Below are 57,671 nucleotides of genomic sequence, written 5' to 3'. Positions count from 1 at the left end.
CGGTCAGGAAGCCGAACACGTGCTGTCCCGCGCCCAGCAGCAGAAGCAGCACGACGATGGCGATCGAGACGGATGCCGCGGTCGCCAGCACCCGCCAGGCGCGTCTGCCGGCGGCGACGGCCGCCAGCACCAGGGCCCCGGGCCAGATCTTCACCCAGGCGCCGATGGTCAGCAGCACGGTGCCGGTGCGAGGATGCTGCGCCAGCCACAGGCCGCCCGCCACCGCCAGCGGCACCGTGATCGCGTCGATCCGGTACATGGCGATCGGCCCCAGCAGCACGAGGGCGGCGATCCAGAACCAGCCGGCGACACGGCGGCGGCGCGTGCCGCCGCGCCGCACGAGCGCTGCGAAGCCCAGCGCGTCGCACAGGGTCACCAGCAGCGCCCAGCCGATCAGATAGGCGCCCAGCTTGCCGAATGCGACGACGAACGGCACGGCCAGCAGCTGTGCGAGGAGCATCGGTGCGAGGGCGAGCTGCGGATACACCCAGTCCTCGGTGATCCCGACGATGTCGTGGCCACCGAGCGCCGCCGTCGACCACGGCTGGTACACCAGCACGACGTCGCCCATCGGCTGGCTGGGCAGCACCCAGCCCAGCCACGCCACCAGCACGTGCGCGGCGAGGAATACCCCCCACAGCACGGCGGAGCGCCTGCGCCGCGCCCTCATCGCGCAGTCGCCGCCGTCACGCGATCAGCTCCGCGATGGTGGCGGGCAGCGCCTCGGCCACGTCCATCGCGACGATCGGATGCCCGACGGCGCCGTGCTCGGCACCGGATGCCCGTGCGGCGGCCGCGCCATGCAGCCATGCGGCCGCGGCCGCCGTGTCGGCGAGAGGCCGCGCGGGGTTCGCCGCGATCAGCGCGCCGAGGATGCCTGCCAGCACGTCGCCCGTGCCCGCCGTGGACAGCCAGACCGGGCCGTCGCCGACGACGATGGTCTCCGCGCCCGGGGCGGCGATGACGGTGCGCGCGCCCTTGCTCAGGACGACCGCACCCAGGGCCGAGGCGGTCTCCTCGGCCTCGGCGAGGCGGCGGTCGTCACCGTCGAGGTCGCTCCTGGGCTCGAGCCCGAGCCGCGCACGCAGCGCCGCGAGTTCGCCGGCATGCGGGGTCAGCACACGGGGAGCCGCGGCACCCTGTGCGAGGTCGAGCGCCCCGGCATCCACCACCACCGGATCCGTACCTGCCAGGATGCGGCGCAGCACGGCCTCCTCGTGGTCGCCGCGATGCGCGGCATCCGTGCCCGAGCCGATCACCCACGCGCCCACGCGGGTGCGGCCGAGATCCTGCCCGGCGACAGTCTCCGGACGCCGGGCCAGGACGGCGTCCGGCGCGCCGCCCAGATACCGCACGTACCCCGCACCGGTGCGCCAGGCGGCCTCGACGCCCAGCACCGCGGCGCCGGGGTATGCGGCCGAGCCCGTGCGCAGCGCGACGACTCCGCGGGAGTACTTGTCGTCATCCGCGGTGGGGATGCGCAGGAAGCCGACGGTGTCGGCCCTCGTCCACTCGCGCGTCATGACTCAACGCTAGCGCGCCGATGCCCCGCCGCCAGCCGGTAGCGTCGAGATGTGACCCTGCTCTTCTCACCGCTGTCCTTCCGCTCCCGCACGTTCCGCAACAGGCTGTGGGTGTCGCCGATGTGCATGTACAGCGTGGTGGACGGCGTGCCGCAGCGCTGGCATCGCACGCACCTGGCGCAGTTCGCCTCCGGTGGCGCCGGCCTGATCATGGCCGAGGCCACCGGCGTCGTCCCGGAGGGGCGCATCTCTCCTCGCGACACCGGGATCTGGTCCGACGAGCAGCGCGACGTGTGGGCCGAGATCGTCTCCGACGTGCACGAGCGCGGCGGCATGATCGGCATCCAGCTCGCGCACGCCGGACGGATGGCATCCACCTGGTGGCCGTGGGCCGCGCAGCGCGGCACGGTGCCCGTCGCCGAGGGCGGCTGGCCGACGGTCGCGCCGTCCGCGATCGCCTTCGAGGGCTATGCCGCACCCGAGGCTCTGGACACCGGCGGGATCGAACGCGTCGTGACCGGGTTCGCCGACGCCGCACGACGGGCGGTGGATGCCGGATTCGACGTGCTCGAAGTGCACGGCGCCCACGGCTACCTGCTGCACGAGTTCCTCTCCCCGCTCAGCAACGCCCGCGACGACGAGTACGGCGGGTCGCTCCAGAACCGCGCACGCCTCCTGCTGCGCGTGGTGCGAGTCGTGCGCGAGGTGGCAGGCGAGGATCTGCCCGTGTTCGTGCGGCTCTCGGCCACGGACTGGGCCGAGGGCGGGTTCACGCCTGAGGAGGCCGCGCAGGTGGGCCGATGGGCCGCGGACGCCGGCGCCGACCTCGTCGACGTGTCCAGCGGCGGCATCCTCGCAGGCGTCAAGGTCGAGTACCGTCCGGGGTTCCAGGTGCCGTTCGCGGCGACCGTCCGCTCCTCCGGTCGGGTGCCGACGGCGGCCGTCGGTCTGATCTCGTCCGGAGCACAGGCCGAGGAGGTGCTCTCCTCGGGAGCAGCGGATGCCGTGTTCGCGGGCCGCGAGTGGCTGCGCGACCCGCACTTCGGCCTGCGGGCCGCGCACGAGCTGGGCGCCGAGGTGCCCTGGCCGCCGCAGTACCAGCGCGCGCACTGGCGCGACTGACGCGTCAGCGGCCGTAACGGATCGCGTCAGCGGCCGTGACGGATCACGTCAGCGGCCATAACCGCGGCGCGTGGCATCCTGCACCTCGCCGACGAGCTCCTCGAGGATGTCCTCCAGGAACAGCACCGCGGTGGTCTCCCCGGCGGCATCCCGCACCTTCGCCAGGTGACGGCCCGCACGGCGCATGGCCGCCAGGGCGTCCTCGAGGTCGGTGTCCTCCTGCACGGGGATCATGTGGTGGATCCGCTTGGCCGGCAGCGGCGCGTCCAGGTTCTCGTCGGAGTCCAGCGCGGCGCGCAGCACGTCCTTCAGATGCACGTAGCCGACCGCCTGCTGCTGGTCGTCGACGATCACGTACCGCGAGAACCCGTAGCGCGAGACCGCGCGCTCCACATCCGCGGGGCTGGCCGTCTCGGGCAGAGTGATCAGGTCGGCCAGAGGCACGGCGACATCGCGAGCCTTCTTGTCCGTGAATTCGACCGCGGCGGCGACCGCCCCGGAGCTGTCCTCCAGCACACCCTCGCGGCGGGAGCGGTCGACGATGGTCGCGACCTCCTCGATCGTGAACGTCGAGGCGGCCTCGTTCTTCGGCTCCACGCCGAACATCCTCAGCACGATGTTCGCCGAGCCGTTCAGCAGCCGGATCACGTGCCGGAACACCCGGGAGATCCACACCAGCGGGGGCGCGAGGATCAGCACCGCCCGGTCGGGCACCGAGAACGCGAGGTTCTTCGGCACCATCTCGCCGAACACCACGTGCAGGAACGACACCAGCGCCAGGGTGACCACGAACGCGACCACGCCGATGAGCGAGGGATCCCAGCCCAGCGCATGCATCGGGATCTCCAGAAGGTGATGGATCGCAGGTTCGGAGACGTTCAGGATCAGCAGCGAGCAGATCGTGATGCCCAGCTGCGAGGTCGCCAGCATGAGCGTGGCGTGCTCCATGGCGTACAGAGCCGTCTTCGCCGCGCGGGAGCCGCGCTCGGCCAGCGGCTCGATCTGGGATCGGCGCGAAGAGATCACGGCGAACTCGCCGCCGACGAAGAACGCGTTGCCCATCAGCAGCACGACCAGCCACACCAGGCCCGCCCAGTCGCTCATCGGTCCGCCCCCTGCTCGTCGGTCGCCGGCACCGGGTCGGCGACGTAGCGGATGCGGTCGATGCGACGGCCGTCCATGTGCACGACGCTCAGCGTGCCGGTCTCGATGCGCACCTGGTCGCCCTGCGCGGGCACGCGCTCCAGGACGCTCATCATGTAGCCGGCGACGGTGTCGTACACCTCGCCCTCCGGCACCTCGATGCCGGTGCGGGCCAGCAGTTCGTCGGGGCGCAGCTCACCCGGGAAGGTGATGGAGTCCACGCGGCGCACGATCCCCGCACGAGAACGGTCGTGCTCGTCGAACACCTCGCCCACGATCTCCTCGATGAGATCCTCCAGCGTCACGATGCCTGCGGTGCCGCCGTACTCGTCCACGACGATGGCCATCTGGTAGCCCTTGGAGCGCAGCTCCGCGACCAGCACGTCCAGGTGCACGGTCTCGGGTACGCGCAGCGGCTCAGTGCTGAGCGCCCCGACGGGCACCTCCAGCCGCTTCTCGCGGGGTACGCCCACGGCGGCCTTCAGATGCACGACGCCGGTGATGTCGTCGAGGTCGTCGTCGTAGACGGGGAACCGGCTGTGCCCGGTGCTGCGGGCCAGGCGGATGACGTCGTCGGCGCTGTCGCCGACGGAAATGGCGTGCATGCTGGGCCGCGGGGTCATGATGTCGTCGGCAGTGAGGCGGGCGAAGGTCAGGCTGCGGTCCAGCAGCGTGGCGGTGTCCTCCTCCAGCACGCCCTGGCTGGCCGATCGGCGCACGAGCGAGGACAGCTCCTCGGCGCTGCGCGCTCCCGAGAGCTCCTCCTTGGGCTCGATGCCCATGGCGCGCAGCACCGCGTTGGCACTGCCGTTCAGCAGCATCACGGCGGGCCTGAACACCACCGTGAACGCGGTCTGGAACGGAATCACGAGCTTGGCCGTCGCGACGGGAAGAGCGAGCGCGAAGTTCTTCGGGACCAGCTCGCCGAGGATCATCGACAGGAACGTCGCCACCAGCATCGACACCGTCACCGAGATGGGCACGGCCGCGGCATCCGGCGTTCCCCATGCCTCCAGCACCGGCGCCAGCAGCTTGGAGATCGCCGGTTCCATGGTGTATCCGGTCAGCAGCGTGGTCAGGGTGATGCCCAGCTGCGCCGAGGACAGGTGCGTGGAGGTGATCTTCAGCGCGCGGATGGTCAGCATCAGCCGGGATTCGCCGCGCGCCTGGCGCGCCTCCAGCTCGGCGCGATCCAGATTGACCAGCGCGAACTCGCTGGCCACGAACAGGCCGGTCCCGACGATGAGCAGGAGCCCCACGCCCAGCAGCACGTATTCCATCAGCTGAAGTCCTCGTCGATCGCGAGGTGCGGGCGGTGGGGCCTGGTACTACAAGAGGGAGGGTCGTCCATGGTGCGCACGATCTTACAGAATTCGGCTGTGAGCGCGCGCCGCAGGTATGACGGCCTCCTGCGACCCCGCGCTGCAGTTCTCGCCCCGCGCGGCAGTTCTCGCCCCGCGCGGCAGTTCTCGCCCCGCGCTGCGCAGATCTGCGCAGCGGCGAGCGAGAAGTACCGCGCGAACGGGATCGAACGCTGAGAGCTGCAGCGTGAAGCGCCCGGAGCCTCACCAGCGCATCGCAGAACGCGGGCGCGGCAGGCGCGAGGGCAGGCCGGCGGCGGTGAGGATGTCGTAAAGCTTCGCAGGGTCCTTGTGAGCATCCGTCCTCCATCGGGACACTCGTTTCACGACCCGGCGCAGCTCATCCTCTCGGTCCTTCTCCTCCAACAGCGCCTGCTCAGGAGTGCGCCCCTCCAGGATCTCCGGATCGAAGTACTTGCCTGTCCCGTCGAACTCCCCGACATGGTCGAAGTCTGCGAAGTAGAAGTCGGTTCGCACCCGCTTTCCGCTGGGCAGCCGGAACGGATGCTGCAGCTCCGGAGCCGGAAATCCCAGTGCCCGGATGAGGACCCGCGCTTCCGACTCTCGAACCGAGTCCGCCGACGGGGTGCCGAAGCGCAGCGCATCGGCCGCCTTCAAGAAACCGCGTCTGCTGTGCCTCTCGAAGACCTGCCACAGTTCGTCCACTTGCGCGAGCGAGCCGGCCCTCCGCCGGGCCCAGAGCGCCTGGTCGACGGCCACGACACCCGCGGTGAAGCCAGAATCGGCCGCGAGGTCGATCGCCGTCTGCGCGGGCGACGTGACCAGATGGCCACGCCATTCGACCAACTGGACGCCTTCGAACCCGAGCGCGCGACGGCGTACATCTCCCGAAGTCCGACCGCCTGTGGCGCGTGCGATCCGGACCTCGACGCGATCGGGCCACGAGCCGATACGGTCCATATCCCAGATCGCGGCCGCGGCCGCTCCCATGAACACCTGCGGCGCGCGCGACCTGTCGGCGACTTCGAGCACCCTGGCGAGGTGGCGCTGGAGCGGCGTGAGCTTTCGCCAATCCTCTTTCCAGGCATAGCTGCCGGCGACGACCCGGTGGACCACGCCGTGCTCCACGAGCATCCGAAGCCGTCGTTCCGAGACGCCGAGACCTGCGGAGTCGTTCCGCCGTCGGATGCGGATCGGATGCTGTGTAGTGGCCTGCATTCCCCGAGGATGACACTCAGGCGGCCACCCCTTGCACGGAATTCGGCGCCCTGTGCACAACCCGTCCCTCCCGCTCGATTGTGCAGACGAGTCGACGGCATCCGCCCGGCTCATCGCGCGGCAGTTCTCGGTCGCCGCTGCGCAGATCTGCGCAGCGTGTATCGAGAACTGCCGCGCGAAGCGAATCGGATGCCGAGAACTGCAGCGGATGCCGAGAACTGCAGCGGATGCCGAGAACTGCAGCGCGGGACGAGAACTGCAGCGCGGGGCAGAACATGGCGCGCCAGGCGTCCAACGACCGAAGGGCCTCAGAGCCGCACGCCGCCGCACGCGACGGCGCCCGCCGGCGTGACGGCACCCGACGGCCCCGCGCGGACCGCAGCCTCCTACCAGCTGACCGGGAGCGCCTTGCCCTCCTCGTAGCCGGAGGCGGACTGCAGGCCGACCAGAGCGCGGTCGTGGAACTCCGGGACGGTGGCGGCCCCCGCGTAGGTGAACGAGGAGCGCACGCCCGAGGTGATCATGTCCAGCAGGTCCTCCACGCCGGGGCGCAGCGGGTCGAGGTAGATCATCGACGACGAGATGCCCTCCGCGAACAGCTCCTTGCGCGCCCGCTCGTAGGAGTCCAGCCGGCCGAACCTCGCCTGCACGGCCTTGGTCGAGGCCATGCCCCAGGACTCCTTGTACGCCCGCCCGTCGGCGTCGTGCTGCAGCTCGCCGGGCGCCTCGATGGTGCCGGCGAACCAGGAGCCGATCATCACCGACGACGCACCGGCGGCGAGCGCGAGCGCGACATCGCGCGGGTAGCGCACTCCCCCATCCGCCCAGACATGCGCGCCGAGCTCGCGAGCGGCCTGAGCCGTCTCCAGCACGGCGGAGAACTGCGGGCGGCCGACGGCCGTCATCATGCGGGTCGTGCACATGGCGCCGGGTCCCACCCCGACCTTCAGGATCGACGCGCCGGCGTGCACCAGGTCATGCACGCCGTCGGCGGTGACGATGTTGCCGGCTGCGATCGGGATGCCCAGGCCCAGCTTCGAGACCTCCTCGAGCGCGCGCAGCATGCCCTCCTGGTGACCGTGGGCGGTGTCGACCACCAGCACGTCCACGCCGGCGGATGCCAGCGCCCTGGCCTTCTCGGCGATGTCGCCGTTGATGCCCACGGCGGCCGCGACCGCCAGGCGCCCCGATGCGTCCACGGCCGGGCGGTACAGGCTCGAGCGCAGCGCGGTGCGCGGGGTGAGCGTGCCGACGACGTGCCCGTGATCGAGCACCAGCACCATCTCGGCATCCGCGGCCTCGATCGCGTCGAAGGCGGCCCTGCCCTCGCCGATGTCCTCGGCCGAAACCGCCAGCGGCTCCGCATGCACGAGGTCGCCGAGCGCGGCATCCGGCAGTGCGGTCGCCAGCCGCGGTGCGGGCAGGATGCCGAGCACGTCGGAGCGCTCGAGCGGCTCATCGCCCGTGCGCGCAGCGACGACGATCCCGTGTCCCGGTGTGGCCGGGAGCAGCCGCAGCGCATCCGCGACGGTCGCGCCGGGGGCGAGCACCAGCGGCGTGTCCCAGCGCACCGGCTGGCGCTTGACCCAGCGGATCGCCGCATCCAGCTCCTGCAGCGGCAGGTCCTGCGGGAGCACTCCCAGGCCGCCGCGCCGGGCGAGTGCGGCCGCCAGCCGGGGCCCGGTGACCGAGTTCATGTTCGACGAGACCAGCGGGATGGTCGCGGGCGTGCCGTCGTCTGGGGCCAGATCCACGCTCAGCCGACTGGCGACGGCGGAGCGCCGTGGCACCAGGAACACGTCGGAGTACGTCAGATCGACCGCGGGCTGCTCGCCGGAGAACTTCATACCGCCACGCTACCGCGCGCGGATGCGGGAACCGCCTGGCAGGGGCGCATTCCGGTCGGTGTTTGGCATTAGGCTTGATCACTGATACTCGTGTGCGACCCGATGCACTCAGCAGCCGAGCCGCACGCACAGCTTCAGTGACGAAAGAGGGCGGTAAAGCGTGTCGAACCAGGTGACCGGCGTCAATGGCGACGGGGGGTTCGGAGCCAATTCCTGGCTCGTGGACGAGCTGTACGAGCAGTTCAAACAGGATCGCAACTCCGTCGACAAGGAGTGGTGGCCGATCCTGGAGAACTACACTCCGGATGCCGCCGCGGCATCGCCCGCGGCGACCGCCCAGGCCGCTCCGGCGCAGGTCGCCAACCCGGTGACCGCACCCATCCCCGTGATCGGCGCGCAGCCCGTGGCGCGCACCACCACCAAGCCCGCCAAGCAGGCCCCGATCCCCGCCCAGGCACCCAAGCCGCAGGCGAAGGACGAGCCCACCGCCAGTGAGGACAAGGTCACGCCGCTGCGCGGCATGCCCAAGACCCTCGCGGCCAACATGGATCAGTCGCTGACCGTCCCGACGGCCACCAGCGCGCGCACCATCCCCGCCAAGCTGATGATCGACAACCGCATCGTCATCAACAACCACATGGCCCGCACCCGCGGCGGCAAGGTCTCCTTCACGCACCTGATCGGCTGGGCGCTGATCCAGACGCTCAAGGAGTTCCCCAGCCAGAACGTGTTCTACGCCGAGGTCGACGGCAAGCCCTCGGTCGTGGCCCCCGCGCACGTGAACCTCGGCATCGCCGTGGACGTGCCCAAGCCCGACGGCTCCCGTGCGCTGCTGGTCCCCAGCATCAAGCGCGCCGACACGATGACCTTCGGCGAGTACCTCGTCGCGTACGAGGACATCATCGCCCGGGCCCGCAACAACAAGCTCACCGCCGCCGACTTCGCCGGCACCACGGTCTCGCTGACCAACCCCGGCGGCATCGGCACCGTGCACTCCGTGCCGCGCCTGATGAAGGGCCAGGGCTGCATCATCGGCGCCGGCGCCCTGAACTACCCGGCAGAGTTCCAGGGCTCCAGCCCCAAGGTGCTCACCGAGCTGGGCATCGGCAAGATCATCACCCTCACCAGCACCTACGACCACCGCGTCATCCAGGGCGCGGGTTCCGGCGAGTTCCTGAAGAAGGTGCACGAGCTGCTGATCGGCGAGCGCGGCTTCTACGAGGACATCTTCGCCGCGCTGCGCATCCCGTACCAGCCCATCCGCTGGAACTCCGACATCTCCGTCGACCTGGCCGAGCGCGTCGACAAGCAGTCCCGCGTGCAGGAGCTCATCAACTCCTACCGCGTGCGCGGCCACCTGATGGCCGACATCGACCCGCTGGAGTACGTGCAGCGCTCGCACCCCGACCTGGAGATCGAGAGCCACGGCCTGACCTTCTGGGATCTGGACCGCGAGTTCGTCACCGGCGGCTTCGGCGGCAAGCGCGTGATGAAGCTGCGCGACATCCTGGGCGTGCTGCGCGACTCGTACTGCCGCACCGTCGGCGTCGAGTACATGCACATCCAGGACCCGGAGCAGCGCCGCTGGTTCCAGGAGAAGCTCGAGGTCAAGTACGTCAAGCCCGGGCACAACGAGCAGTTGCGCGTGCTCAGCAAGCTCAACGAGGCCGAGGCGTTCGAGACCTTCCTGCAGACGAAGTTCGTCGGCCAGAAGCGCTTCTCGCTCGAGGGCGGCGAGTCTCTCATCCCGCTGCTGGACGAGATCCTGCAGGGCGCGGCGGATGCCGGCATGGACGGCGCCACGATCGGCATGGCCCACCGCGGACGCCTCAACGCGCTCACCAACATCGCGGGCAAGACCTACGGCCAGGTGTTCCGCGAGTTCGAGGGCACCCTCACACCGGGCAACCAGCGCGGCTCCGGCGATGTGAAGTACCACGTCGGTACGAAGGGCACCTTCGTCGCCCAGGACGGCGCCGAGCTGCCGGTGTACCTGGCTGCGAACCCGTCGCACCTGGAGACCGTGGACGGCGTGCTCGAGGGCATCGCCCGCGCCAAGCAGGACCGCAAGCCCATCGGCACCTTCACCTGGCTGCCCATCCTCGTGCACGGCGACGCCGCGTTCGCGGGTCAGGGCGTGGTCGTGGAGACACTGCAGATGTCGCAGCTGCGCGGCTACCGCACCGGCGGCACCGTGCACATCGTCGTCAACAACCAGGTGGGCTTCACCACCCTGCCCAACGACTCGCGCAGCTCGGTGTACGCCACCGACGTGGCCAAGACCATCCAGGCGCCGATCTTCCACGTGAACGGCGACGACCCGGAGTCGGTCGTGCACGTCGCGCAGATCGCGTTCGAGTACCGCAACCGCTTCCACCGCGACGTGGTCATCGACCTGGTCTGCTACCGCCGTCGCGGTCACAACGAGGGCGACGACCCGTCGATGACCCAGCCGCTGATGACCGACCTGATCGAGGCCAAGCGCTCGGTGCGCAAGCTGTACACCGAGGCCCTGGTCGGACGAGGCGACATCACGCAGGAGGAGTACGACCAGGCCAAGGCCGACTTCCAGAACCGCCTGGAGATCGCCTTCGCCGAGACGCACGCCGCGGAGACCGGCGCGACGCCGATCGCCCCCGAGCTGCTCCCGGTGGACGACCAGGTCGGCGCTCCCGATGTGACCGGCGTACCGCTGGAGGTCATCCACCTCGTCGGCGACGCGCACGCCAACAAGCCCGAGGGCTTCACCGTGCACCCCAAGCTGGACAAGCAGCTGCAGAAGCGCGTGAGCATGAGCCGCGAGGGCGGCATCGACTGGGCCTTCGGCGAGCTGCTCGCATTCGGCTCCCTGCTGGTCGAGGGCACCGTGGTGCGCCTGGCCGGTCAGGACTCCCGCCGCGGCACCTTCGTGCAGCGCCACGCCGTGCTGCACGACCGCGTGAACGGTCAGGAGTGGCTGCCGCTGTCGAACCTCTCCGACAGCCAGGGCCGCTTCTTCGTGTACGACTCGCTGCTCAGCGAGTACGCGGCGCTGGCCTTCGAGTACGGCTACTCGGTGGAGAGCACCGAGGCGCTGGTTCTCTGGGAGGCGCAGTTCGGCGACTTCGTCAACGGCGCGCAGTCGGTCATCGACGAGTACGTGTCCGCGGCAGAGCAGAAGTGGGGCCAGCAGTCCGGTCTCGTCATGCTGCTGCCGCACGGCTACGAGGGCCAGGGCCCCGACCACTCCTCCGCGCGCATGGAGCGCTTCCTGCAGCTGTGCGCGCAGGACAACATGGTCGTCGCCCGCCCGTCCACGCCGGCGTCGTACTTCCACCTGCTGCGCCGTCAGGCCTACGCGAAGCCCCGCAAGCCGCTGATCGTCTTCACCCCGAAGTCGATGCTGCGCCTGCGCGGTGCGACCAGCCAGGTCGAGGAGTTCACCAGCGGCCGCTTCGAGCCGGTGATCGATGACAGCCGCGACCTCGACCGCAACGCCGTCAAGCGCGTGATCGTGCACTCCGGCAAGATCCACTGGGATCTGGTCAGCGAGCTCGAGAAGAACCCGAACCCCGAGATCGCCCTGGTGCGCCTGGAGCAGTTCTACCCGACGCCGATCGATGCGCTGAAGGCCATCACGGACTCGTACCCGAATGCCGAGCTGGTCTGGGCTCAGGACGAGCCCGAGAACCAGGGTGCTTGGCCCTTCCTGGCCCTGGCATTCACCGATGTCCCCGGCCCGCGCCAGTTCCGCGCCGTCTCGCGCCCGGCGGCGGCATCGCCGTCGACCGGATCGTCGAAGGTGCACGCCGTCGAGCAGGCCGCCCTGCTGAAGGCCGCGCTGACGCTGGACTGAAAAATCGGCAGATTCGAGAACGCCGCCTCCCTGATCGGGGGCGGCGTTCTTCGTGCAGCGGGTTCAGTACCAGATGCCGAGCGTCGGTGCGGGATCGGTGCGGAACGCCGCGCTCAGCGCGTGAACTGCGGATGCCGTGCCCTGCACGCGCCCGGCGGCGGACAGCTGCGTCAGAGGCACTCCCCCGGCGTAGATCGCGGACAGCTCGGCCACGCCCAGCACGACGTCCGGTGCGGCATCCACCGGCTCCACGGCCGCAGCGCCAGAGACGTCGATGCGCACCCGCCAGGTGCCGTCTGCGAAACCGTACGAGTCGTCCACGCGCACCACGACGTCGGCCGGCGCGCTGTACGTGCGTGCCTGAAGGGACGCGGGCACATCCAGCACCCGCAGCCAGCCGTGGTCGTGCACGGTCAGCTCGACCGCACGCTGATCGGCGACCAGGTGCGCGATCGGGTCGTCGACGGGTCGCAGGTCGGCCTCCACGCGGTCGACGAGGTCATGATTCACGGCGAAGCCCCACAGCGCGCGGAGCGCGTCGTCGGTCTCGGCCTCCAGGTGGCGGACGCGCAGGATGCTGCGGAACGACGCCGGGGCGTCCTTGAACGAATATGCCATCGCACCGCGCACCTCGCCGCCGGCGTCCACGTACCGCACGCCGCGCACCGAGGCATCCTTCTTCTCCTCGTCGCCGCCCAGTCCTGCCAGGCCCATCCAGCGGCGCGGCCAGCCGGGGACCTGACCGGCGCGCCCCAGACGGGCGCGCTCGTGCACGATCTGGAACTCGCGCGCCACCGCGACGGGCTCGACGTACTCCACCCGACCCGGAACCTCGGCGGGGCGCCAGCCGGCACGCGACGTGTCGATCGCGATGCGCGCGACCGGCACGGCGGAGCCGAAGCCGTAGCGGCCGTAGATGGTCGCCTCCGATACGGTGAGACCCGCCAGCGGCACGCCTGCCGCGACGGCGGAGCGCAGTTCGCCCTCGAGCAGGTTCCGCGCGATGCCGCGACGGCGGTGCGTGCCGGCGACGGTCACCATGCTGATGGACCACATCGGAACGGCGCCGCCCGGCACGCTCATCGGCGCGACCCACGAGTTCACGGTCGCGACGGGCAGAGCATCGGATGCCGCATCCTGTTCGTAGACGCCGATGCTGCGGCGCTCGCGCCAGGTCTCGCGCATGGGCACGATCTCGGCATCCGTCGGCGCCGATCCCAGGAATCCGCGCTCGGCGGCGCGAGCGAAGGACACGGCGAGCGCATCGTCGTCCATGTCGACGACGCGGTAGTCGAACCCGCTCGCGCGCAGCCGCGCCTCGGATTCGGGGTCTACGGGGACGGTGCGCGCATCGACGGGACTCACCCGATCAGACTACCCACCGCAGTGCCGCGGCCGCCGTCGTCAGTGCGCTGCGGTCTGCGCCTCACGCAGACGGGCGAACACCTGCGCGCGCAGCTCCTCGGGCGCTGTCTCCTTGCAGGCTCGCGCCACGACCTCGGTGAGGGTCGTCGCGACGAGCGCCTCGTTCCTGCAGACCTCGCAGTTCTCGAGATGCTCGCGGATCTCCGAGTGCTCTGTCGTGCAGATCTCGTTGCGGAGGTATTCCTCGAGATCTTTTCGCGCCTTCGCGCAGCCGCAGTCGGTCATGTGGTGCTCCTCGGTTCAGCCGCGGCGACCCCTCGCTCGGCGGCATAGTCTGCCAGCAGCTCCCGCAGCATGCGCCTGCCTCGGTGCAGGCGGCTCATCACGGTGCCGATGGGGCTCTTCATGATGTCGGCGATCTCCTGATAGGAGAATCCCTCGACGTCGGCGAGGTACACCGCCAGGCGGAAGTCCTCGGGAACCTGCTGCAGCGCGTCCTTGACGGCGGATGCCGGCATCCGGTCGATTGCCTCAGCCTCGGCCGACCGGCTGTGAGACGCCGTGGTCGACTCGGCGCCGCCGAGCTGCCAGTCCTCGAGGTCGTCGATCGTGCCCTGATACGGCTCGCGCTGACGCTTGCGGTAGATGTTGATGTACGTGTTGGTGAGGATGCGGTACAGCCACGCCTTCAGGTTCGTGCCCTGCGAGAACGAGGCCCACGCGGCATACGCCTTCACGAACGTCTCCTGCACGAGGTCAGCCGCATCGGCGGGATTGCGCGTCATGCGCATCGCCGCCGCATAGAGCTGATCCATGAAGGGGATCGCCTGCTCCTCGAAATCCCGTCGAGGGTCCGCGGTTGTCGTCTCATCCATCACCGGCCAGTCTAGGCGGGCGAGCGCGTCCTCAGAGAGGGGTTCGACGGCGTCGAGCAGCATCGTTGACATCCGTCACCTCCATCTCGCGTGTCTCGAGCTTCACTAGGCTAAGAACCGATGAGCACCCAACGGTATTCCCCCACCCCCACGCGCGGCTCCTACCGTGCGCCGGAGAGCGGAGCGCCGGTGGCCGCCACCGTCACGATCCCCGGTTCGAAGTCGCTCACCAACCGTGAGCTGATGATCGCCGCGATCGCCGACGGGCCAGGGCGTCTGCTGCATCCGCTGCACTCCGAGGACTCCGCCCGCATGGTCGACGCGCTGCGTCTGCTCGGCATCGGCATCGAGGAGGTGCCCGGCGACGGCGGCTTCGGCCCCGATCTGCTGGTCACCCCCGCACCGCTGATCGGCGGCAGCAGCATCGACTGCGGGCAGGCGGGCACGGTGATGCGGTTCATCGCGCCTCTGGCGGGCCTGGCGACCCAGGACGTGCATCTGACCGCGCACGCGAGCGCCCTGCACCGGCCCATGGGAGCCCTGATCACCGGACTGCGCGACCTCGGCGTCGACATCGACGACGAGGGCACCTGGTCGCTGCCGTTCATCGTGCACGGGCACGGCCGCGTCCGCGGCGGACGCGTCGAGATCGACGCCTCCGGCTCGAGCCAGTTCATCTCGGGGCTGCTGCTGGCCGCTCCGCGCTTCGACGTGGGCCTGCACCTGGTGCACATCGGCGAGCACCTGCCGAGCCTGCCGCACATCGACATGACCATCGAGTCGCTCAGCAGACGGGGGATCCGCATCGAGCGCCCCGCGGTGGGCGAATGGGTCGTCGAAGCGGGCATCCCGCGGGCGAAGGACGTCACCATCGAGCCGGACCTCTCCAATGCCGCGCCGTTCCTGGCCGCGGCGCTCGTCACGGGCGGTGAGGTCACGGTGGCCGACTGGCCGCTGCACTCCACGCAGCCCGGTGCCCTGCTGCCGGACATCCTGCACGCGCTGGGCGCGCACACCGGCCGGCATGCCGGCGCCCTCACCGTGCGCGCCGGCGACGGCATCCGCGGCCTGGATCTGGATCTGTCCGCCGCCAGCGAGCTGACGCCGACCATCGCCGGGCTCGCGGTCTTCGCCGACGGCCCCACCACGATCCGCGGCGTGGCGCACATCCGCACGCACGAGACCGATCGCATCGCAGCCCTGGTGAACAACATCCGAGCGCTCGGCGGCGACGCCGAGGAGCTGCCGGACGGGCTGCGGATCACCCCGCGTCCGCTGCACGGCGGCACCTGGCCCGCGCACCACGATCACCGGATGGCCACCACCGGCGCGCTGATCGGCCTGGCCGTGCCGGGCGTGGAGATCGATGACATCGGGACGACGGCCAAGACGCTGCCGGAGTTCGTGCAGCTCTGGGAGCGGATGCTGACGGGCGAGACCGCGTGAGCTGGCTGGGCGACGACGACGAGCTCGAGGAGTACGAGGAGTACGACGAGAGCAGCGTCCGGACCCGCCCGAATCCGAAGGCCAACCGGCCACGGACCAAGCGCCGTCCCGCGCATGAGGATGCCGAGATCGGCCGCATCCTGGGCGTGGACCGCGGCCGATACAGCGTGCTGATCGGCGAGGACCGTCCCGACGAGCACATGATCACCGCGGCGCGCGCGCGCGAGCTGCGGCGCACGCCCATCGTCACCGGCGACCGCGCACGTGTGGTGGGCGACACGAGCGGAGAAGAGGGCACCCTCGCCCGCATCGTGGGGCTCGCCGACCGCACCTCGCTGCTGCGCCGCAGCGCCGACGACACCGACCAGGTCGAGCGCGTCATCGTCGCCAACGCCGATCAGATGCTTATCGTCGTGGCTGCGGCCGACCCCGAGCCGCGCGCCCGGCTCGTCGACCGCTATCTCGTGGCGGCGCTGGATGCCGGCATCCGTCCGCTGCTGGTGGTGACCAAGACCGACCTGGCGGATCCCGCCGAATTCCTGCGGCATTTCGACGGACTGGACCTGCGGGTGTTCACCTCGGCCCGCGGGCGTATGCCGACAGAAGAGACCGGCGCCGCGCTGATCGGTCACTCCACGGTGTTCGTCGGGCACTCGGGCGTGGGCAAGTCCACGCTCGTGAACGCGCTGGTGCCGGGGGCCGGCAGGGCCACCGGGCACGTCAACGAGGTCACCGGGCGAGGGCGGCACACCTCCTCCTCCACGATCTCGCTGCGCTACGTCGGCCATGCCGGACGGGGCTGGGTGATCGACACCCCAGGTGTGCGCTCGTTCGGCCTGGGGCACGTGGAGCGGGCGAACATCCTCGCCGCCTACACGGAGCTGGCGGAGATCGCCGAGGGCTGCCCTCGCGGGTGCACCCATCTGCCGGATGCCTCCGACTGCGCACTCAACGAGGCCGCCGCCGCGGGCGAGCTGAACGAGGCGGGGCTCGCCCGGCTGGAGTCCCTGCAGCGGCTGCTGGCCACGTTCGGCGGATAGGCTGGGCTCATGACCGCGACGCGCCTGGAACCCGGAACGACCGCCCCCGACTTCACGCTGCTGGACCAGGACGAGAAGCCCGTGTCGCTGGCCGACCTGCGGGGCCGGAAGGTGATCCTGTACTTCTATCCGGCGGCCATGACGCCCGGCTGCACCACCCAGGCGTGCGACTTCCGGGACAGCATCTCCTCCCTGCAGGGCGCCGGGTACACGGTGGTCGGCGTCTCCCGCGACACCCCCGCCAAGCTGCGCGAATTCCGCGAGCGCGACGCGCTGACCTTCGAACTGCTCAGCGACCCCGACCACGCCGTGCACACCGCCTACGGCGTGTGGGGCGAGAAGATGAACTACGGCAAGGTCATCGAGGGCGTCATCCGCTCCACGTTCGTCCTCGACGAGCAGGGTGTGATCACCGCCGCGCAGTACAACGTCAAGGCCACCGGGCACGTCGCCAGGCTGCGGAAGACCCTCGGCATCGACGCCTGATCCCGCTCAGGCGTCTTCGGACTCGCCCGTCCCGTCCTCGCGACGGTGCAGGCGCGGGTCGTCGGCGCCTTCGCGACGCACCGTGACGATGAGGGCGACCAGCCCGACCGCTCCGGCGAGCCCGAGCACCAGCACGAACAGCCACGGCACGGGGCGGATGCTGCTCAGCGCGGCCAGTGCCAGCGCGATCGCGAGCACCTGCAGCACGATGCCGCCCGAGCGCGCCCACGAGGCGTGACGAAGCGTGCCGACTGCGAAGGCGATGAGCCCGGCGGCGCCGACCAGGGTGAGTGCGATGAGCGCCAGGCCGCTGGCCGTCGACGACGCGTCGCCCTCGCCCAGGGCGAACAGCTCGAGCACCGCGATGACGATCAGAGCCGCACCCTCGAGTGCCAGCACAGCGGCGGCGAGCACCGCCGGTCGGAACCTGGACACGGGCACACTCCTCAGCACGGACGTCAAGAGTTGTGCGAAAACCCTTGATTTCACCTTATTTCTGTAACACAATGGATAAAGCCATGTGCTCCCACATCGGAGTGGGGCGGGCGCACAGCCCGCATGACCAGGGTAGCCGACTCCCGATCCGCTTCCCGAACTCGAGTGCCGCGCAAGCGGCCACCACACCGAACATCAATCATGAGGAGCCATCAATGGACTGGCGCGACAAAGCGGCCTGCCTTACCGTCGACCCCGAGCTGTTCTTCCCGGTGGGGAACACCGGACCGGCCGTCGACCAGATCGAGAAGGCGAAGGCCGTCTGCGCCACCTGCACCGTCACCGAGATCTGCCTGCAGTACGCTCTGGAGTCCGGTCAGGACTCCGGCGTGTGGGGCGGACTCTCCGAGGACGAGCGCCGTGCGCTGAAGCGCCGCGCCGCCCGCGCCCGCCGCGCCGGCTGAGGACGGACCAAGCACAGAGGCGCCGCCGAGCGATATGCTCGACGGCGCCTCTGTGTCCGGCCCGTAGCCCGACCGCCAGTCCGAGAATCTCACCCCCGCAGACGCTGCCCGCTGGCCGGGTCGAAGCAGTGCACACGCGCACTGCTGACGTCGATGACCACCTCATCGCCCACGCCGAACGAGCCAAATCCCGGAACGCGCGCCATGAAGTCGAACTCGCCGACGGCCAGATGCACATCGGAGACGTTGCCCAGCGGCTCCACCGCGACCACTCGGCCGTGTGCCTGCTCTCCCGTCACTGGAGCACGCAGGGTGCACTCCTCAGGTCGAACCCCGACACGAACCTCGGGCTGGCCGGCCAGGCCGAGCTCCACGACGAACGCCGTTCCAGGCAGCACGAAGCGTCCCTGTTCGGCAATAACCGCGGTGAAGAGGTTCATGCGCGGCTTGCCCACGAACGACGCGACGAACTCCGTCGCCGGCTCGTGGTAGACCTCATAGGGACTCCCGTACTGCTCGAGCCGGCCGCGGCTCATAACCGCGATCCGGTCCGAGAGCGTCATGGCCTCCTCTTGGTCGTGGGTCACGTAGACACTGGTCGCCTTGAGCTCGCGATGTAGCATCTTCAGCTCACTGCGCGTCTGGTCGCGCAACAGCGCGTCGAGGTTCGACAGCGGCTCGTCGAACAGGAACACCGCTGGCCGGCGGGCGATGGCACGGGCGAGTGCGACGCGCTGCCGCTGCCCTCCGGAGAGAGCCTTCGGCTTCGAGTCCAGCACGTGCGCGATGTCGAGTCGCTGCGCGGCGTCCGTGACACGCCGATCGATCTCGTCCTTGTCCACCTTGCGCATGCGCAGCCCGAAGGCGATGTTCTCGAACACGGTCATGTGTGGATACAGTGCGTAGTCCTGGAACACGAATGCGAGATCTCGCTTGTCCGGTTCGAGGTCGTCGACGCGATGGCCGTCGATGAGAATCTCCCCGCCGGAAATGTCCTCTAGCCCCGCGATCATGTTCAATGTGGTGGTCTTGCCGCATCCCGAGGGGCCGAGAAGCGATACGAAGTGCCCGTCCTCGATTACGTAGCTGAGGTCTGCGACGGCCTTGCGCACCTCCTCACTCCGCTTCGGACGACCGTACACCTTGTCGACGTTCACCAATTCGATCTGAGCCATTGTCAGCCTTTCACCGCACCCTCGGTCATACCGCGGATGATCCACTTCTGAGCCACCAGCGTGAGGACCAGGACAGGGATCGCAGTGATCACGCCCGCCGTCGCCGCCGATGTGTAGTCCATTGCGAACAGCCCCTGGAAGGCGGCCGTCTTCACGGGCAGCGTCACCGCCGTGTTGGAGGTGAGCACCTTCGCGAGGAAGAAGTCGCTCCAACTGGTGATGAACGCCAGAATGGCCGTCGCCGCCATTCCCGGGGCTGCAAGCGGAAACGCGATCTTGTACATGATCTGCAGCCGATTGCACCCGTCGATGCGCGCTGCCCGTTCAAGGCTGGGCGGCACGTCCTCGAAGAAGCCGACGAGCATCCAGATCACCAGCGGCAGGATGAACGCCGTGTACGTCACGATGAGCCCGAGCAACTGATCGTAAAGCCCCACCGAGCGCAACAGGATGAACAACGGTACCGCCAGCACGATGACCGGGATCGCCTGCACCGTCATCATGCTCAGCAACAACGGCTGCCGCCCGCGGAAGCGGAAGCGGGCAATGGCGTAGGCGCAGGCTGACCCCACCACCATGCAGACGATGGTCGTCGAGATGCCGACGATCGCAGAGTTGGCCATCGGCGATAGGAACGAGCCGTCGGCCAGTAGTCGCAGGTACGACTCGAACGTGATGTTCGACGGCGACAAGTCGGGCGTCCTGCCCTGCAGCGCCGTCGAGGGGTACACGCTGAACACGAACATCCATAGGAACGGTGCCAGGAAGATCGCCATCGTGAGGACGACCAGCGCCCCGCACACGATCGCTGTGGCGCGCCTACGGCTGGCCTTCGACACCCTTCGAGTGCGCGGTCGATGGCTGGTGACCAGCGCCGTCTCTGTGAGATCAGGCATCCGCTCTCCTCCTTCTGCTGAACCCACCGAAGATCACGATCCAGAACACCGCGACCACGAGCACCAGGATCATGATCCCGACAGCCATGGCGGAACCGTATCCGCGGTCCAGATTGCTGAAGTTGACCAGGTAGGCGAGGAAGTTGATGGTTGTCGTCCCCTCAGCCGGCCCTCCCGACCCTCCGGTGAGCACATAGATGGTGTCGAAGACCTTGAGCGACCACATCGACTGCACGATGAGGGCGAACATCAGCGCGCCGCGGATGTTCGGCAACGTGATGCGCCAGAACGTACGCCACGGGCCTGCGCCATCGATCGCCGCGGCACGGTAGAGATTCGACGGGATCCCCTGCAGCGCTGCGAGCATGAGCAGGCACAGGAAGGGGAGCAGCTTCCACGTCTCGGCGAAGATCAGCACGTTCATCGCCAGAGTGGGGTCAGACAGCCACTGCACATTCTCGTCGGTGAGCCCCAGCCCTCGCAGGATGGTATTCGCGATGCCGGTGCTTCCGTCGAAGATGAGCTTCCACATGATGCCGTTGACGACCGGCGGGACGGCCCACGGCACCAGAAGCAGCACACGCGCGAGGGTGCGCCCGCGGAACTCGCGGTTCAGCAGTACGGCGATGCCCACGGCCAGGGCCACCCCGCCGAGCACGGTGATGATGGAGAAGTATGCCGTCCTCTCCATCGCGCGGTGCACGGCGGGATCGGACAGCAGCTGTCCGTAGTTGTCCAAGCCGACGAACGGATGATCCATGCCCAGCTTGTCGTTCCATTCGTGGAACGACATGAAGACGGCATACCCCATCGGATATCCCAACAGCATCGCAATGATGAGGACCGCGGGAGCGATCATCATCAGGCCGAAGCGCAGGTCTAGTCGGCGGCTCCTCTCAGCGAGGTTCGCGCCCATCTTCGGTGATCCTTACTTCAGGTACTTCTTCACGAGTTCTTCCGCGGTCTTCTGGGCGGAAGCCAGCGCCTCCTTCGGGGAGGTCTTGCCGTTCATCGCATTGATGAGCTGGACCGAGAGTGCCTGGTCGAGCTCGTTCGACCAGGGCGTCCCGTAACGCTTGGTCACGTACTTCGTCGACTCCTCATAGGTGGCCAGGATCGGCAGTGCCTCCTGAGCTGTCGGATCGGCCAGTACGCTCTTGGAGACCGGGAACCAGCCCTCGTCCTTGACGATGTCCATCTGGACGTCGCCCGTTGTCACGAACTGCAGCCAGGCGAGAGCCGCCTCTTTGTTCTTGGAGAACTTGCTGATGGCGAAGCCCTCCGACCCGTCGATCGACGCCGACCGGACCGAGATTCCGGGGATCAGTCCGTTGCCGATGCTGTCGGCGGTGGTGACGGCCTTGTCGCCGGTGGCGACGGCGTATTGGAAGGGCCAGTTGAACACCATCCCCGTCTCCCCCCGGGCGAACAGGTCGGCGAGGTCGGATGCGTTGGTGATCTGCAGTGATGAGGGGTCCATCACCTTGTGGACCTGCAGCAGTTCGACGAGCTTGGTGAGCGCCTCGACGCCGGCTTCGCCCGCGAAGGTGGGCTTGTAGTCGTCGTCGTAGAACTCCCCTCCGTTGAGGAGCAGCATCCGGAGGAAGTTCTGATAGGCACCGGCGGGGTTGCCCATGTCGCAGGCATATCCGTATCGACCGCCGGTAGTGAGCTTCTTGGCTGCGGCGACAAACTCGTCCCAGTTCTGCGGTCCTGCCTCCGGGTCGAGATCCGCCTTCGTATAGAGGTCCTTGTTCCAGAACATGGTCTGTGTGCTGACGAATTTCGGGAGCCCGTAGACCTTCCCACGCCAGGACACGGCGTCGAGCGCCGGCTGGATGAGGTCACTCGGGATGGCCGAAGCGTCCAGTTCCTCGAGCCAGCCGGCCTGCCCGAACTCCGCAGACCAGCCTGCCCAGGTCATCACGACGTCGAACGAGGTGTCCTGCGCGGCGAACATGGTCGCCATCTTGTCGTGCAGGTCGTTGAAGTTCCCCTGCTGGTAGGTGACGACCTTGATACCGGTCTTCTTCTCGAACGCCTTGATCGCAGTCTGCTTGAACACGTTGTTTGTGTTGTCGTCGAGGATGCTGATCTGCCCCGAGGGATTGCCGCCGCCGGTCAACGGCGCGCCCCCACTCCCGGTTGACGGCGCGCATCCGGCGAGAGCGAACGCGCCTGCGGCCAGGCCGCCCAGCTGGAAGAGTTGACGGCGCGAGAGATTCGCGCCCATCTGCGTTGATGACTTCATTTCCTGCTCCTTCGTTGGAGGTGTGAGCTGATGGTCAGATGGTGATCTCGACGACCTGGCCGGTCTCGAGGGAGGTGTGCACGGCTGCGATGGATGTCGTGATGAGCAGGCCTTGGTCAAGACCCGGCACTTCGACGGATTCGCCTCTCACGAGCTGGATGAAGTCCCGGACCATGTCTATCGGCACACCCTGGATCCTCCCCGCCCGCTCGTACACGGCGGACTGCATCCAGCGCGCGCCACTCGGTCCGTAGTCGACGATGCCGTGGTTGGCACCGTCGATGTGGAGGACATCGCTGTCCGACTGAATCTCGTACCGGAAGTCGAACACGGATGGCATGGACTGGGGCAGTACCCACGAGGAGTTCAGGATGACGTGCGATCCGTCCGCCATCGTGAACACCGCGTTGATGCGGTCCCAGGTGTCCACACCCGATCCGGCAAGGATTTCGCGCGCACCAACGGCGTAGACCGACACCGGACGGGTTCCGCCGATCCAGCAGGCGAGATCCAGGGAGTGCGGCATGAGGAACCACGCCGGCGAGCTCTTCCCGGCCCAGGAGAGCATCTCGGTGGGGACGAAGATGGTGTCGTTCAGGCTGATGATCTGCGCACTGATCCTTGCCTGAGGTTCCGCCGCGAGCTTGTCGCGAACGGAGGAGTACTGCACGTTCCAGCGGTTCTCGAAGCCGACCATGATGCGGGTGCCGGCTCGCGCCACGGTCTCCGCGATCTCCCGTGCATCCTCGGGATCCGTGGCCAGCGGCTTCTCGATCATGAGATCGAGTCCTGCCTCCGCGCACAGCACAGCAGCCTCGCGGTGCGCGAAATCCGGCGTCGCGATGACCGCTGCCTGCAGTTCCGGGTGCTGCGCAAGCATTTCGGACAGATCCGTATAGCCAGGGACTCCGAACTGCTCGGCCATGTCGGCGAGTACGGTCGGGTTGCGGTCGCATATCGCACTGACCCGCGAACTCGGGTCCTCCTGCAGTGCGCGTGCGAACATCGCACCGCGAATGCCCCCGCCGACGACCGCCACTCGTACCGGACTGCTCTGCTCCACTGCCTACCCCACTTCTTCATGGTGTTCAGGATTTCCATCGCCAATCGATGTATGTATGAGGCTAAACCATACATACTTGATCGTAAACTGTCCACTGAGAAGAGCTCACAAATCTGCGCTTCAGATCGGAAGACATGCCATGACAGCGTCCTCGAAATCCCGGTCGGACCTCACCCTGTCCTCGCGCACCCTGCGACGGCGCCTGATCACCACGACCACCATCGGCGAGACGAACCGTCGACGCGTCTTGGAGACGCTGCATCGGCTCGGACCGTCCAGCCGAGCGCAACTGGCCCGTTCGCTCGCCGTCAACCGCGCGACGATCGCGACCATCCTGCAACCACTGCTCGAATCGGGAACGCTGGTGGAGGGCAAGCCGATCGCGCCGTCGCACGCGGGGGGCAAGCCAGCTCGTCCACTCTGGTTCCGCAGCGACGGGCCCTGGCTGGGGGCCGTCCAGCTCTCCCCCGACATCGTGGTCGCCGCGCGTATCGCCTTCGACGGCACCATCCACGAGATCAGCCGCGCCTCCTACGGGCGGGACGCCTCGACAGAGACCATCGCCCAGGCGCTCTTCGAGGTCACAGATCGTTGCCTGTCCGGTGTAGACCTTGTCGGCATCGGCGTCGCCGCCGCCGGGATGGTCGACACCCGGGCTGGCAGGATCCTGTCCATGCATCTCACGCCGGGACTCAATGGGCTCCCGGTAGTGTCGATGCTCGAAGAGCGCTACCGCGTCAGCGCACTCGTCGACCATCATCCCCGTGTCCAGGCGCTGGGCGACCGCTGGTTCGGGCTCGGCCGCGAAATCCAAGACTTCGCGTCGGTCTACACGGGCGAGGCATTGGGCTTCGGCATAGTGCACTATGGGGAGGTCCTGCGCGGGCTCGACGGGGCGGGCGGGGAGTCCGGACACACCATCGTCCAACTCGACGGCGAGCTGTGCCGTTGCGGGCGCAGGGGATGCTGGGAAACGGTCGCCACACTGGGCTGGTTGCGCGACCGTGCCGCCGCGCTGTCTCTCGAGGACGCCGAGTCGATGGACGCCAGCTCACTCGCCGCGCTCGCATCAGCGGGCGTGACGGATGCATCCGGTCTGCTCGACCTCTATGCACGCAATCTGGCCATCGGCATCGCCAACAATGAACAGATCCTCGCCCCTGGTCACTACATCATGCACGGCGACGTGTGCGGGGGTGGCGAGCTCATGCACAAGGCGTTGCAGGGGTGGGTGGATCGCCTCGCACCCGAACGCGGGAGCTCGCCCGCAGTGGTCTTCGCAACCGAGCCTGACCAGATCACCCTGCTGGGGGGCGCAGGTCTGGTGCTGTCCTCGGCGTTCAGTACCCGGGCGTGAGACCCGGCAGGAACCGTCTTCAGGCGGCGATCCAGCGCATCGGGATCTCGATGGTCACCTGAGTGCCCTCGCCCTCGCTGCCCTGCCACTCGATCGATCCCGAGAGCTCGCCCTGGATGAGGGTGCGCACGATCTGCGTGCCGAGTCCCTGCCCCACCCGCCCCTCCGGCAGGCCGAGGCCGGTGTCGGTGACCGTGACGCGCAGCTGCTCGTCTGTGCGGGTGGCCTCGATGCGGACGATGCCCTCCTGGCCCGCCAGCCCGTGCTCGACGGCGTTGGTGACGACCTCGGTGAGGGCCAGAGCGAGCGGCGTGGCGTACTCGCTGGGCAGCATGCCGAAGCGGCCCTCCAGCTGCGTCCGCGCGCGCGTGTTGGGGGCCGCCGCCACCTCGGCCACGAGCTTGAGCACACGGTCGAACACCTCGTCGAAATCGACGGTCTGCGACAGGCCGCTGGCGAGGGTGTCGTGCACGACGGCGATCGCCTCCACCCGGCGCATGGCCTGCGTGAGCGCCTCACGGGCGTCCTCGGAGCGCGTGCGGCGGGCCTGGATGCGCAGCAGTGAGGCCACGGTCTGCAGGTTGTTCTTGACGCGGTGGTGGATCTCGCGGATCGTGGCGTCCTTGGTGATGAGCTCCTGCTCCTGGTGCCGCAGCTCTGAGACGTCGCGGCACAGCACGATCGCGCCGATGCGCGTGCCGTGGTCGCGCAGCGGGATCGCGCGCAGCGACACCGTCACTCCCCTGGCCTCCATGTCGGTGCGCCACGGTGCGCGCCCGGTGACGACCACCGGCAGCGACTCGTCGACCTGACGCGAGGGCGGCACGATGCGCGTGGTGACCTCGGCCAGCGATTCGCCCTCCAACTCGTCATCGAAGCCCATCCGGTTGAACGCCGACAGCGCGTTGGGGCTGGCGAACGTCGTGATCCCGTCCACGTCCAGCCGGAGCAGACCGTCGGATGCTCGAGGCGCACCGCGCCGCGGGGCGGTGGGGGCGGACAGGTCGGGGAACTCGCCCGAGGTGATCATGCGGAACAGGTCGTTCGCGCACTCGTCGAAGCTGATCTGCTGGCGCGACGGCATCCGCGCCTCGCCCAGGTTGGTGTGCCGGGTGATCACGCCCAGCACGACGTGCTCCTGCTTCTTGCGCAGGATCGGCACGGCGCGCACGCGCGTGGGCGTCTCCTCGAACCAGTCCGGCGACGACGAGTCCACGATCTCGCCGGACTCGAACGCGGCCTGCACCTGGGTGCGCCACTGCGGGCGCACCTTCTCGCCGACGATGTCGCGGTAGAAGAGGGTGGCGGCGCCCGAGGGACGGGAATGGGCGACGGCGATGAACGATCCGTCCGCGGTCTGGATCCACATCACGATGTCCGCAGAGGCGAGATCCGCCAGCAGCTGACCGTCGCCGGCGAGGCGATGCAGCCACTCGACGTCGGCGTCCTTCAGAAGGCCCTGGGCGTGTGCGAGATCACTGAGCGTTGACACCCGTTCAGCCTACTGTCCGCGCGGGCGGGGAACCGGACGGTGCAACAGGCTCACAGCACGGCGAAGGAGCTGGCGCGCCACCTGCCGTCGAGCCCCTCGAGCCGCACGGCGACGGCCCTGGTGCGCCCGGGGCCCGCGACCACGATGGCGGCCTCGACGATGCCGTCGACCGGCTGGGTGACGCGCAGGGACAGGATCTGGAAGGTCGGCCGTGCGGGCGCCAGTCCCCGCGCACTGCGAGCGCGTGCGGAGAGGTTCGCACGGGTGGCGAGGGCCCTGAACGCGTCCTCGCTGAGCCAGCGGGCGAGCTGATCCACCTCGCGGATGCCCGCCAGCACCTCGAGCGCACCGCGGGTGAGTCCCCGCAGCAGCGGAACGGGATCGGGCAGTGCCGACGAAGAGGTCGGCTGCGGTGCGAAGTACTCGCTGGACAGCATCGTCATTGTGCTCGATCCCCCCCGGGTCGTGGCAGTTCCGTGTAGACATCTCGGTTGTGAACTCCCTGAATTACAGCACGCAAGGGGCTTCGACGGAAGGCGAACCGGAATATCTGTGGATAACCCGCACGCGGATGCGCCGCGTTCGCCTACGCTCGGTCGCGTGGAATGGGATCATCTCTTCGACGACCTCGAGAGCCAGCTCGCGGCCGAGTGGGAGGCCGAGCGCGCGGCTCTGGATGCGGAGTCCGAGCGGCTGCGCATCGCCAAGCTGTCGTTGAGAGAGCGCCTGCGCACGATGACCGCCGGCGCCTCCCGCGCGGCGATCGAGCTCAGCTGCGGGGAGCGCTGGGACTGCACGCTGCGCGTGATCGGCGCGGACTGGATCGGCGTCTCCACCCCCGACGATCGGCGACTGCGGCTGATACCGCTGACCGCGATCACGGGCGTCGCCGTCGACCATGGCACGCTGCTGGCGTCGTTGGCCGAAGGCGTGTCGGATGCCCCTGGCGCGGCGCTGCGCGAACGCATGACGCTCGGGTTCGTGCTGCGGGACCTGGCCAGACGCCGGACCCCCGTCACGCTGGCGCGGCGCGACGGCGACCCTCAGCACGGGACCATCGACCGCGCCGGCGTCGACCACCTGGACCTCGCCCTGCACGATGCGGGCGATCCACGACGAGCTCGCGCCGTGCACGGCTTCCGGATCGTGCCGCTGGATGCCCTGACGTGGGTGCGCATCGAACGCGGCGACTCCGCCGCATCCTGAGAACCCGGCGCTCCGGCCCGTCCCACGCCCGGCCCAGGGGTCGTCCCTGGCGAGAGATCAGTCCCGGTGGTAGGGCGTCGTGCCCCACACCTCGGGGAAGCTGGCCTCGTTGGCCTGACGCCACAGCGCGCTGCGCCGGGCATCCTCGGCCTGCTCGGCCAGGTAATCGGCGATCGATGCCTCCTCGACGCGCCAGCGCGGCGGAGAACCCAGCTGGGATCCGCGCAGACGTCCCTCCTGCACGAGATGGATGACTTCGTCCACCTCGATGGTCATCAGCTCGGCGACCTGCGCGGGTGCGAGGAAGCGAGGAGCCATGTCGGATGCTTCGGGCATGCGTACATTCTTCCCTGCCGCGCGGGTTTCCGCTCGTGGGAATCAGCCCTGTGGATAACTTTTCAGGCCGAATGACGGAATCTGGGACGATGCGTGCATGATGTCCTCCCGTGCCCGCAGACCGTTCTTCGGCGACCTGCGCTTCCTCATCGGTCTCATCCTGGTGATCGTCTCCATCGCGGGCGTGTGGCTGCTGGTCTCCTCGTCACGGCGGACGACGCCCGTGCTGCAGGCCTCGCACACTCTGGTGCCGGGTGAGAGCGTGGACTCCGGCGACTTCCAGGTGGTCGAGGTGGGACTGAGCGCGCTCACCGACGCCTATCTCGCCCCGCAGGACCTGCACAAGGGCGCCGTCGCGACGCGCACGCTGCCGAAGGGCGAGCTCGTCGCGCGCTCCGGCGTCGGCGATGAGAAGGACTCCCGCGTGACGACGGTCGTCGTCAGCAGCACGGCGATTCCGGCCGGTGTGCGTGCGGGATCACCCGTCGAGCTGTGGCACGCCCCGCTGCTCAAGGACGGTCGCACGCCCGACACACCCAGGATCCTCGTCGGCGATGCCGTCGTGTCGAGCGTCTCCGAGGCCGAGGGGATGCTGAGCCAGAGCCGCACGGACGTGGAGGTGGTGATCGACCGTGCCGATGTCGGCGACGTGCTGGCCGCGATCACCGGCGGGTCCACGATCTCGATCATCCCCGCAGGAGCCGGCTCGTGACCACGCTCCTGCTGTGCTCGGCCGACGAGGCCGCCGCGATGCTGGCCGCCGATCTGGAGCTTGAGGGTGCTCAGGTCGGGCGCATCGACGCGACCGAGCTGAGCACGGCTTCCCTGATCGGTGTGGATGCGCTGCTGGTCGCGCCGACGCGCGCCGTGACCCGGGAGCTGGTCGGTGCCTGCGACCGATCCGGCGTGCGCGTGCTCCTGATCGGCCCGTCCGACTCCCGCGCGGCGATGCGCCTGGGCCTTCCCGCACCGCTCCCCTACGACACGCCCGCCGATCAGGTGCTGCGAGCGCTGGAGTCCGGCCCGGCCGCTGCGCCGTCAGCCCCGGCGTCGCGCATCATCGCCGTGTGGGGCCCGCACGGCGCTCCAGGGCGCTCGACCGTGGCGATCCAACTGGCCGTGGAGCTGTCCAGGTCCGGAACCCGCACAGCGCTCGTCGATGCCGACAGCGTCGCACCGTCGCTCGCGCTCCAACTGGGGCTCGATGACGACGCCCCGGGGCTGGCCGCCGCCTGCCGCCGCGCCGAGCTGGGGCTGCTGGATGCCGCGGAGCTGTCTCGGCTGTCGACGCCCGTGGAGACGTCCGGCGGCATGATCGAGGTGCTCAGCGGCCTGAACCGCCCCAGCAGGTGGCCGGAGCTGGGTGCGGCGCGCATGCGCACGACGCTGGACACCTGCCGGTCGTGGACGCAGGTCACGGTCGTCGACGTCGCGGCCGAGCTGGATGCCGAGGACGACGGATTGGACGCGGGCGCGCCGCCGCGCCACGCGGCGACCGTCGCAGCGCTGATGGAGGCGGATGCCGTCGTGGCCGTGCTGTCCGCTGATCCGCTGGGCGTCAGCCGGTTCGTGCGCGGGCACGCCGAGCTGCGGCATCTGCTGGGCGGCACGCCGGTGACCGTCGTCGCGAACCGGGTTCGTCCCGGCCCGCTCGGCATCGATGCGCGAGGGCAGCTCCGGCGCACGCTGGACCGGTTCGCGGGCATCGACGACGTGGCGTTCCTGCCCGAGGATCAGCGCGCAGCCGATGCGGCGGCGCTGCACGCGCGCGCGATCGCCGATGTGTCGCCCCGGTCACCGCTGGTCGCGGCCGTGCGCCGGGTGGCGTCGGGTCTCGGCGCGCGAGCCGAGGTCACTGCCGGTAGCTCGCGAGGAAGTTCCCCAGCCGCTCGACGGCGGCGCTGAGCACGCGCGCCTCGGGCAGCGTCACGACGCGCAGGTGGTCGGGCGTCGGCCAGTTGAAGCCGGTGCCCTGCACGAGCAGGATCTTCTCCGAGACCAGCAGGTCGTATACCAGCTTGGCGTCGTCGTGGATCTCGTGCACCTCGGGGTCCAGCCGCGGGAACGCGTACAGCGCACCCTGCGGCTTGACGCAGCTGACGCCGGGGATAGATGAGAGACCCTCCCAGGCGATGTCGCGCTGCTCGTGCAGCCGCCCCGAGGGCGCGATGAGCGTGTCGATGGACTGCACGCCGCCGAGCGCCGCCTGCACGGCGTGCTGGGCGGGCACGTTCGGGCACAGTCTCGTCGAGGCCAGCAGCGTGATCCCCTCGAGGAACCCCCTGGCGTGGGCCTTGGGCCCGGTGATGACGACCCAGCCGGAGCGGTACCCCGCCACGCGATAGGTCTTGGACAGGCCGTTGAACGTCAGGCACAGCAGGTCGGGCGCCAGCGTGGCCGTCGGCGTGTGCACGGCGCCGTCGAACAGGATGCGGTCGTAGATCTCGTCCGAGAGCAGCAGCAGCTCGTTCTCGCGGGCGATCTGCACGATCCCCTGCAGCACCTCGCGGGAGTACACCACGCCCGTCGGGTTGTTGGGGTTGATGATGACGATGGCCTTCGTGTGCGGCGTGATCTTCGCGCGGATGTCCTCGAGATCGGGCTGCCAGCCGTCGTCCTCGTCGCACAGGTAGTGCACCGGGGTGCCGCCGGCCAGCGAGGTCATGGCGGTCCACAGGGGGTAGTCGGGCGCCGGGATCAGCACCTCGTCGCCCTGATCCAGCAGCGCCTGCATGACCATGGTGATCAGTTCGGAGACGCCGTTGCCCAGGTACACGTCATCCGGGTCGAAGCGCGGGAAGTCGGGGATCTGCTCGTAGCGGCTGACCACGGCGCGGCGCGCGGAGATGATGCCCTTGCTGTCGCTGTACCCGTGCGCGGTCGGCAGAGCCGCCAGCATGTCGTGCACGATCTGGTGCGGGGCCTCGAAGCCGAAGGTGGCGGGGTTGCCGGTGTTCAGCTTGAGGATCTGGTGACCCTCGGACTCCAGGCGCGCCGCCTCGACCAGTGCCTTGCCGCGGATCTCATAGAGGACGTTCTTGAGCTTGGACGACTGGTCCAGGGTTCGGCGGGTCATCCGCCAATGCTACCCGCCGCGCAGGGCGCGTCAGTCCGCGACGACGGGGATCGACCCGGTGAGCAGCGCCTCGGCGCGTGCCAGTCTGTCGCCACGGATGCTCTGCACGTGCTCGTTCGCCAGCTGAGCGGCCCTGTCGCCGTCCCCGTCGCGGATCGCCTCATAGAGTGCCACGTGCTCGTCGGCGATGCGGCTCAGGTCGTCGTGCTGCGCCAGTTCCCAGCGCAGTCGGCTGCGGATGCTGCCCATCAGGTCGGCGAGCAGCCGATTGCCCGCCAGTTCCACGACGATCTCATGGAATTCGGCCGCCGCGCCGATGGTCGAGGGCGCGGCCGAGATCGCCCTGCGCAGTCGTTCGGCGCCTGCCTCGCTGCGCCGCTCCGCGGCGAGGCGCGCAGCCATCGGCTCGAGCACCTGCCGCACCTCGTCGAGGTCGGCGAGGTCCTCCTGGGTGAACTCCCGCACGATGGCCCAGGTACGCGGACGCAGCTCGACGAGCCCCTCGATCTCCAGGGCCCTCAGAGCGCTCCGCACGGGCACGCGGCTGACGCCGTACTCCGCAGCAAGATCCCGCTCGATCAGCCGGCTTCCCGGGCCCCGTGCTCCCCTGACGATCGCATCACGCAGCCACGACGCGACTCTCGTCGATTCGAGCTCACGCTCCTGTGCCCTGTTCACGTGCTCATCCTTGCATGACAGCGGGCAGGCACCGGGCACCACCACCACCTGCCGCGCATGACGAAGGCCGGTCCTCGGGACCGGCCTTCGTCATGCGCGGGGGCGCCTACTTCTTCTTGCGGTTCTGCGCGCGGCGCTGCTCACGATTCTGCGGTGCGGGAGCCTCAGCGGCATCCACCTGCTGGCCGAACGCTCCGCGTGCGGTGCTGGCCGCACGCTCAGTGGCCGCCCGCTGCACCTGACCGCGCTCGTTGCGCACCTCGACGTCGCCGGAGTCGTTGGGCGCGGAGTACTCGAGCTTCTGCTCGGGCTGCTGATCCACCAGGCCCTTGGCCTCGACCTCGGTCTGATCCGCGCCGGCACGGCGCACCTCGACCTCGAGATTGTAGAGGTAGCCGACCGACTCCTCCTTGATCTGGCTCATCATGGTCTGGAACATGGCGTAGCCCTCGCGCTGGTACTCGATCAGCGGGTCGCGCTGCGCCATGGCGCGCAGGCCGATGCCGTCCTTGAGGTAGTCCATCTCGTACAGGTGATCGCGCCAACGGCGGTCCAGTACCTGCAGCACCACGCGGCGCTCGAGCTCCCGGGTCGCGGCCTCGCCGAGGTTCTCCTCGCGCTTCTCATACGCGATGAGGGCGTCGGAGAGCAGCTCGCGCTTGAGTCCCTCGGAGGTGATGCCGCCCTTGCGTCCGCCGGCCTCGGAGACGACCTCGTCGATCGTGACGTTCACCGGGTACAGCGTCTTCAGCTCGGTCCAGAGCGCGTCGAAGTCCCAGCTCTCGTTGTGGCCCTCGGAGGTGTGGTCGTCGACGATGCCCCCGATGGCGTCCTCGATGAAGTGCTGCACGCGGTCGGCGATGTCGTCGCCGTGCAGGATCTGGCGGCGATCGGTGTAGATGGCCTCGCGCTGGCGGTTGAGGACGTCGTCGTATTTGAGCACGTTCTTGCGCATCTCGGCGTTGCGCGCCTCGACCTGGTTCTGGGCGCTGCGGATGGCGCGGCTGACCAGGCCCGACTCGATCGGCACGTCGTCCGGGAAGTTCGTGCGGGCAAGGATCGCCTCGGCCGCGCCCGACTGGAACAGTCGCATGAGGTCGTCGGTGAGGCTGAGGTAGAACCGGCTCTCGCCGGGGTCGCCCTGACGGCCCGAGCGACCGCGCAGCTGGTTGTCGATGCGGCGCGACTCGTGGCGCTCGGTGCCGAGCACGTACAGGCCGCCGGCCTCGGTGACCTTGACGGAGTCCTCGGCGACCTTCTTCTTCATGGCCTCGTAGGTGTCATCCCACGCGGCCTCGTACTCCTCGGGGGTCTCCTCGGGGTCCAGGCCCTTCGCGCGCAGCTCCTGCACGGCCAGGAACTCGGCGTTGCCGCCGAGCATGATGTCGGTGCCGCGGCCGGCCATGTTGGTCGCGACGGTGACGGCTCCCAGGCGCCCGGCGAGGGCGACGATCTCGGCCTCACGAGCGTGGTTCTTGGCGTTGAGCACCTCGTGCTCGACGCCCTTCTTGGCCAGCAGACGCGAGAGGTACTCGCTCTTCTCGACGCTGATCGTGCCGACCAGCACGGGCTGCCCGGCGGCGTGGCGCTCGGCGATGTCCTCGACCACCTGGGCGAACTTGGCCTGCTCGTTCTTGTAGACCAGGTCCGGCTGGTCCTTGCGGATCAGCGGCCGGTTGGTGGGGATCGGCACGACGCCCAGCTTGTAGGTGGACATGAACTCGGCCGCCTCGGTCTCGGCGGTACCGGTCATGCCGGCGATCTTGTCGTACAGGCGGAAGTAGTTCTGCAGCGTGACCGTGGCCAGGGTCTGGTTCTCGGCCTTGACCGGCACGTTCTCCTTGGCCTCGATGGCCTGGTGGATGCCCTCGTTGTAACGGCGGCCGACCAGGATGCGGCCGGTGTGCTCGTCGACGATCATGACCTCGTCGTTCATCACGACGTAGTCGGTGTCGCGCTTGAACAGCGAGATGGCCTTGATGGAGTTGTTCAGGAACGAGATCAGCGGGGTGTTCGCGGACTCGTACAGGTTCTCGATGCCGAGGTAGTCCTCGACCTTCTCGATGCCTGGCTCGAGCACGCCGACCGTGCGCTTCTTCTCGTCGACCTCGTAGTCCACACCCGCTTCGAGGGTGCGGGCGATGTTCGCGAACTCGGTGAACCAGCGGTTGGCCTCGCCGGACGACGGTCCGGAGATGATCAGCGGTGTGCGAGCTTCGTCGATGAGGATCGAGTCGACCTCGTCGACGATCACGAAGAAGTGCTCGCGCTGGACCAGGTCCTCCTTGCGCCATGCCATGTTGTCGCGCAGGTAGTCGAATCCGAACTCGTTGTTGGTGCCGTAGGTGATGTCTGCCGCGTACTGTGCGCGGCGCACCTCGGGATCCTGGCCCGAGACGATGACGCCTGTGGTCATGCCGAGGCCGCGGTAGACGCGGCCCATCAGCTCGGCCTGGTAGCTGGCGAGGAAGTCGTTGACCGTGACGAGGTGTGCGCCCTTGCCCGCGATGGCATTGAGGTACATCGCGAAGACGGCGGTGAGCGTCTTGCCCTCGCCGGTCTTCATCTCGGCGATGTTGCCCATGTGCAGAGCTGCGCCGCCCATGATCTGCACGTCGTAGGCGCGCATGCCCAGGGTGCGGCGGGCGACCTCGCGCACCGCGGCGAACGCCTCGGGCATCAGCTGGTCGAGGGTCTCGCCCTTCTCGTAACGCGCCCGCAGCTCAGTGGTCTCCTCGCGCAGCTCGTCATCAGTGAGCTTCTCGAAGTCGTCCTCCAGCGCGTTCACGGCCTTCACGACCTGCCTGAGCCTGCGGAGGATGCGTCCCTCGCCGGCGCGCAGCAGCTTCTCGAGAGGATTTGCCACGGATGTCTCCCTTGGATCTGGCGTCCCGGCGGGGTTCGCCGCCGGACATACCGTGCCATGTTACCGGCCCGTGACATGCATCCGCTGTGCACGACGAGGTCCCGGGTGCTCGCTGAGGGCGAACGGACGCGCCGATCTCGGGCGCTTCCACACCTTTCCGGATATGCATATACTCAGAAACGCAATACCCGGAAATCCGACAGGAGATCGCATGTCCGTCCGTCAGAGTCTGCTGGCCATCCTCGACCAGGGCCCGTGCTACGGGTACCAGCTGCGCACCGAGTTCGATCGGCGCACCGGATCGACCTGGCCGCTGAACGTGGGCCAGATCTACAACACCCTGGAGCGCCTGGAGCGCGACGGCCTGGTGCAGAAGGGCGACGTGGACGACCAGGGTCACGTCTACTACGAGATCACGGATGCCGGCAGAGCCGAGGTCGCCGAATGGCTGGCATCCCCGGTGAGGCGCCAGGCCGGCACGCGTGACGAGCTCGCGATCAAGCTGGCCATCGCCGCGACGCTGCCCGGGGTTGATGTGAGCGTCGTCATCCACAATCAGCGCAAGGCGTCGCTGGCTCAGCTGCAGGAGCTGAACCGGGCCAAGTACGCCGGCGCCGACCCCGAGGGCGCCGAGGAGCTGGCCTGGACGCTCGTGGTGGACTCGATGATCTTCGCGGCTGAGGCCGAGGTGCGCTGGCTGGATCACACCGAGCAGCGGCTGAGCCTGCATCCGCAGCGCGCGCTGGAGCTGGAGCTGTCCACCGAGCGGCCCAAGCGCGGCCGTCCGTCGAAGGCCCGCGCATGACCGCGGCGGTGCTGCGGATGGTGGGCGTCTCGCAGCAGTACGGCGTCGGGGAGCTCGCCGTCTCGGCGCTCAGCGGCGTGGATCTGGAGGTGATGCCCGGCGAGCTCGTTGCGGTGATGGGGGCGTCCGGTTCGGGCAAGTCGACGCTGCTGTCCATCGCAGGCGGGCTGCAGACACCCACCGTCGGCGAGGTGGTCATCGACGGCGAGCACCTCAGCACGGCGGCGCCCGACCAGCTGGCGGCCCTGCGCCGCAAGGCTGTGGGCTTCGTGTTCCAGGACTACAACCTCATCCCCACACTGACCGCCATGGAGAACGTCACGCTGCCGATGGAGCTGGACGGCGTGAGCCGCCGCACCGTGCGGCGGGCCGGACGAGACGCCCTGGGCCTGGTGGGGCTGGGCGACCGCGGCGACGCCTACCCCGATGACCTCTCCGGCGGCCAGCAGCAGCGGGTGGCCATCGCCCGCGCCATCATCGGCGGGCGACGGCTGATCCTGGCCGACGAGCCCACGGGCGCGCTGGACTCGGTCACCGGCGAGCAGGTCATGAAGACCATCCGAGGGCGCATCGACTCGGGCGCCGCCGGCATCCTCGTCACGCACGAGGCGCGGCACGCGGCGTGGGCGGACCGGATGGTGTTCCTGCGCGACGGCCGCATCGTGGACGAGTCGCGCCGCGACGAGGCGGACGCGATGCTGGTGGGGCATCCATGAGCAGGCGCGCGCGTCCCGGTGTGACGTTGAAGCTCGCGTGGCGGCAGCTGCTGCGCGCGAAGGGATCCTCGATGCTGGTGGCGGCACTGATCGCCATTCCTGTGGCGGGAGCCGTCGCGGCGGTCACCTTCGTGGAGAGCCGGACACCCGCACCCGAGCAGGCCACGACGCTGGAGCTCGGGCACACCCAGGCGTGGATCCAGATCGCCGGCGGTCCGGACCCGAGCCGGACGCAGATGATCGACATGCCGTACGGCAATGACATCGCCATGAACAAGGACGGGTCGCCGAAGAACCCTGAACTCCCGCCGCCGACGAGCCTTGCGGATGCCGATCTGCCTGGAGGCACGGAGACCCTCCCCCTGGCGCTCTATGGTGGAGCGCGTATGAAGACGCCGACCGGCATCGCGAACTTCTCCGTCGTGGGCGGCGACAGCTGGGACCCGCGGTTGGCCGGAAGGTTCGAGGTGCTCTCCGGGCACGCGCCGTCGCAGGCCGACGAGGCCATGGCCTCCCCCGCCCTGATGTCCCGGCTGGGCCTGAAGGTCGGCGACGAGGCGGTGCTGCCGGAGGAGAACCTGCGCTACCGCATCACCGGCACCATGCGAGCGCTGGACGGGAGCACGGACACCAACACACTGTTCACGCCGCTGCGCTCCGACACGGATCCGATGTCCCTAACCTGGTTCGTGCCGGCCTGGCAGCCGGACGCCGCGAAGCTGGCCGAACTGAATCACGCGGGCTACGTCGCCTACGCGCGCGATCTGGTTCAGCATCCACCGGCCGGCGCGAAGCTGTACTGGACCAGCATCTCCGAAGCGGAGAAATTCGGCATCCTCGCGACCATGTCCATCGCGGCGGTGTTCATCGGGGTGCTGGTGGGGCTGCTCTCCGCCGCCGCCATGGCCGTGAGCGCCCGACGTCAGCAGCGCTCGCTGGCCGTCGTCACGACCGTCGGCGCCCGCCGGTCGGACGTGTTCCGCATCGTGCTGGCACAGGGTGCGCTGCTGGGACTCGCCGGCGGGCTGATCGGCGCTGCCGTCGGGATCGGCGGCGTCGCCATCGCGTTCGCCGTCCTGGATCCCGGAGTCGCAAACACCTTCTGGTCGTCGTGGGGCCTGAAGGTGCCGTGGACAGCACCGGTCATCGTCGTGTTCGCGATGCTGGTCGGTGTGCTGGCCTCTCTGCTGCCGGCGCGCAGCGCCACGCACGGCGACGCCCTGGCCGCGCTGCGCGGCGCCAGGCGCCCCGTGAGGATGTCGCGTCGCCAACCGGTGTGGGGCGTGGTGATCCTCGTGCTCGGCGCCGCGCTGATCATCCCCGCCGGGATCGTGCTCGCCCTCGCTCAGACGGTGCTGTTCTGGAATCAGTTCCAGATGCTGGCACTGTGGGTGTTCATCGGCGGCATCCTGCTCCTGCTTCTGGGCGTCATCGTCACAGGGCAGGGCGTCCTGGGCGTGCTGGCACGACTGCTCCCCCGGCTGGGCTCGGGCGCGCGGCTGGCGTCACGGGATGCCGTGGCCAACTCCTCCCGCACGGTGCCCGCGTTCGCAGCCATAGCCGCGAGCGTCGCGGTGGCCGCGTTCGTGCTGTCGGCCGTGGCCATCACCGGTGCGCACAACGATCGCAACTACGCCTGGACCGCGCCGAAGGGCAGCGTGGTCGTGGACGCGTGGGGCGGTGCCGTGGGTCATGAGCCGCAGTTCCTGGGCGACGCGAATCCGAACCGCATCGTCGCCGTGTCCAGCACCGTGCAGCCGGAGTTCGGCGACGACGGGGATCCGATCGACCAGCGGGCCACGGTGGCCTCCCTCTCGATGTACACCCCCGGCGACCCCACCAGCGGTGGCCCGGCGTACTGGTCCGACCACTTCGGCCAGCCGGTCACCGTCATCCAGCCCGAGGATCTCTCGCTGCTCACGGGGATCCCGCTCACGCCCGACGAGCTGCAGCGGTACGCGGACGGCGGGGCTGTCGCGACCCCGAGTGACTACGTCGGCCCGGGCGACATGGCGCACGTGGCGATCTGGGACGCCAAGGAGCTGACCTCGGAGTCGGAGCCCGAGCCGGAGCGCGTCCTCGAGGTGCCCGTGGAGGTGCACTCCGGGGGCGGCACGGTCTGGCAGGTGGTCCTGTCCCCCGCCGCGGCGAAGAGGCTCGGGATCACCGTGGTCGAGACCTGGTGGATCGGCCTGTTCGATCAGGCGCCTTCCCAGGCCGTGCAGGATCGCCTGAACGCGGACGCGGAGACCGCGTCGGTCGGCACGTCCTCATACATGGTGCGCGTGGAGAACGGCCCGGACCCGTCGTTGCCGTGGCTGGTGCTGGTGCTCGCGGCAGTCAGCGTGATCGTGATCGCGGCGGCGGCGATCAGCCTCGGGCTGGCACGCATCGAGCGTCGGGAGGACGATGCAACGCTGGCCGCCGTGGGCGGGACCCGACGGCTGCGCCGCGCGGTGGGTGCCTGGCAGGCGCTGATCATCGTCGGCATCGGATGTCTGCTGGGCACCGGCATCGGCGTCGTGGGCGCCTGGGGCCTGACCCAGGCCGGTGGCCGGTACGCCATGTCGGACCTGCCCGTGCTGTGGCTCCTCGGCCTCGCCATCGGCCTCCCGCTGGCGATCGCGCTGGTCTCGTTGCTGATCCGTCCCCCGCGGGCCGACCTCACCCGCCGCACCGCCATCGCCTGATCCCTGCCCACCTCCGCCGAGACCCCTCATGCTCGCCGAGACCCCTCGTGAGCGACGCGATTCATGAGGGGTCTCGGCGGTGGTGAGGGGTCTCGGCGCAGGAGGTGTTCGCGGAAGGCACATCGGATGCACAGCGCGCACATTCCCACCGGACCGTAGGATCGATCCATGGCCGGATTCTGGGGCAGGAACAAGCGTGAACAGGAAGCGCTGGCGGTGCAGGATGCCGATCTCGCGCGCCGCGCCGAGCAGGCGCTGGTCGCCGCCGACGAGCGCATCCGCAGCACCGGCGAGGAGCTGGCGTTCGCGCAGGCTGAGCTCGGCGAGGCGCTGACGTCCGACACGAAGGCCGCTCTGGATGCCGTGCGCCTGCATCTGCAGGAGGCCTTCCAGCTGCACCAGCTGAACCACGACGAGATCCCCGACACCGACGAGGAGCTGCGCACCCGCAATGCACGCATCGTGCAGCTGTGCGAGTGGGCCGAGGGCCTGCTGACCGAGAAGACCGGTGCGTTGGCCGCCACGGTCGCCAAGGTGCGCCGCACGCCCGAGGTGATCGCCCAGGTGCGCAAGGATGCCGAGGCGCTGAGCGCTCGCGTGCCGCAGGCCAGGGAGACCATCACCCGGCTCTCCGCACGCTACGCGGAGACGGCCATGCGGCGGATCGCCTCATCGGGCGACGAGGCCGAGCAGCTGCTGGCATTCGCCGTGCACGGTGCGGACGTGACCGAGCGCCGCCGCGCCGCGAAGCACAACGACGAGGCGATCATCGCGCTGGAGACCGCCACCGAGGCCGTCCGCCGCGCCGGTGCCCTGCTGGATGCCGTGGACGAGTTCGAGATCGAGGCGCTGCGCGCCGAGTCCACCCTGGCCAACGTCGTGGCCGACTCCCGTGGGGACATCGTGGCGGCCCGCAACGCTCCGCGTACGCCCGAGGTGGCGGCTGCCTCAGCGGCGCTCGAGGCGGCGCTCAGCGCGCTCGCACCGATCGGAACCCTGAACGACCCGTTCGCCGAGCTGACGCAGCTGCGCACCGCCAACAGCGATCTGGATGCCGCGATCAGCAGGGCGCAGTACCGCATCGAGCATCCGCTCCCCTCACTGGCCCAGGTGCAGAACGCGCTGGATGACGCCGACCGGCAGCTGGGCGTAGCTCGCGGCCTGATCTCCGGACACCGAGGCTGGATCGGAGCGGATGCCCGCACCCGGCTCGCCGAGGCCGAACGGCTGCGCGTGGATGTGCCGGCCATGCTCCCTGCCGAGGAGACGCGCGAGCAGGCGCTGTCCTCCGCGCGGCGGGTGGCGCAGCTGGCATCCGAGGCTCTGCAGCTCGCACAGCGCGACATCGACTCGTCGCGCCCGCAGGATCAGGGCTGGGGCGGAGACGGCTGGGGCGGCGGGCAGCGCGGCGGCAACGGCGTGATGGGCGGCATCCTCGGCGGCCTGGTGATCGGCAGCATCCTGGACGGCATCTTCGACTGACTACCGGAACCGACTCCACGCGCTTGGCGCGGAGAAATGCGCTTCGCGCGGACGGATGCCGGGAATCCACCCGCGCCAATCGGACAAGTCCGCGGGAAGCGCACGCACGCAGACGACGTCAGACATCCAAGAAGGGCAGAAGGCCCGCCCCGCGAACGGGACGGGCCTTCGATCCTTCGACGGGCTCAGGAACCCAAGCGGGTCAGGACGCCAGTGCCTCCGCGGGCGGAGCCGCCGTGGTCAGCGAGATCACGCCGTAGTCCCAGCCCTTGCGGCGGTAGACCACGCTGGGGTGGTCGGTGCGGGCATCCACGAACAGGAAGAAGTCGTGCCCGACCAGCTCCATGCGGTCGACGGCCTCCTCGACTGTCATCCACTCGGCATCGAAGTTCTTCGTGCGGATGACGACCGGCGTGTACACCTCCTCCTCGTCCTCGAGCACGGGGATGGCCCCGGTCGCGACGGCGCGGAGCACGTCGGCGGATGCGGGCTGCACGTCGATCCCGGTCAGCGCGCCGCTGCCCTTCTCGAAGTGCGCGCCGCGGGCCTGGTTGCGCGCGTCGATCCGCTTCTCCTTCGCGCGACGCAGCTGCTCGGTGAGCTTGTCGAGCGCCAGATCCAGCGCAGTGAACTTGTCAGCATCGACAGCCTCCGCGCGGATCACGGGACCCTTGCCGAGCAGCGTGAGCTCGACCGTCTCGTCAGGAACCCGCCCGTTGCGATACGCACGATGCGTGACCTTGATCTCGAGTCGGAGCGCCCGCGGCGCGAGCGTCTGGATCCGCGCCGTCTTCTCCTCGACAACCGTGCGGAACCGGTCGGAGATGCTCACTCCGACGCCGATGATGCTCGTTTCCATCACTGCCTCCTTGTCCCGGTCCTCCCGGCCAAGGGCGGACCGTGGTCGCCTTGTGGATCCCTACGCTAGTACTCGCACCCAGACATGTCACTATCCGTTCACCTGGATCTCCCGCGTGTCGCGACGGCCGGGCGTGGCGGCCAGCGCGACCGCGCAGATCGGACGGAATCCTGCGGCGCGCAGGGCTCTCGCAGCCTCGTCCAGCGTGGCCCCGGTGGTGACCACATCGTCGACGATCACGACCTCCCGCCCTCCTCCTGGCCGCACCGCGCGCAGGCTGCCTGCCACGTTGCGCGCGCGGTCGGCGCGCCCGAGACCGCGCTGATCACCCGTGCGCCTGGCGGCCCGCAGCATCCGCTCAGGCGTGAACCCGGCACGCGCGACCAGCAGCTCGGGAACCCGGTATCCGCGCCGCCGGTACGCGGCGCGGCCGGTCGGCACCGGCACGATCAGCGCTCCCGCCGGCGCCTGCGCCGCCAGCACCGACCGCAGCGCCAGCCCCAGCGGACGCGCCAGCATCGTCGCACCCTCCTCCTTCAGGCAGCGGATGCAGCGCGCCGCGACGTCCTGGTACGCCAGCGCCGCATGCACGTCGAGGCCGCCAGGGCTGATCGTCCGCACCGGGTCGGCGACCAGCATCCGCCGGCAGTCGTCGCACAGCAGCGTGCCGACGCGATCGCACCCAGGGCAGGACGACGCCAGCAGCAGCGCCAGCGCCTCCTGCGCGACCCCCCGGATGCCGTCCATCCGACGATCCTCGCGCACCCGCAGGCCGCGACGGACGGCGATCACGGCATCCGTGCACAACCCGGAGAACCCGGTGATTGTGCAGGAGGATCAGATGGCGCGGATCAGTAGCCGGCGCGGGTGCCCAGCACCCGCGCACTCGGCACCGCGATCTGCCACGACGACCCGCGCTGCGCATAGACCGAGCCGTCCGAGGACAGCACGCGCAGCCCCGTCGGCGTCTTGGCCCCGGCGATCGCCACCGCGCCGTCCGGAGCTGCGGAGGCGGTCGACGGGCCGCCGATGACGAAGGTCGTGAAGATCGGATCGGGCGTGCTGCTGATCACGGCGACGGTGTCCGAGCCGAACCAGGCCAGCCCCTGTGAAGCGCCGGTGAGCTCGCCGATCGTGTGCGGCGCCCCCAGTTCTACTGGCTCGGAGTTCTCGCCCCGCATGATCCCCGCCACGACGACGCTGCGCTGGCTGCCCGTCGTCACCACGGCAGCGACCCGCGTGCCGTCGGCGGACACCCGCAGCTGACTGATGCTGTCCGCCCCGGGCCAGGCCTTCGCGATCGGATGCTGCGCCCTGTCGACGCCCCACGCCACGAGCATGCCCGGGGCGTCATCGGGCACCGTCCAGACGTATCCGAACGGATCCAGCGATGGCTCGATCAGATCATCGCGGTCGTCGAGCGGGATCTGCTCGCCCGACCTGAGGGCGGCCACGTCGCCGTCGCGCAGCTGCACAGCCGCCAGAGTCGCATCCAGCGACACGTCGATCGCCGTCGGAGGCACCGCCATCTTGGCGATCTGCGCCGTGAGGCCGCCGACGGGCTCGACGCTGGCTCCGGACAGGATGCGGCCGAAGCCGTCATCGGTGAGCACGAGCACTCCGGGGTCGACGACGTTCTCGTCGACAGGAATGAGCCCCGCTTCCAGCGGCGCCCCGTCGACGGTGAAGCGCACCTCCGACACTCCGGCGCCGGCCAGGCTGCTCTCGAGCTGCGTGCGCATGCGGGAGAGGTCGATGGCCGACGCCGACATCGCCGTGCGCGAGAGACCGACCGTCGCGACCTGCGAGGAGTCGACGGTCACGGCATCCCCGGCCAGCGAGATGTCCCCGGTGAACGCCGAGCGCACTGCAGGCGCCAGCCACTCGCTGGGCTTGCCGGAGATCAGCGCACGGGCGATGGTGGTGGCCATCGAGGGCCGGCGCGGGAACCAGCGCACGTCGGGCACGAGATGCTTCCACCCCGGATCGAAGTACTTCAGCGCGTACTTCTGGTACACCCGCGGGAACGTCGGGGCATCGAGCACGATCCCGTCGTTCGCCTCGGAGATGCGCCACTCTCCGTCCTTCTCGCGCTTGAGCTTGTACGTCGCCTTCGCCGTACCGGAGTCTCCGGTGTAGGCGCCGGAGGCATCGACGCTGGCGACCTGCTGGAACTGGGCGTGCACCTCGGCGGACTTCGCCGACTTGTCGTCTGCCTTCACCGTGGAGGTGAACTCGCGCGTGGTCGCGGACTCGTCGATCGTCACCGACGATCCGGGCTTCCAGGTCGCGCGGAAGCCGTCCGTGAGGTACTTCTGCGCGGTGTCCCAGTTGCTGGTCGGCGTCATGGACGCCTCCAGGAACCCCTTGACGATCTGTTCGGGGCTGTCGCCCGGCTGCGGATCCGAGGCGGTGGGGATGAAGATCTGCTCCTGCCCATCGTCGCCGATGGTCAGTCCCGGGTTCGGCGGCCCGGACGTCGGCAGTCCCGAGCACCCTGCCAGCAGCAGCCCGGTCACGGCGACCACGAGCAGGCGGATGCCTCTTCTGCGCCTCATCGCCCCTCCTCGCCGTCGTCGTCCGGTGCGCCATCGCGGCCCAGCCTGATGGGCTGCGTCAGGGTGCCGAGGTCGGCCAGCGCCTCCTCGGGCTCCAGCGGGATCGGGCCCTGGCCGGTGATCTCGCCACCCGAGCGCGGCACGGTCAGCACGAAGTTGCTGCCGACGCCCAGCTGCGACCACACCTGCAGCGTGCCGCCGTGCAGCTGGGCGTCGCCCAACGCGATCGAGAGGCCCAGTCCGGTGCCACCGATGGTGCGCTTGCGGGAGGGGTCGGCTCGCCAGAACCTGTCGAACACGTGCTCGGCGTCCTCCGGTCGCATGCCCAGCCCGAAGTCCCGCACGCCCACGGCCACCGCGTACTGGTTGCTGTCCACGGTGACCACGACGGGGCGCCCCTCGCCGTGCTCGATGGCGTTGCCGACCAGGTTGCGCAGCACCCGCCGCACCCGCCGCGGATCCATGTCCACCGGCGAGTACCCGCCGGGAGCGACCATCCGCAGCTCGGTGTCGTGCGCCTGCGCGAGCGGGCGCATCTGATCCACCATCTCCTCCGCCAACTGGGCGAGGCTGGTGGCCTCGACCTCGAGCTGCACGGAGCCCGCGTCGTAGCGGCTGATCTCCAGCAGGTCGGCGAGCAGCGTCTCGAAGCGGTGCACCTGCGTGTGCATCAGCTCGACCGTGCGGGCCGTCATCGGGTCGAAGTCGTCCTTCTGGTCGTTGATCATCTCCGACGCCAGCCGGATCGTGGTCAGCGGAGTCCTCAGTTCGTGCGACACGTCCGAGACGAAGCGCTGCTGCACGAGCGACAGCTCCGCGAGCTCCTTGATCTGCCGCTCGATGCTGTCGGCCATGGCGTTGAACGAACGGCCGAGGCTCGCCAGCTCGTCCTCGCCGTGCACGGGCAGCCGCACGCCCAGATCCCCCGCCGCCAGCCGGGCGCTGGTCTCCGCCGCCTCGATGATCGGTGCGGAGACGGATCTCAGCACCAGCCAGCTGATGCCCCCGATCAGGGCGATCAGCGTGAGTCCTGCCAGCCACAGGGTGCGCTGCACGAACAGCAGGGTGTCGTCGGCATCCGAGAAGTCGTAGGCGATGTAGATGTCGTACGTCGCGACGTCGGGGATGGTGAGCATCTGCCCGACGACGATGCCGGCGGATGCCGGCCGATCGCCATGCGGCAGCGCGATGGACTGCCAGGCCTGCCGGGTCGGGACCTTCTGCACCCGCGTGCGCAGCTCGTTGCTGAGCTGCTGATAGGTCAGCTGCAGGCTGCCGAACCCCAGCGGCGTGTAGCCCTCGCCCAGGCGCTGGGCGAGGTTGCCGACGATGAGGTTCGACGACGAGGCCCGGCCCAGCTCGCGCTGCGCCTCGTTCCAGAGGTTGGTGAGCGTGGCCCGGTCATCGCCGGCCACGCCGGCGTCGACCACGCGCTGCGCCTGCGCCACGGCGACCCTGGCATTGTGCAGGGCCTCGTCCTTGCGCGCCTCGAACAGGTCGTTGCGGATGACCAGGCCCATGATGACGCAGATCACCAGCACCGCGAGCGATGTGGCGGCCAGCGTGATGGCCGTGGCGCGGAAGCGCATCGAGCGCCGCCAGTTCACCTCCAGCGCGTCGGGCCAGGTGCGCGGCGAGCGCCAGGATGCGGGTCGCAGGCGCGTCGCGGATGTCGCGATCACCGCAGGCTCCTAGCTGATGCTCCCGGCGCGGTAGCCGACGCCGCGCACGGTCATCACGATGCGGGGGTTGTCCGGATCGAGCTCGACCTTGGCGCGCAGCCGCTGCACGTGCACGTTGACCAGCCGCGTGTCGGCCTTGTAGTGATAGCCCCACACCTGCTCGAGCAGCATCTCGCGGGAGAACACCTGCTGCGGCTTGGAGGCAAGCGCGACCAGCAGCTGGAACTCCAGCGGGGTGAGGGCGATGGGAGCCGTGCCGCGACGCACCTCGTGCGCATCGACGTCGATGGTGAGGTCCCCGACGCGCAGCACCTCGGCGGTCGCCTGCGGCGCCGGCCGCAGGCGGGTGCGGATGCGGGCGACGAGCTCCTTCGGGTTGAAGGGCTTGACCATGTAGTCGTCGGCGCCGACCTCGAGACCGCGGACGACGTCGGCCGTGTCGCTGCGGGCGGTGAGCATGATCACCGGCACGCCGGACTCCGCGCGGATGCGGGTGCAGATCTCGATGCCGTCCATGCCGGGGAGCATGAGATCGAGCAGCACGAGATCAGGACGGGAGGAGCGCCACTCCTCCACGGCCAGTGCACCATCGGCGCAGAACAGCACGTCGAAACCCTCCGTGCGCAGCACGATGCCGATCATCTCGGCCAGTGCCGTGTCGTCGTCGACCACGAGGATCCGTGAGGTCATCTTGTGCCCAGCCTCATCTTTCTGTGCGATGCATACGGCGATTCCCCTGCCGTCCACAACTCGGATCAGCCTACTTGACATTACCGACGGCGTCCCGATCACGGGCGCGTGCCGACGATGCGAGGACCCGTTATGCAACCATGGGAGTGCACACGGAGGGAGTGCTCGATGAGCGGTCAGGCCTGGGCGCCCGCGCCCAAGAAGGGGGCATTCCCCCTGCATCCGATGACATTCGGAACGGTGCTCGGCCGTGCGTTCGCCGCACTGCGGCACAACCCCAAGGTGCTGCTGGGCTTCGCCGTGCTCGTGCAGTTCGTGGTCACGGCGATCACCACCGGCGTGCTGCTGCTGGTGACGTTCTTCATCGTCGCGCGCGTCGCGACGGTTCCGACCTCCTCCGCCGACTACCTGCCCGTCCTGATCGGGTCGACGGCGCTGGGCGGCGCGGCCGTGCTGGTGATGTCGCTGGTCGCCATCGGCTTCTCGGCCGTCGTGCAGGGTCTGGTCGCCGCCGACGTCTCGTACGCGGCGGTGGGGCGGAAGGCGTCGCTGCGCCTGCTGTGGCGACGGGTGAAGCCCGCATTCTGGCGCCTGTTCTCTTACTCGCTGCTGCAGGCCCTGGCCGTGGTCGTCTGGGTCGCCGTGGCATTCGGGATCGTGTACGGACTGGTCTCGGCGACGGGGTCGAACGGCTTCGAAGCCATCGGATTCGCGGTGCTGATCGGGCTGCTCATGCTGCTGCTGAGCATCCCGCTGTTCGTGTGGCTGACCACCAAGCTGCTGGTCGTCCCCGCTGTGCTGGTGCTGGAGGGCGCGACGCTGCGCACCGCGCTGGTGCGCTCGTGGCGGCTCATCCGCGGCCGCTTCTGGTTCGCGTTCGGCATCGCGTTCCTCATCCAGGCGATCATGGGCGTCGCCGTGCAGGTGGTCTCCTACCCGGCGACCCTGCTGTCGGGGATCTTCGGCGGCCTGTTGGCGCCGACCGGCGCAGACGAGCCCACGCAGATCGTCACGATGATCGTCGCGAACGTGATCCCCCAGGTGCTCGTGCTGGTGGTCTCGGCCATCGCCCTGGTCGTGCAGGGCACCGGTGCCACGCTGGTGTACGTGGACAGCAGGATGCGCTACGAAGGTCTCGACCAGGCGCTCATCCGGTACGTGGAGCTCAGCGCGCAGGGCACCTCGGACGAGGCGCTCGGCGACCCGTGGGAGGTGGACCCGGCTCGGGCCGTGTCGAAGAATCCACCGCCGCGGATGCCCGCCCCCGCCTATCCCGGTGGGGCTCCGGGACAGTACCCGTACCCGGCGCCGTATCCGTACGGTGCGCCAGCTCCGTACCCCGCACCCGCGGCGTACCCGGCACAGCAGGGCTACCCGGCACAGCCCGGCTACCCGACGCAGCCGGGCTACCCGACGCAGTTCGGCGACCCGACGCAGCCCGCACATCCCTCACCCACCGCACCGCCCTATGCCGCGCCCGTGACGGCCCCGCAGCCTGCGACGCCCCCGCAGCCCGCGACGCCCCCGCAGCCGACTCCCGCGCCCGCCCCGCAGGCGCAGCCGATCCCCCCGTCCGCGCCGAGCCCCTGGGCGCCTCCGGGCGGCGACGCATGATCCTCCTTCCCGCGGCCGACGATCTGTTCATCCCCGACGGGGACCAGGCGCGGCAGTGGGCCGAGGACGAGCTCTCCAAACAGGCCTATCAGGCAGCCAAGCCCACCTGGTTCGACGAGTGGGCCCTTGGCGTCGTGAAGTGGATCTCCGAACTGTTCAGTGGAAAGGGCACGGGCGACCTCGCCCCGGTGTTCCTGACGATCATCGTCCTGGTGATCGTCCTGGCACTGGTGGTCGCCCTGCTGGTGTGGGGACGACCCCGCGCGTCCCGGTCGACGCACCGGCGCGCTGAGCTGCTCGGAGAGCGTGACGACCGGACGGCGGCGCAGCTGCGGGCCGAGGCCGACCGCGCCACCAGGGATCGAGACTGGGACACCGCGGTCGTGCTGCGCTACCGGGCTCTGGCACGCGGCCTGCTGGAGCGGGATCTCATCGACCCTGCGCCCGGCGACACCGCGCAGGGCATCGCCCGGCAGGCCGCCGCCCCGTTCCCCGGCTTTGCCGACCGGCTTCACGCGACCGCGACGGCGTTCGACGCCGTGCGGTACCTGCGCACCCCCGCCGATGAGGAGATGTACAGCCTGCTGGCGGCGACGGACGACGAACTGCGCACGGCGCCGCCGCTGGAGGGCGCACAGCCGCAGACCGTCCAGGCAGTGCCGGCATGAGCACCCTGTCCCCCATCCCGCAGACGGCACCCGACACCGCCGCATCCACCGCGTCCGCGCCGCCGGCAGGGCGCCGTGGACGCATCCTCGGCTGGACGATCGTCATCGTCCTCGTGCTGGGCGTCGTGCTGCTGACCACGCGTCTGCCGATGATCGGCGCGGACATGTCCGGCACTCTCAGCCCCTCCAACCCGGGTCCTTCAGGGGCGAAGGCGCTGGCGGAGCTCGCCCGCGACCAGGGCGTCGACATCACGGAGACGCGCAGCCGTGTCGAGGCGGCATCGATGCTGGGGCCGGATGCCACGCTGGTGCTCACCGATCCGTACACGCTCAGCGACGACGGCGTCCGCACCCTGCTGGAGCGCGCCGATCGCGTGGTGCTGCTCACCAGCAGCGCACGCATGCTGCGGCTGCTGAAGCTGGGCACGGATGCCTGGGACGGCGGCGCCGAAGTCGAGGCCTCCTGCTCGGTCCCGGAGTTCGCCCGTGTGGGAGGCATCGAGCCGCAGCGCGCGTTCGTCCCGGCGCGCGGCGTCGACGGATGTTTCGGCGATGACTCGTCGGCAGTGCTGCGCAGCACCGCCGACGGGCGCACGATCACGCTGGTCGAGGGCACGGAGCTGTTCTCCAACGGGCATCTCGCCGAGAACGGGAACGCCGCACTGGGCCTGGCCCTGATCGCGCAGCAGCCCCAGGTCGTCTGGTACGTGCCCGACTTCGCCGACAGCGACATCTCCTCGGCGCAGAAGACCCTCGGCGACCTGAGCCCCGGCTGGCTGACGCCGGCGATCCTGCTGCTGATGCTGGCGGGCGTCGCCGCGATCTGGTGGCGTGGACGCCGCTTCGGGCCGCTGGTGGCGGAGGCGCTTCCGGTCACCGTGCGCGCCTCCGAGACCATGCAGGGCAGGGCCAGGCTCACCGCGAAGGCTGCGGACGCCCCGCACGCAGGCAGCGCCATCCGTTCGGGAACGCTCTCCCGGCTGGCGGCGCGGCTGGCGCTCGGGCCGCGCTCGCGCGTGGAAGAGGTGGCGGATGCCGCATCCGATCGCCTCGGCGTGCCCCGCACCGCGCTGTACGACCTGCTCGGCGGTCAGGCGCCGCAGGACGATCGCGAGCTCGTCGAGCTGGCACGCAGACTCTCCGAACTCGAGACGGCCGTGGAGCAGAGCATCCACGCCGCCCGCACTGAAAGGAACCGATCGTGAGCGACGACTCCGCCCCGTACGCCGAGCAGGCCGCGCCAGCGGCATCCGCTCCGCCCTCCGCACCCTCCGACGACGCGCTGCGCCAGGCCATGCACCGCGTGCGCGCCGAGGTCGACAAGGCGGTCATCGGCCAGGCGGGCACCGTCACCGGGCTGCTGGTGGCGCTGCTGGCGCGGGGGCATGTGCTGCTGGAGGGCGTGCCGGGTGTCGCCAAGACGCTGGTGGTGCGCAGCTTCGCCCGCGCCGTCGGCCTGGACACCAAGCGCGTGCAGTTCACCCCCGACCTCATGCCGGGCGACGTGACCGGATCGCTGGTGTACGACGCCCGCACCGGTGAGTTCGAGTTCCGGCCCGGGCCGGTGTTCACCAGCATCCTGCTGGCGGACGAGATCAACCGCACTCCCCCGAAGACGCAGGCGGCACTGCTGGAGGCCATGGAGGAGCGCCAGGTCTCCGCCGACGGCGTGAGCCGCACCCTGCCCGATCCGTTCCTCGTCGCCGCCACGCAGAACCCCGTCGAGCACGAGGGCACCTACACGCTGCCCGAGGCGCAGTTGGACCGCTTCCTGATGAAGCTCGTGGTGGGCATGCCCGAGCGCGATGCCGAGGTGTCGGTGCTGCGGCTGCACGCCGACGGCTTCTCTCCGCGGCTGCTGACCGGGGTGCAGTCGGCCGTGAGCGCCTCGGAGATCCGCGCCGCGCAGGACGCCGCGGATCGCGTGCGGGTCACCGACGACGTGCTGGGCTACGTGGTGGACCTCGCCCGCGCGACCCGCCAGTCGCCGTCGGTCGAGCTGGGGGCGAGCCCCCGCGCCTCGACCGCGCTGCTGGCCGCCGCCAAGGCGTGGGCGTGGCTGAACGCCCAGGCTGCGGTCACACCCGACCACATCCAGACCATGCTGATGCCGGTCTGGCGGCACCGTCTGCAGTTGCGCCCGGACGCGCAGATGGAGGGCGTGACGGCGGATGCCGTGCTGGCGTCGGTCGTGCAGCAGACCCGGGTGCCGATCTGACATGTTCGTGACCGCGCTGCTGGCTCCGCTGATCGCGCTCGGCGTCGTGCCGCTCGTGCTGCTGAGCACGATCGGCTGGTCGGCGTGGGCCGTGCTCGGCGGGTGGCTGCTGCTGTGCGCGGTGCTGGTGACGCTGGACGTGCTGCTGGCAGCCAACCCGCGGGCGGTGGTCGTCACCCGCAGCATTCCCGAGCGCGCGCGGCTGGGCGAACAGGTGCTCACGAGCATCGCCGTGCAGAACACCGGCACCCGCACGCTGCACGGCTGGCTGCGGGATGCCTGGCAGCCGACCGCCGGCGCCCCGCTGAAGCGGGAGCAGCTGCTGGTGCCGCCCGGTGAGAGACGACGGATGCCGATCCCGCTGCTGCCGCGTCGCCGGGGCGAGCTCAGCAGCGAATTCGCCGTGATCCGCTCCCGCGGACCGCTGGGTCTGGCCGGCAGGCAGGCGCGGCACGACGTGCGCGGCGCGCTGCGCATCCTGCCCGCATTCGCCTCGCGCAAGCACCTGCCGTCACGGCTGGCCCGGCTGCGCGAACTGGACGGCAACACGTCGATCCAGGTGCGCGGCCAGGGCACCGAGTTCGACTCGCTGCGCGAGTACGTGCGCGGCGACGACATCCGCTCCATCGACTGGCGCGCGACCGCGCGCGCGGGCACGACCATGCTGCGCACCTGGCGCCCCGAGCGCGACCGGCACGTCGTCATCCTCATCGACACCGGCCGCACGGCTGCCGCCCGCGTGGGCGACAGCACACGACTGGAGGCTTCGCTCGAGGCCTCGCTGCTGCTGGCCGCGCTCGCATCGCGCGCCGGAGACCACGTGCACCTGCTGATGTTCGACCGTGCGGTGCGCGCCCGGGTCAGTGGCGTGGAGGGGGCGGCGCTCCTCCCCGCTCTCACCGACGCGATGGCCCCCGTGCACGCCCGGCTGGTGGACACGGACTGGACGGCGGCGTTCGCCTCGATCCGCAGACTCACCACCCGCCCGTCGCTGGTGGTGGTGCTCACCGCGCAGGATGCGGCGGAGTCGGCCCGCGGGTTCCTGGGCGCCTTCCCCGATGCATCGCGCGCCACGACCCTGCTGGTGGGCTCGGCCACCGACGACGCCATCGTCGAGCTGGCGCGCCGCCGCGACTCGCGACTGGACGTGTACCTGGCGGCCGCCGCCGAGCAGACCATCCGCGATGCTCAGGTGGTGGCGGATGCCGTGCGCCGTGCCGGCGGTGAGGCCATAGCCGCCGACCCCGAGGCGCTCCCCCCGCGCATCGCCGACCGCTACCTGGAGCTGAAGGCCATCGGCCGCCTGTAGCCCGCGCTGCAGTTTCCGGCCCGCGCGGCAGTTCCCGCTCCGCGCTGCAGTTCCCGGCCCGCGCGGCCGTTCCCGGCGCCGGCCGACCTCCGCGCGGCAGTTCCCGCTCCGCGCTGCGCAGATCTGCGCCGCGTCGAGCAAGAACTGCCGCGCGGGGAGGACGGACGCGCGGCCAGGGACGGGAACGGCCCCCGCCCGGTGAGGGGCAGGGGCCGTTCGGGGCAGGGGCCGTTGCAGGGGCCGTTCGAGGAACGACGGGCCGGGGTCACTCCAGGTCGAAGCGGTCCAGCTCCATGACCTTCGTCCAGGCCTGCACGAACGCGTCGACGAACAGGTCGTCGTCAGAGGCGTAGGCCTCGGCCACCGCGCGCAGTTCGGAGTTCGAGCCGAACACCAGGTCGGCGCGGGTGCCGATCCAGGCCGGCTCACCGGTCTCGAGCGAGGTCGCCTGGAAGGCGTGCGAGCCCGGGTCCAGCGGCTTCCACTCGTAGCCCATGTCGAGCACGTTCACGAAGAAGTCGTTCGTGAGCACGCCGGGGCGCTCGGTGAACACGCCGTGCTTCGAGCCGTCCCAGTTGGCGTCCAGGGCCCGCATTCCGCCCACCAGCACCGTCATCTCCGGTGCGGTCAGGTTCAGGAGCGCGGCCTTGTCGACCAGGAGGAACTCGGCCGGCAGCCCGGCCTTCGTCGCCTCAGGCCCCTGGTAGTTGCGGAACCCGTCGGCCACCGGCTCGAGGTAGGTGAAGGACTCGACGTCGGTGTTCTCCTGCGTGGCGTCGGTGCGGCCGGGCCGGAACGGCACGGTCACCTCGTGTCCGGCATCCGCCGCCGCCTTCTCGACACCGGCGTTGCCCGCCAGCACGATGAGGTCGGCCAGAGACACGCGTCGACCCGACTCCTCGAACTCGGAGCGGATGCCGCGCAGCACGTCCAGCACCTTCGCGCTGCGGGCGGGGTTGTTCACCTGCCAGCTCGCCTGCGGCTCCAGCGCCAGGCGCGCGCCGTTGGCGCCGCCTCGGCGGTCGCTGCCGCGGAAGGATGCCGCAGCAGCCCATGCCGTGGAGACCAGTTCCTGCACGCTGAGCCCCGAGGAGAGGATACGGGCGCGCAGCTCGGCGGCATCCGCCTCCGAGATCAGCTCGTGGTCGACGGCGGGCACCGGGTCCTGCCAGATGAGCTCCTCGGCGGGAACCAGCTTGCCCACGTACCGGGTGGACGGGCCCATGTCGCGGTGCGTGAGCTTGAACCAGGCGCGGGCGTAGGCGTCGGCGAACGCCTGCGGGTCATCGCGGAACTTCGCGGAGATCGGCCCGTAGATCGGGTCGAAGCGCAGCGACAGGTCGCTGGTGAGCATCCGCGGCTCGCGGCGCTTGGACGGATCGTGGGCCATCGGCACCATGTCGGCACCGGCGCCGTTCTTCGGACGCCACTGCTTGGCACCCGACGGGCTCTCCATGAGCTCCCACTCGTAGGCGTACAGGATGTGGAAGAACTCGTTGTCCCAGCGCGTGGGGTGGTAGGTCCAGGTGACCTCCAGCCCGCTCGCGGTCTGGTCGTCGCCCTTGCCGGTGCCGAACGAGTTCTTCCAGCCGATGCCCATCTGCTCCATCGGGGCGTCCTCGGGCGTCGGCCCCACCTGGTCGGCGGGTCCGGCACCGTGGGTCTTGCCGAAGGTGTGGCCGCCACCGATCAGCGCGACGGTCTCCTCGTCGTTCATGGCCATCCGGCCGAAGGTCTCGCGGATGTCGTGAGCCAGCTCCAGCGGATCGGGGTTGCCGCCCACGCCCTCGGGGTTGACGTAGATGAGGCCCATCTGGGTCGCCGCGAGCGGGCTCTCCAGGTCTCTGGTCTTGCCCGCCTCGTATCGTCCATCGTCGGCGAGCCAGGTGCTCTCCGAGCCCCAGTACACGTCGTCATCCGGCTCCCAGGCATCCACCCGGCCACCGCCGAAGCCGAAGGTGGTGAAGCCCATCTGCTCCATGGCCACGTTGGCGGCGAAGATCATCAGGTCGGCCCACGAGACGCGCGAGCCCCACTTCTTCTTCACGGCCCACAGGATGCGGCGCGGCTTGTCGAGCCCGACGTTGTCGGGCCAGCTGTTCAGCGGTGCGAAGCGCTGCTGGCCGGTCGAGCCGCCGCCGCGACCGTCGGTCACGCGGTAGGTGCCGGCACTGTGCCACGCCATGCGCACGACGGCGGGGCCGTAGTTGTCGAAGTCGGCCGGCCACCAGTCCTGGCGGGTGGTCAGCGCTTCTTCGATGTCGGCACGCAGCTCGTCGAGGTCGACGTCGGCGAACTGCTTGCGGTAGTCGTACTCCGCACCGTAGGGGTTCGTGGCGGGCTGGTTCTTCGCCAGCACCCGCAGGTTCAGCCGGTTCGGCCACCAGCTGCGGGCCGTCGAACCGCCGGCGCGGGTCGCCCCGGTGTGCACCACGGGGCACGCGGACTCCGAGGCGACAGCCTGCTCGGTGTCGGTGGGCGTGGGGATGACGCCTTCGGTCTCGTCTGTCAGGTTCTCAGTCATGATGTCCTTCCGGTGGAGTGGTTCAGGGTGAGGTCAGAAGTCAGGACGCGTCATCGGCGAGCGCGGAGCACGCCGCGCAGACGCCCCAGTAGGTCACCTCGGCGGTGGCGACGCGGAAGCCGTGCGGATCGCTGGGCTCGAGGCAGGGGGCATGGCCGATCGCGCAGTCGACGTTGACGACCATGCCGCAGGAGGTGCAGACCAGGTGGTGGTGGTTGTCGCCGATGCGCACCTCGAACATCATCGGATGCCCGGCGGGCTCGATCCTGCGCACGAGGCCGGATGCCGTGAAGTCGTTCAGCGCGTTGTAGACCGACTGCAGGCTGGCCGTCGGCGTCGCATCGCGCACGATGCCCAGCACTTCGTCGGCACGCGCATGCGGACGCGCGCGCAGCGCCTCGAGAACCGCACGGCGCGATCCGGTGACCCGCAGGCCCGCCGTCCTGATCGCCGTGTCGAGTTCCGTGGCATCCGTCCGCATGCCCTCAGCCTATCTTCTTTTGAGTGAATCAAAAAACCCACGACGCAGACCGGCGGCGCGCCTGAGCGGTCGCGTGCCGCGAACCCGAGATCATGTCTTCGCCCGGCCCTCGCCGCGCATCGACCGGAAGGACATGCAGAGATGACGGATTCCCCCACGATCGCAGAACGTCCGACCCTCGGCGCGAAGCTCGCCGCCGAGGGCTTCGGCACGTTCCTGCTCGTCTTCGGCGGCGTCGGCACCGCCGTGTTCGCCTCCAACCACTTCACCGAGCCCGGTGCGCAGTCCGCCGTGTACGTCGCGATCGCCCTGGCCTTCGGCCTGACGGTGCTCGTGGGCGTGTACGCCTTCGGACCGCTCTCCGGTGGACACTTCAACCCCGCCGTCACACTCGGTGCGGCCGCTGCCGGTCGCATCCCCTGGCGCGACGTCGTGCCGTACGTCGTCGCGCAGGTCGTCGGCGGCGTGTTCGCCTCCAGCGCCCTGGTCCTGATCGGACTGTTCGGTCCGGACAAGTGGCTGACCACCGCTCAGGATGCCGGGTTCGCCGCGAACGGGTTCGGGACGCACTCCCCCGGCGGATTCGGCATGATGTCCGCGATCATCATCGAGGTCATCCTGACCGGCTTCTTCGTGCTGGTCATCCTCGGCTCCACCCACCCGACGCGCGGCTCAAAGCACGCCGGCATCGCGATCGGACTGTCGCTCACGCTGATCCACCTGATCGCCATCCCGGTCGACAACACCTCCGTCAACCCCGCGCGGTCGCTGGCCGCAGCGATCTACGGCGGCAGCGAGCTGCTGGGCCAGCTGTGGGTGTTCATCGTCTTCCCGGCGGTGGGCGCGCTGATCGTCGGCTTCGCCTTCAAGGCGCTGTTCGACGGCACCACCAGGGACTGATCCGCACGCGGATTCCCGAGGGGGCGGCTCCGGCCGTCCCCTCTTTCATCGCCCGGAGACAGATGCCGACAGATGCCGACGGATGCCGGGACTCAGCCCGCGGTGAGCGTGGGCGTGCCCGCGTCGAACTCGACCAGATCCCCGGTCTGCCCGCTGCGATGGGCTCGACGCCCGACGACCAGCATGTACAGCAGCACGACGACCAGCGCCAGCGCGCCGATGCCGATCTTCACCGGCCAGGGCAGCGCAGAACCTGTGATGAAGCCCTCCACGAGTCCCGACAGCCCGAGGATGAGCACCAGCCCCATCGCCACGGTCGCCAGCGATCTGCCTCCGGCTGCCAGCGACTCCCCGCGCCCTCGGCGCCCCGGCACGACCCATGCCCAGAAGATGTGCAGACCCCCCGCGGCCGCGACGAAGACGGCCGTCAGCTCCAGCATCCCGTGCGGGAGGATGTACAGCAGCATGACGTCGAGCCGGTCGTGCGCGGCCATCACCGCGGCTGCGACACCCAGCCCCATGGCGTTCTGCACGAGCATCCACACCGGCCACACGCCGGTGACTCCGAACAGCACGCACTGCAGGGCGATGAGCGCGTTGTTCGACCACACCATGCCCGCGAACGAGGCCATCGGGCCGTAGTAGTCCGTGAAGTCCTTCTCGGCGTACTGCTTCAGAGCCTCCGGAGTGCCGAGTGCCGCGATGCGGGCCGGGTCCGACGCGATCCAGGCCCCGGCCAGCGCGACGACCAGCACGAACGCGACAGCGATCACCAGGGTCGTCCAGCGCAGGCGGTACAGCGCTGCGGGCAGCTGCAGGGTGAAGAAGCGCACGATCTGCGCGACGATGTTCTCCGGAGCGCCGGTCAGCCGTAGCCGGGCCGTCGCGAGGATGGTCGACAGGTACGCGCCCTGCGGCGAGTCGCCCACCGAGGTCTTCAGCTCGGCGAGATCGGCGGATGCCGCACGGTAGCGCACGATGAGCTCGTCGACCTCGTCGCCCGAGAGCCGGCGCTTCCTGCTCAGCCGATCGAGCCGGTCCCACTCGGGGCGGCGCGCGTCGGTGAGGGCATCGGCATCCACGTGGTTCACTTTACTTGTGTCCTCCCCCATCGCAGACGAGCAGGAGATCCTGTCCGGCGAGGCTGTCGCGATCGACGTGCAGCCGGTGGGATTCGTGCTGCGGGCGGCGGGAGCCGCCATCGACATGGTGGTGGGTTTCGTCGTGTTCCTCGCCGTCGAGCTGCTGCAGATCTGGCTGATGGCCGAGGGGCTGCTGGACGGGCACCTCATGACCATCCTGAGCGTGTGGGCGGCGGTGCTCAGCTTCCTGGTGCTGCCGATCACGGTCGAGATGGCCACCCGCGGACGCAGCCTGGGCAAGCTGGCCGTGGGAGGGCGGATCGTGCGCACCGACGGCGGGGCCATCGGCTTCAGGCACTCCTTCATCCGCGCCCTGGTCGGCCTGCTGGAGATCTACATGACCCTCGGCGGCGGGGCGGTGATCACCGGCGCGGTCACGGCCCGCTCGCAGCGGCTCGGCGATCTGGTCGCCGGCACGTACTCGCAGCGGGTGCGCACGCCGCGACTGCCGGTGCACGTGCCGTACCTGCCGCCGTCGCTGCACGCGTGGTCGACGGTCGCCGATGCGGCCAGGCTGCCGGACCGCCTGGCACGCCGGATCTCGCAGTTCCTGGCCGGGGCCGAGCAGCTCTCCCCCGCCGCCCGCGCGCGGGTGGCCGCGGAGCTCGCATCCGAGACCGCCCCGTTCCTCTCACCCGTACCGCAGGTCGACCCCGAGGAGCTGCTGCGGGGTGTCACCGTGCTGCGTCGCACGCGCGAGCAGAAGGCCCTGCAGCATGCCGACGAGCGCGCCGAGCGGCTCACCGGCAGGCGCATCCGGGTCTGACAGTGATGATGGTGGTGGGAGCCCCGCAGCGGTCTTCCTGACTCATGCTC

General features: G+C 69.7%; 50 protein-coding genes (1 of these 50 running past the window's edge). 21 read left to right on the top strand and 29 right to left on the bottom strand.

Going from position 1 to position 57,671, the window contains the following annotated elements; translation table 11 throughout:
- Together Q0568_RS15750 and Q0568_RS15745 are read right to left on the bottom strand one after the other, a co-directional pair.
- On the bottom strand, positions 1-643 hold the 5' portion of the coding sequence (locus Q0568_RS15750) for a hypothetical protein (RefSeq protein WP_298868178.1). The gene continues 563 nt to the left of window position 1, outside the view; the window shows 643 of its 1,206 coding nt (coding positions 1-643); the start codon lies at positions 641-643; its stop codon lies off the left edge, out of view.
- A gap of 43 nt (positions 644-686) precedes the next feature.
- On the bottom strand, positions 687-1,523 hold the full coding sequence (locus tag Q0568_RS15745; protein WP_298868176.1) for an ADP/ATP-dependent (S)-NAD(P)H-hydrate dehydratase: 837 nt from the start codon (positions 1,521-1,523) through the stop codon (positions 687-689).
- Positions 1,524-1,574: 51 nt separating this feature from the next.
- Here Q0568_RS15745 and Q0568_RS15740 point away from each other — a divergent pair, with 51 nt between their 5' ends.
- Positions 1,575-2,645: an NADH:flavin oxidoreductase/NADH oxidase gene (locus Q0568_RS15740; protein ID WP_298868174.1), complete on the top strand. Its 1,071-nt coding sequence runs from the start codon at positions 1,575-1,577 to the stop codon at positions 2,643-2,645.
- A gap of 48 nt (positions 2,646-2,693) precedes the next feature.
- Here the strand turns inward: Q0568_RS15740 and Q0568_RS15735 are convergent, their stop codons facing one another.
- The 4 genes from Q0568_RS15735 to Q0568_RS15720 form a co-directional block, all read right to left on the bottom strand.
- Positions 2,694-3,749, bottom strand: coding sequence for a hemolysin family protein (locus Q0568_RS15735; protein WP_298868172.1), 1,056 nt, complete (start codon positions 3,747-3,749; stop codon positions 2,694-2,696).
- A complete protein-coding gene (locus tag Q0568_RS15730; protein WP_298868170.1) occupies positions 3,746-5,068 on the bottom strand; it encodes a hemolysin family protein in 1,323 nt (440 codons plus the stop codon). Before Q0568_RS15730 ends, Q0568_RS15735 begins: the two co-directional genes overlap by 4 nt.
- A gap of 285 nt (positions 5,069-5,353) precedes the next feature.
- The gene (locus Q0568_RS15725) at positions 5,354-6,244 is read right to left on the bottom strand and encodes a hypothetical protein (RefSeq protein ID WP_298868168.1); all 891 of its coding nucleotides are present in this window, start codon (positions 6,242-6,244) and stop codon (positions 5,354-5,356) included.
- A 470-nt stretch (positions 6,245-6,714) separates the two neighbouring features.
- Positions 6,715-8,175: a GuaB1 family IMP dehydrogenase-related protein gene (locus tag Q0568_RS15720; protein WP_298868166.1), complete on the bottom strand. Its 1,461-nt coding sequence runs from the start codon at positions 8,173-8,175 to the stop codon at positions 6,715-6,717.
- A gap of 160 nt (positions 8,176-8,335) precedes the next feature.
- Here Q0568_RS15720 and Q0568_RS15715 point away from each other — a divergent pair, with 160 nt between their 5' ends.
- Positions 8,336-12,010, top strand: a complete 3,675-nt coding sequence (locus tag Q0568_RS15715; protein ID WP_298868164.1) for a multifunctional oxoglutarate decarboxylase/oxoglutarate dehydrogenase thiamine pyrophosphate-binding subunit/dihydrolipoyllysine-residue succinyltransferase subunit — start codon at positions 8,336-8,338, stop codon at positions 12,008-12,010.
- A 63-nt stretch (positions 12,011-12,073) separates the two neighbouring features.
- Here Q0568_RS15715 and Q0568_RS15710 read toward each other — a convergent pair whose 3' ends face one another.
- Genes Q0568_RS15710 through Q0568_RS15700 form a run of 3 tightly spaced genes read right to left on the bottom strand, consistent with a single transcriptional unit; the run spans position 12,074 to position 14,250 of the window.
- The gene (locus Q0568_RS15710; RefSeq protein WP_298868161.1) at positions 12,074-13,375 is read right to left on the bottom strand and encodes a GNAT family N-acetyltransferase; all 1,302 of its coding nucleotides are present in this window, start codon (positions 13,373-13,375) and stop codon (positions 12,074-12,076) included.
- Positions 13,376-13,414: 39 nt separating this feature from the next.
- A complete protein-coding gene (locus Q0568_RS15705; protein WP_298868159.1) occupies positions 13,415-13,660 on the bottom strand; it encodes a zf-HC2 domain-containing protein in 246 nt (81 codons plus the stop codon).
- The gene (locus Q0568_RS15700; protein ID WP_298868157.1) at positions 13,657-14,250 is read right to left on the bottom strand and encodes a sigma-70 family RNA polymerase sigma factor; all 594 of its coding nucleotides are present in this window, start codon (positions 14,248-14,250) and stop codon (positions 13,657-13,659) included. Before Q0568_RS15700 ends, Q0568_RS15705 begins: the two co-directional genes overlap by 4 nt.
- A gap of 120 nt (positions 14,251-14,370) precedes the next feature.
- Here Q0568_RS15700 and aroA point away from each other — a divergent pair, with 120 nt between their 5' ends.
- The 3 genes from aroA to bcp are packed head-to-tail and all read left to right on the top strand — an operon-like array spanning position 14,371 to position 17,222.
- The gene (gene aroA, locus Q0568_RS15695; RefSeq protein ID WP_298868155.1) at positions 14,371-15,696 is read left to right on the top strand and encodes a 3-phosphoshikimate 1-carboxyvinyltransferase; all 1,326 of its coding nucleotides are present in this window, start codon (positions 14,371-14,373) and stop codon (positions 15,694-15,696) included.
- A complete protein-coding gene (gene rsgA / locus Q0568_RS15690) occupies positions 15,693-16,736 on the top strand; it encodes a ribosome small subunit-dependent GTPase A (RefSeq protein ID WP_298868153.1) in 1,044 nt (347 codons plus the stop codon). The genes aroA and rsgA overlap by 4 nt, the downstream gene beginning before the upstream one ends.
- 9 nt (positions 16,737-16,745) lie before the next feature.
- On the top strand, positions 16,746-17,222 hold the full coding sequence (gene bcp, locus Q0568_RS15685; RefSeq protein WP_298868151.1) for a thioredoxin-dependent thiol peroxidase: 477 nt from the start codon (positions 16,746-16,748) through the stop codon (positions 17,220-17,222).
- A gap of 6 nt (positions 17,223-17,228) precedes the next feature.
- Here bcp and Q0568_RS15680 read toward each other — a convergent pair whose 3' ends face one another.
- A complete protein-coding gene (locus tag Q0568_RS15680; RefSeq protein WP_298868148.1) occupies positions 17,229-17,657 on the bottom strand; it encodes a hypothetical protein in 429 nt (142 codons plus the stop codon).
- Between the two features lie 215 nt (positions 17,658-17,872).
- Between Q0568_RS15680 and Q0568_RS15675 the strand changes: the two genes are divergently transcribed.
- Complete coding sequence (locus Q0568_RS15675; RefSeq protein ID WP_071641453.1) at positions 17,873-18,121, top strand: WhiB family transcriptional regulator; 249 nt, start codon at positions 17,873-17,875, stop codon at positions 18,119-18,121.
- A gap of 89 nt (positions 18,122-18,210) precedes the next feature.
- On the opposite strand, the gene Q0568_RS15670 is transcribed toward Q0568_RS15675, so the two are convergent.
- From Q0568_RS15670 to Q0568_RS15650, 5 genes are all read right to left on the bottom strand, one after another.
- Complete coding sequence (locus Q0568_RS15670) at positions 18,211-19,296, bottom strand: ABC transporter ATP-binding protein (protein ID WP_298868139.1); 1,086 nt, start codon at positions 19,294-19,296, stop codon at positions 18,211-18,213.
- 2 nt (positions 19,297-19,298) lie between these two features.
- Positions 19,299-20,072 carry a carbohydrate ABC transporter permease gene (locus Q0568_RS15665; protein WP_298868137.1) on the bottom strand — a complete coding sequence of 258 codons (774 nt, stop codon included), beginning with the start codon at positions 20,070-20,072 and terminating at the stop codon, positions 19,299-19,301.
- A gap of 112 nt (positions 20,073-20,184) precedes the next feature.
- A complete protein-coding gene (locus Q0568_RS15660; protein ID WP_298868134.1) occupies positions 20,185-21,108 on the bottom strand; it encodes a carbohydrate ABC transporter permease in 924 nt (307 codons plus the stop codon).
- Positions 21,109-21,120: 12 nt separating this feature from the next.
- The gene (locus Q0568_RS15655; protein WP_298868132.1) at positions 21,121-22,443 is read right to left on the bottom strand and encodes an extracellular solute-binding protein; all 1,323 of its coding nucleotides are present in this window, start codon (positions 22,441-22,443) and stop codon (positions 21,121-21,123) included.
- A gap of 34 nt (positions 22,444-22,477) precedes the next feature.
- Positions 22,478-23,482 carry a Gfo/Idh/MocA family oxidoreductase gene (locus tag Q0568_RS15650; protein ID WP_298868250.1) on the bottom strand — a complete coding sequence of 335 codons (1,005 nt, stop codon included), beginning with the start codon at positions 23,480-23,482 and terminating at the stop codon, positions 22,478-22,480.
- Between the two features lie 163 nt (positions 23,483-23,645).
- Between Q0568_RS15650 and Q0568_RS15645 the strand changes: the two genes are divergently transcribed.
- On the top strand, positions 23,646-24,863 hold the full coding sequence (locus Q0568_RS15645) for an ROK family transcriptional regulator (protein ID WP_298868129.1): 1,218 nt from the start codon (positions 23,646-23,648) through the stop codon (positions 24,861-24,863).
- Positions 24,864-24,882: 19 nt separating this feature from the next.
- On the opposite strand, the gene Q0568_RS15640 is transcribed toward Q0568_RS15645, so the two are convergent.
- Both Q0568_RS15640 and Q0568_RS15635 read right to left on the bottom strand, forming a co-directional pair.
- Positions 24,883-26,355 carry a sensor histidine kinase gene (locus Q0568_RS15640; protein WP_298868127.1) on the bottom strand — a complete coding sequence of 491 codons (1,473 nt, stop codon included), beginning with the start codon at positions 26,353-26,355 and terminating at the stop codon, positions 24,883-24,885.
- Between the two features lie 50 nt (positions 26,356-26,405).
- Entirely contained in the window at positions 26,406-26,792 is a 387-nt protein-coding gene (locus Q0568_RS15635; RefSeq protein WP_298868248.1) for an Rv3235 family protein, read from the bottom strand.
- A 163-nt stretch (positions 26,793-26,955) separates the two neighbouring features.
- On the opposite strand from Q0568_RS15635, the gene Q0568_RS15630 reads away from it, so the two are divergent.
- Positions 26,956-27,561, top strand: coding sequence for a hypothetical protein (locus Q0568_RS15630; RefSeq protein ID WP_298868125.1), 606 nt, complete (start codon positions 26,956-26,958; stop codon positions 27,559-27,561).
- 57 nt (positions 27,562-27,618) lie between these two features.
- Here the strand turns inward: Q0568_RS15630 and Q0568_RS15625 are convergent, their stop codons facing one another.
- Positions 27,619-27,897 (bottom strand): DNA-binding protein, encoded by a 279-nt coding sequence (locus tag Q0568_RS15625; RefSeq protein ID WP_298868122.1) that lies wholly within the window; start codon positions 27,895-27,897, stop codon positions 27,619-27,621.
- Positions 27,898-27,994: 97 nt separating this feature from the next.
- Between Q0568_RS15625 and Q0568_RS15620 the strand changes: the two genes are divergently transcribed.
- Positions 27,995-28,609, top strand: a complete 615-nt coding sequence (locus tag Q0568_RS15620; protein ID WP_298868119.1) for an SAF domain-containing protein — start codon at positions 27,995-27,997, stop codon at positions 28,607-28,609.
- Positions 28,606-29,802, top strand: coding sequence for a P-loop NTPase (locus tag Q0568_RS15615; RefSeq protein ID WP_298868117.1), 1,197 nt, complete (start codon positions 28,606-28,608; stop codon positions 29,800-29,802). The genes Q0568_RS15620 and Q0568_RS15615 overlap by 4 nt, the downstream gene beginning before the upstream one ends.
- On the opposite strand, the gene Q0568_RS15610 is transcribed toward Q0568_RS15615, so the two are convergent.
- The 3 genes from Q0568_RS15610 to secA all read right to left on the bottom strand — a co-directional run bounded on the left by Q0568_RS15610 (position 29,750) and on the right by secA (position 34,517).
- Complete coding sequence (locus Q0568_RS15610; protein WP_298868115.1) at positions 29,750-30,973, bottom strand: pyridoxal phosphate-dependent aminotransferase; 1,224 nt, start codon at positions 30,971-30,973, stop codon at positions 29,750-29,752. The two genes, Q0568_RS15615 and Q0568_RS15610, sit on opposite strands and share 53 nt — an antisense overlap.
- Before the next feature lie 30 nt (positions 30,974-31,003).
- The gene (locus tag Q0568_RS15605; protein ID WP_298868113.1) at positions 31,004-31,651 is read right to left on the bottom strand and encodes a GntR family transcriptional regulator; all 648 of its coding nucleotides are present in this window, start codon (positions 31,649-31,651) and stop codon (positions 31,004-31,006) included.
- Positions 31,652-31,757: 106 nt separating this feature from the next.
- On the bottom strand, positions 31,758-34,517 hold the full coding sequence (secA, locus tag Q0568_RS15600; RefSeq protein WP_298868111.1) for a preprotein translocase subunit SecA: 2,760 nt from the start codon (positions 34,515-34,517) through the stop codon (positions 31,758-31,760).
- Between the two features lie 211 nt (positions 34,518-34,728).
- Here secA and Q0568_RS15595 point away from each other — a divergent pair, with 211 nt between their 5' ends.
- From Q0568_RS15595 to Q0568_RS15580, 4 genes are all read left to right on the top strand, one after another.
- Positions 34,729-35,322 (top strand): PadR family transcriptional regulator, encoded by a 594-nt coding sequence (locus tag Q0568_RS15595; RefSeq protein WP_298868109.1) that lies wholly within the window; start codon positions 34,729-34,731, stop codon positions 35,320-35,322.
- Positions 35,319-36,038, top strand: coding sequence for an ABC transporter ATP-binding protein (locus Q0568_RS15590; RefSeq protein ID WP_298868107.1), 720 nt, complete (start codon positions 35,319-35,321; stop codon positions 36,036-36,038). The genes Q0568_RS15595 and Q0568_RS15590 overlap by 4 nt, the downstream gene beginning before the upstream one ends.
- Entirely contained in the window at positions 36,035-38,728 is a 2,694-nt protein-coding gene (locus tag Q0568_RS15585) for an FtsX-like permease family protein (RefSeq protein WP_298868104.1), read from the top strand. Before Q0568_RS15590 ends, Q0568_RS15585 begins: the two co-directional genes overlap by 4 nt.
- Positions 38,729-38,896: 168 nt before the next feature.
- Positions 38,897-40,210, top strand: coding sequence for a hypothetical protein (locus tag Q0568_RS15580; protein ID WP_298868102.1), 1,314 nt, complete (start codon positions 38,897-38,899; stop codon positions 40,208-40,210).
- 202 nt (positions 40,211-40,412) lie between these two features.
- Here Q0568_RS15580 and raiA read toward each other — a convergent pair whose 3' ends face one another.
- The 5 genes from raiA to mtrA form a co-directional block, all read right to left on the bottom strand.
- Positions 40,413-41,069, bottom strand: coding sequence for a ribosome-associated translation inhibitor RaiA (raiA, locus tag Q0568_RS15575; protein ID WP_298868100.1), 657 nt, complete (start codon positions 41,067-41,069; stop codon positions 40,413-40,415).
- 90 nt (positions 41,070-41,159) lie between these two features.
- On the bottom strand, positions 41,160-41,816 hold the full coding sequence (locus Q0568_RS15570; protein WP_298868099.1) for a ComF family protein: 657 nt from the start codon (positions 41,814-41,816) through the stop codon (positions 41,160-41,162).
- A 104-nt stretch (positions 41,817-41,920) separates the two neighbouring features.
- A complete protein-coding gene (locus Q0568_RS15565; RefSeq protein ID WP_298868097.1) occupies positions 41,921-43,627 on the bottom strand; it encodes an LpqB family beta-propeller domain-containing protein in 1,707 nt (568 codons plus the stop codon).
- Complete coding sequence (gene mtrB / locus Q0568_RS15560) at positions 43,624-45,309, bottom strand: MtrAB system histidine kinase MtrB (protein WP_298868095.1); 1,686 nt, start codon at positions 45,307-45,309, stop codon at positions 43,624-43,626. Before mtrB ends, Q0568_RS15565 begins: the two co-directional genes overlap by 4 nt.
- Positions 45,310-45,318: 9 nt before the next feature.
- Positions 45,319-45,999: an MtrAB system response regulator MtrA gene (gene mtrA, locus Q0568_RS15555; RefSeq protein ID WP_298868093.1), complete on the bottom strand. Its 681-nt coding sequence runs from the start codon at positions 45,997-45,999 to the stop codon at positions 45,319-45,321.
- Positions 46,000-46,167: 168 nt separating this feature from the next.
- Here mtrA and Q0568_RS15550 point away from each other — a divergent pair, with 168 nt between their 5' ends.
- From Q0568_RS15550 to Q0568_RS15530, 5 genes are all read left to right on the top strand, one after another.
- Positions 46,168-47,613 (top strand): hypothetical protein, encoded by a 1,446-nt coding sequence (locus Q0568_RS15550; protein WP_298868091.1) that lies wholly within the window; start codon positions 46,168-46,170, stop codon positions 47,611-47,613.
- Positions 47,610-48,281 (top strand): DUF4129 domain-containing protein, encoded by a 672-nt coding sequence (locus tag Q0568_RS15545; protein ID WP_298868089.1) that lies wholly within the window; start codon positions 47,610-47,612, stop codon positions 48,279-48,281. Before Q0568_RS15550 ends, Q0568_RS15545 begins: the two co-directional genes overlap by 4 nt.
- Entirely contained in the window at positions 48,278-49,486 is a 1,209-nt protein-coding gene (locus tag Q0568_RS15540) for a DUF4350 domain-containing protein (RefSeq protein ID WP_298868087.1), read from the top strand. The genes Q0568_RS15545 and Q0568_RS15540 overlap by 4 nt, the downstream gene beginning before the upstream one ends.
- Before the next feature lie 89 nt (positions 49,487-49,575).
- The gene (locus Q0568_RS15535) at positions 49,576-50,499 is read left to right on the top strand and encodes a MoxR family ATPase (protein ID WP_298868245.1); all 924 of its coding nucleotides are present in this window, start codon (positions 49,576-49,578) and stop codon (positions 50,497-50,499) included.
- Between the two features lies 1 nt (position 50,500).
- Positions 50,501-51,808 carry a DUF58 domain-containing protein gene (locus Q0568_RS15530; protein ID WP_298868085.1) on the top strand — a complete coding sequence of 436 codons (1,308 nt, stop codon included), beginning with the start codon at positions 50,501-50,503 and terminating at the stop codon, positions 51,806-51,808.
- Positions 51,809-52,073: 265 nt separating this feature from the next.
- On the opposite strand, the gene katG is transcribed toward Q0568_RS15530, so the two are convergent.
- Together katG and Q0568_RS15520 are read right to left on the bottom strand one after the other, a co-directional pair.
- Positions 52,074-54,332, bottom strand: a complete 2,259-nt coding sequence (katG, locus tag Q0568_RS15525; protein ID WP_298868083.1) for a catalase/peroxidase HPI — start codon at positions 54,330-54,332, stop codon at positions 52,074-52,076.
- Positions 54,333-54,372: 40 nt separating this feature from the next.
- Positions 54,373-54,813, bottom strand: coding sequence for a Fur family transcriptional regulator (locus Q0568_RS15520; protein WP_298868081.1), 441 nt, complete (start codon positions 54,811-54,813; stop codon positions 54,373-54,375).
- A 141-nt stretch (positions 54,814-54,954) separates the two neighbouring features.
- On the opposite strand from Q0568_RS15520, the gene Q0568_RS15515 reads away from it, so the two are divergent.
- On the top strand, positions 54,955-55,713 hold the full coding sequence (locus tag Q0568_RS15515; RefSeq protein WP_298868079.1) for an aquaporin: 759 nt from the start codon (positions 54,955-54,957) through the stop codon (positions 55,711-55,713).
- Positions 55,714-55,805: 92 nt separating this feature from the next.
- On the opposite strand, the gene Q0568_RS15510 is transcribed toward Q0568_RS15515, so the two are convergent.
- Entirely contained in the window at positions 55,806-56,795 is a 990-nt protein-coding gene (locus Q0568_RS15510; protein ID WP_298868075.1) for a stage II sporulation protein M, read from the bottom strand.
- A gap of 16 nt (positions 56,796-56,811) precedes the next feature.
- On the opposite strand from Q0568_RS15510, the gene Q0568_RS15505 reads away from it, so the two are divergent.
- A complete protein-coding gene (locus Q0568_RS15505) occupies positions 56,812-57,621 on the top strand; it encodes an RDD family protein (RefSeq protein ID WP_298868073.1) in 810 nt (269 codons plus the stop codon).
- The last annotated feature ends 50 nt before the right edge of the window (positions 57,622-57,671 follow it).

Origin of the sequence: uncultured Microbacterium sp. (assembly GCF_937927635.1) — a bacterium.
Classification (GTDB): Bacteria; Actinomycetota; Actinomycetes; order Actinomycetales; family Microbacteriaceae; genus Microbacterium.
Note: the sequence above shows the minus strand (reverse complement) of the source record. Positions and strands in the feature narration are given on the sequence as shown.

Coding starts and splice junctions, on each gene's coding strand:
- katG (WP_298868083.1), bottom strand. CDS start 54,332: ATGACTGAGAACCTGACAGACGAGACCGAAGGCGTCATCCCCACGCCC.
- Q0568_RS15730 (WP_298868170.1), bottom strand. CDS start 5,068: ATGGAATACGTGCTGCTGGGCGTGGGGCTCCTGCTCATCGTCGGGACC.
- Q0568_RS15550 (WP_298868091.1), top strand. CDS start 46,168: ATGAGCGGTCAGGCCTGGGCGCCCGCGCCCAAGAAGGGGGCATTCCCC.
- Q0568_RS15565 (WP_298868097.1), bottom strand. CDS start 43,627: ATGAGGCGCAGAAGAGGCATCCGCCTGCTCGTGGTCGCCGTGACCGGG.
- Q0568_RS15540 (WP_298868087.1), top strand. CDS start 48,278: ATGAGCACCCTGTCCCCCATCCCGCAGACGGCACCCGACACCGCCGCA.
- aroA (WP_298868155.1), top strand. CDS start 14,371: ATGAGCACCCAACGGTATTCCCCCACCCCCACGCGCGGCTCCTACCGT.
- Q0568_RS15725 (WP_298868168.1), bottom strand. CDS start 6,244: ATGCTCGTGGAGCACGGCGTGGTCCACCGGGTCGTCGCCGGCAGCTAT.
- Q0568_RS15660 (WP_298868134.1), bottom strand. CDS start 21,108: ATGGGCGCGAACCTCGCTGAGAGGAGCCGCCGACTAGACCTGCGCTTC.
- Q0568_RS15655 (WP_298868132.1), bottom strand. CDS start 22,443: ATGAAGTCATCAACGCAGATGGGCGCGAATCTCTCGCGCCGTCAACTC.
- Q0568_RS15735 (WP_298868172.1), bottom strand. CDS start 3,749: ATGAGCGACTGGGCGGGCCTGGTGTGGCTGGTCGTGCTGCTGATGGGC.
- Q0568_RS15705 (WP_298868159.1), bottom strand. CDS start 13,660: ATGACCGACTGCGGCTGCGCGAAGGCGCGAAAAGATCTCGAGGAATAC.
- Q0568_RS15625 (WP_298868122.1), bottom strand. CDS start 27,897: ATGCCCGAAGCATCCGACATGGCTCCTCGCTTCCTCGCACCCGCGCAG.
- Q0568_RS15535 (WP_298868245.1), top strand. CDS start 49,576: ATGCACCGCGTGCGCGCCGAGGTCGACAAGGCGGTCATCGGCCAGGCG.
- Q0568_RS15700 (WP_298868157.1), bottom strand. CDS start 14,250: ATGGATGAGACGACAACCGCGGACCCTCGACGGGATTTCGAGGAGCAG.
- Q0568_RS15570 (WP_298868099.1), bottom strand. CDS start 41,816: ATGGACGGCATCCGGGGGGTCGCGCAGGAGGCGCTGGCGCTGCTGCTG.
- Q0568_RS15620 (WP_298868119.1), top strand. CDS start 27,995: ATGATGTCCTCCCGTGCCCGCAGACCGTTCTTCGGCGACCTGCGCTTC.
- Q0568_RS15635 (WP_298868248.1), bottom strand. CDS start 26,792: ATGCTGTCCAGCGAGTACTTCGCACCGCAGCCGACCTCTTCGTCGGCA.
- Q0568_RS15520 (WP_298868081.1), bottom strand. CDS start 54,813: ATGCGGACGGATGCCACGGAACTCGACACGGCGATCAGGACGGCGGGC.
- Q0568_RS15585 (WP_298868104.1), top strand. CDS start 36,035: ATGAGCAGGCGCGCGCGTCCCGGTGTGACGTTGAAGCTCGCGTGGCGG.
- Q0568_RS15545 (WP_298868089.1), top strand. CDS start 47,610: ATGATCCTCCTTCCCGCGGCCGACGATCTGTTCATCCCCGACGGGGAC.
- Q0568_RS15595 (WP_298868109.1), top strand. CDS start 34,729: ATGTCCGTCCGTCAGAGTCTGCTGGCCATCCTCGACCAGGGCCCGTGC.
- mtrA (WP_298868093.1), bottom strand. CDS start 45,999: ATGACCTCACGGATCCTCGTGGTCGACGACGACACGGCACTGGCCGAG.
- Q0568_RS15745 (WP_298868176.1), bottom strand. CDS start 1,523: ATGACGCGCGAGTGGACGAGGGCCGACACCGTCGGCTTCCTGCGCATC.
- Q0568_RS15610 (WP_298868115.1), bottom strand. CDS start 30,973: ATGACCCGCCGAACCCTGGACCAGTCGTCCAAGCTCAAGAACGTCCTC.
- Q0568_RS15515 (WP_298868079.1), top strand. CDS start 54,955: ATGACGGATTCCCCCACGATCGCAGAACGTCCGACCCTCGGCGCGAAG.
- bcp (WP_298868151.1), top strand. CDS start 16,746: ATGACCGCGACGCGCCTGGAACCCGGAACGACCGCCCCCGACTTCACG.
- Q0568_RS15580 (WP_298868102.1), top strand. CDS start 38,897: ATGGCCGGATTCTGGGGCAGGAACAAGCGTGAACAGGAAGCGCTGGCG.
- Q0568_RS15670 (WP_298868139.1), bottom strand. CDS start 19,296: ATGGCTCAGATCGAATTGGTGAACGTCGACAAGGTGTACGGTCGTCCG.
- Q0568_RS15675 (WP_071641453.1), top strand. CDS start 17,873: ATGGACTGGCGCGACAAAGCGGCCTGCCTTACCGTCGACCCCGAGCTG.
- Q0568_RS15590 (WP_298868107.1), top strand. CDS start 35,319: ATGACCGCGGCGGTGCTGCGGATGGTGGGCGTCTCGCAGCAGTACGGC.
- raiA (WP_298868100.1), bottom strand. CDS start 41,069: ATGGAAACGAGCATCATCGGCGTCGGAGTGAGCATCTCCGACCGGTTC.
- Q0568_RS15720 (WP_298868166.1), bottom strand. CDS start 8,175: ATGAAGTTCTCCGGCGAGCAGCCCGCGGTCGATCTGACGTACTCCGAC.
- Q0568_RS15645 (WP_298868129.1), top strand. CDS start 23,646: ATGACAGCGTCCTCGAAATCCCGGTCGGACCTCACCCTGTCCTCGCGC.
- Q0568_RS15530 (WP_298868085.1), top strand. CDS start 50,501: ATGTTCGTGACCGCGCTGCTGGCTCCGCTGATCGCGCTCGGCGTCGTG.
- Q0568_RS15665 (WP_298868137.1), bottom strand. CDS start 20,072: ATGGCGATCTTCCTGGCACCGTTCCTATGGATGTTCGTGTTCAGCGTG.